This is a genomic window from Streptomyces sp. WAC00040, from assembly GCF_056835925.1.
Genome location: NZ_JAKQZE010000001.1, coordinates 1,756,418 through 1,813,829, shown reverse-complemented (window position 1 = coordinate 1,813,829; position 57,412 = coordinate 1,756,418). Strand labels below are relative to the sequence as shown.

49 protein-coding genes and 2 pseudogenes (2 of these 51 cut by a window edge) are annotated in these 57,412 nt (G+C 70.3%); 22 read left to right on the top strand and 29 right to left on the bottom strand.

All coding sequences use genetic code 11. The features are described from left to right. Positions 1–980: the 3' portion of an APC family permease gene (locus tag MDN94_RS08350; protein WP_482725250.1), read on the top strand. It extends 493 nt beyond the left edge of the window; 980 of the gene's 1,473 nt are visible here — the last part of the coding sequence; the start codon falls outside the window, past its left edge; the stop codon is at positions 978–980. Positions 981–1,040: 60 nt separating this feature from the next. After that, the gene (locus MDN94_RS08345) at positions 1,041–1,997 is read left to right on the top strand and encodes a hypothetical protein (protein WP_482725249.1); all 957 of its coding nucleotides are present in this window, start codon (positions 1,041–1,043) and stop codon (positions 1,995–1,997) included. A gap of 13 nt (positions 1,998–2,010) precedes the next feature. On the opposite strand, the gene MDN94_RS08340 is transcribed toward MDN94_RS08345, so the two are convergent. Then, positions 2,011–4,059, bottom strand: a complete 2,049-nt coding sequence (locus MDN94_RS08340) for a PhoX family protein (protein ID WP_482725248.1) — start codon at positions 4,057–4,059, stop codon at positions 2,011–2,013. Between the two features lie 272 nt (positions 4,060–4,331). Between MDN94_RS08340 and MDN94_RS08335 the strand changes: the two genes are divergently transcribed. Next, positions 4,332–5,978, top strand: a complete 1,647-nt coding sequence (locus MDN94_RS08335) for a VWA domain-containing protein (protein ID WP_482725247.1) — start codon at positions 4,332–4,334, stop codon at positions 5,976–5,978. A gap of 139 nt (positions 5,979–6,117) precedes the next feature. Further along, positions 6,118–7,725 (top strand): methionine--tRNA ligase, encoded by a 1,608-nt coding sequence (gene metG, locus MDN94_RS08330; RefSeq protein WP_482725246.1) that lies wholly within the window; start codon positions 6,118–6,120, stop codon positions 7,723–7,725. 67 nt (positions 7,726–7,792) lie between these two features. Here metG and MDN94_RS08325 read toward each other — a convergent pair. Together MDN94_RS08325 and aspS are read right to left on the bottom strand one after the other, a co-directional pair. Then, positions 7,793–8,317, bottom strand: a pseudogene (locus MDN94_RS08325) (L,D-transpeptidase family protein); the annotation flags it as partial. A 94-nt stretch (positions 8,318–8,411) separates the two neighbouring features. Next, the gene (gene aspS / locus MDN94_RS08320; RefSeq protein WP_482725245.1) at positions 8,412–10,184 is read right to left on the bottom strand and encodes an aspartate--tRNA ligase; all 1,773 of its coding nucleotides are present in this window, start codon (positions 10,182–10,184) and stop codon (positions 8,412–8,414) included. A 140-nt stretch (positions 10,185–10,324) separates the two neighbouring features. Between aspS and MDN94_RS08315 the strand changes: the two are divergent. Continuing rightward, positions 10,325–11,149 (top strand): annotated as a pseudogene (locus MDN94_RS08315) (GAF domain-containing protein); the annotation flags it as partial. Between the two features lie 183 nt (positions 11,150–11,332). On the opposite strand, the gene MDN94_RS08310 reads toward MDN94_RS08315, so the two are convergent. The 3 genes from MDN94_RS08310 to MDN94_RS08300 all read right to left on the bottom strand — a co-directional run bounded on the left by MDN94_RS08310 (position 11,333) and on the right by MDN94_RS08300 (position 14,115). Further along, positions 11,333–12,400 carry an AI-2E family transporter gene (locus MDN94_RS08310; protein ID WP_482727036.1) on the bottom strand — a complete coding sequence of 356 codons (1,068 nt, stop codon included), beginning with the start codon at positions 12,398–12,400 and terminating at the stop codon, positions 11,333–11,335. 159 nt (positions 12,401–12,559) lie between these two features. Then, entirely contained in the window at positions 12,560–13,516 is a 957-nt protein-coding gene (locus MDN94_RS08305; protein WP_482725244.1) for a pirin family protein, read from the bottom strand. A gap of 146 nt (positions 13,517–13,662) precedes the next feature. Continuing rightward, on the bottom strand, positions 13,663–14,115 hold the full coding sequence (locus MDN94_RS08300; protein ID WP_005314710.1) for an SseB family protein: 453 nt from the start codon (positions 14,113–14,115) through the stop codon (positions 13,663–13,665). A 132-nt stretch (positions 14,116–14,247) separates the two neighbouring features. On the opposite strand from MDN94_RS08300, the gene MDN94_RS08295 reads away from it, so the two are divergent. The 3 genes from MDN94_RS08295 to MDN94_RS08285 all read left to right on the top strand — a co-directional run bounded on the left by MDN94_RS08295 (position 14,248) and on the right by MDN94_RS08285 (position 18,056). After that, positions 14,248–16,074, top strand: coding sequence for an acyl-CoA dehydrogenase (locus MDN94_RS08295; RefSeq protein WP_482725243.1), 1,827 nt, complete (start codon positions 14,248–14,250; stop codon positions 16,072–16,074). Positions 16,075–16,262: 188 nt separating this feature from the next. Then, a complete protein-coding gene (locus tag MDN94_RS08290; RefSeq protein WP_482725242.1) occupies positions 16,263–17,558 on the top strand; it encodes a M18 family aminopeptidase in 1,296 nt (431 codons plus the stop codon). 198 nt (positions 17,559–17,756) lie between these two features. Then, positions 17,757–18,056: a hypothetical protein gene (locus MDN94_RS08285; protein ID WP_482725241.1), complete on the top strand. Its 300-nt coding sequence runs from the start codon at positions 17,757–17,759 to the stop codon at positions 18,054–18,056. A 104-nt stretch (positions 18,057–18,160) separates the two neighbouring features. Here MDN94_RS08285 and MDN94_RS08280 read toward each other — a convergent pair whose 3' ends face one another. Beyond that, on the bottom strand, positions 18,161–19,975 hold the full coding sequence (locus MDN94_RS08280) for an NHL domain-containing thioredoxin family protein (protein ID WP_482725240.1): 1,815 nt from the start codon (positions 19,973–19,975) through the stop codon (positions 18,161–18,163). A 73-nt stretch (positions 19,976–20,048) separates the two neighbouring features. On the opposite strand from MDN94_RS08280, the gene MDN94_RS08275 reads away from it, so the two are divergent. Further along, positions 20,049–20,765, top strand: coding sequence for a hypothetical protein (locus MDN94_RS08275; RefSeq protein WP_482725239.1), 717 nt, complete (start codon positions 20,049–20,051; stop codon positions 20,763–20,765). A 5-nt stretch (positions 20,766–20,770) separates the two neighbouring features. On the opposite strand, the gene MDN94_RS08270 is transcribed toward MDN94_RS08275, so the two are convergent. The 6 genes from MDN94_RS08270 to MDN94_RS08245 form a co-directional block, all read right to left on the bottom strand. Then, complete coding sequence (locus tag MDN94_RS08270; RefSeq protein WP_482725238.1) at positions 20,771–21,001, bottom strand: DUF7848 domain-containing protein; 231 nt, start codon at positions 20,999–21,001, stop codon at positions 20,771–20,773. A gap of 286 nt (positions 21,002–21,287) precedes the next feature. Further along, positions 21,288–22,136 carry a helix-turn-helix domain-containing protein gene (locus MDN94_RS08265; RefSeq protein WP_482725237.1) on the bottom strand — a complete coding sequence of 283 codons (849 nt, stop codon included), beginning with the start codon at positions 22,134–22,136 and terminating at the stop codon, positions 21,288–21,290. Positions 22,137–22,148: 12 nt separating this feature from the next. Then, positions 22,149–22,667, bottom strand: coding sequence for a DUF6879 family protein (locus tag MDN94_RS08260; RefSeq protein WP_482725236.1), 519 nt, complete (start codon positions 22,665–22,667; stop codon positions 22,149–22,151). Continuing rightward, positions 22,648–22,920 (bottom strand): hypothetical protein, encoded by a 273-nt coding sequence (locus tag MDN94_RS08255; protein WP_482727035.1) that lies wholly within the window; start codon positions 22,918–22,920, stop codon positions 22,648–22,650. The genes MDN94_RS08260 and MDN94_RS08255 overlap by 20 nt, the downstream gene beginning before the upstream one ends. Before the next feature lie 483 nt (positions 22,921–23,403). After that, a complete protein-coding gene (locus MDN94_RS08250) occupies positions 23,404–24,951 on the bottom strand; it encodes a recombinase family protein (RefSeq protein WP_482725235.1) in 1,548 nt (515 codons plus the stop codon). Between the two features lie 41 nt (positions 24,952–24,992). Further along, positions 24,993–25,151, bottom strand: a complete 159-nt coding sequence (locus MDN94_RS08245; protein ID WP_482727118.1) for a hypothetical protein — start codon at positions 25,149–25,151, stop codon at positions 24,993–24,995. Between the two features lie 243 nt (positions 25,152–25,394). Here MDN94_RS08245 and MDN94_RS08240 point away from each other — a divergent pair, with 243 nt between their 5' ends. Then, positions 25,395–25,889, top strand: a complete 495-nt coding sequence (locus MDN94_RS08240) for an LURP-one-related/scramblase family protein (protein WP_482725234.1) — start codon at positions 25,395–25,397, stop codon at positions 25,887–25,889. 42 nt (positions 25,890–25,931) lie between these two features. On the opposite strand, the gene MDN94_RS08235 is transcribed toward MDN94_RS08240, so the two are convergent. Beyond that, positions 25,932–26,738: a carbon-nitrogen family hydrolase gene (locus MDN94_RS08235; protein WP_482725233.1), complete on the bottom strand. Its 807-nt coding sequence runs from the start codon at positions 26,736–26,738 to the stop codon at positions 25,932–25,934. Between the two features lie 167 nt (positions 26,739–26,905). Here MDN94_RS08235 and MDN94_RS08230 point away from each other — a divergent pair, with 167 nt between their 5' ends. After that, positions 26,906–27,730, top strand: coding sequence for a maleylpyruvate isomerase family mycothiol-dependent enzyme (locus MDN94_RS08230; RefSeq protein ID WP_482725232.1), 825 nt, complete (start codon positions 26,906–26,908; stop codon positions 27,728–27,730). An 82-nt stretch (positions 27,731–27,812) separates the two neighbouring features. Here MDN94_RS08230 and MDN94_RS08225 read toward each other — a convergent pair whose 3' ends face one another. The 5 genes from MDN94_RS08225 to pdhA (MDN94_RS08205) all read right to left on the bottom strand — a co-directional run bounded on the left by MDN94_RS08225 (position 27,813) and on the right by pdhA (MDN94_RS08205) (position 33,508). Further along, positions 27,813–29,120: an MFS transporter gene (locus MDN94_RS08225; protein ID WP_482725231.1), complete on the bottom strand. Its 1,308-nt coding sequence runs from the start codon at positions 29,118–29,120 to the stop codon at positions 27,813–27,815. Beyond that, positions 29,117–29,770: a GntR family transcriptional regulator gene (locus MDN94_RS08220; protein WP_482725230.1), complete on the bottom strand. Its 654-nt coding sequence runs from the start codon at positions 29,768–29,770 to the stop codon at positions 29,117–29,119. The genes MDN94_RS08225 and MDN94_RS08220 overlap by 4 nt, the downstream gene beginning before the upstream one ends. A 158-nt stretch (positions 29,771–29,928) precedes the next feature. Further along, the gene (locus MDN94_RS08215; protein WP_482725229.1) at positions 29,929–31,359 is read right to left on the bottom strand and encodes a dihydrolipoamide acetyltransferase family protein; all 1,431 of its coding nucleotides are present in this window, start codon (positions 31,357–31,359) and stop codon (positions 29,929–29,931) included. A 14-nt stretch (positions 31,360–31,373) separates the two neighbouring features. Further along, the gene (locus MDN94_RS08210) at positions 31,374–32,354 is read right to left on the bottom strand and encodes an alpha-ketoacid dehydrogenase subunit beta (protein ID WP_482725228.1); all 981 of its coding nucleotides are present in this window, start codon (positions 32,352–32,354) and stop codon (positions 31,374–31,376) included. A 2-nt stretch (positions 32,355–32,356) separates the two neighbouring features. After that, positions 32,357–33,508, bottom strand: coding sequence for a pyruvate dehydrogenase (acetyl-transferring) E1 component subunit alpha (gene pdhA, locus MDN94_RS08205; RefSeq protein ID WP_482725227.1), 1,152 nt, complete (start codon positions 33,506–33,508; stop codon positions 32,357–32,359). Positions 33,509–33,835: 327 nt separating this feature from the next. On the opposite strand from pdhA (MDN94_RS08205), the gene MDN94_RS08200 reads away from it, so the two are divergent. The 3 genes from MDN94_RS08200 (at position 33,836) to MDN94_RS08190 (ending at position 36,056) form a co-directional block, all read left to right on the top strand. Then, positions 33,836–34,501, top strand: coding sequence for a response regulator (locus MDN94_RS08200; RefSeq protein WP_482725226.1), 666 nt, complete (start codon positions 33,836–33,838; stop codon positions 34,499–34,501). A gap of 349 nt (positions 34,502–34,850) precedes the next feature. After that, the gene (locus tag MDN94_RS08195) at positions 34,851–35,033 is read left to right on the top strand and encodes a hypothetical protein (protein ID WP_482725225.1); all 183 of its coding nucleotides are present in this window, start codon (positions 34,851–34,853) and stop codon (positions 35,031–35,033) included. A gap of 15 nt (positions 35,034–35,048) precedes the next feature. Beyond that, positions 35,049–36,056, top strand: a complete 1,008-nt coding sequence (locus tag MDN94_RS08190; RefSeq protein ID WP_482725224.1) for a phosphotransferase — start codon at positions 35,049–35,051, stop codon at positions 36,054–36,056. Positions 36,057–36,101: 45 nt separating this feature from the next. Here MDN94_RS08190 and MDN94_RS08185 read toward each other — a convergent pair whose 3' ends face one another. Then, positions 36,102–37,652: a protein kinase domain-containing protein gene (locus MDN94_RS08185; RefSeq protein WP_482725223.1), complete on the bottom strand. Its 1,551-nt coding sequence runs from the start codon at positions 37,650–37,652 to the stop codon at positions 36,102–36,104. A gap of 370 nt (positions 37,653–38,022) precedes the next feature. On the opposite strand from MDN94_RS08185, the gene MDN94_RS08180 reads away from it, so the two are divergent. The 6 genes from MDN94_RS08180 (at position 38,023) to MDN94_RS08155 (ending at position 45,776) form a co-directional block, all read left to right on the top strand. Then, entirely contained in the window at positions 38,023–39,630 is a 1,608-nt protein-coding gene (locus MDN94_RS08180; RefSeq protein WP_482725222.1) for a protein kinase domain-containing protein, read from the top strand. 184 nt (positions 39,631–39,814) lie between these two features. Beyond that, positions 39,815–40,384, top strand: coding sequence for a hypothetical protein (locus MDN94_RS08175; RefSeq protein WP_482725221.1), 570 nt, complete (start codon positions 39,815–39,817; stop codon positions 40,382–40,384). Positions 40,385–40,468: 84 nt separating this feature from the next. Beyond that, positions 40,469–41,116 carry a PadR family transcriptional regulator gene (locus MDN94_RS08170; RefSeq protein ID WP_482725220.1) on the top strand — a complete coding sequence of 216 codons (648 nt, stop codon included), beginning with the start codon at positions 40,469–40,471 and terminating at the stop codon, positions 41,114–41,116. 352 nt (positions 41,117–41,468) lie between these two features. Further along, complete coding sequence (locus MDN94_RS08165; RefSeq protein ID WP_482725219.1) at positions 41,469–42,230, top strand: ABC transporter ATP-binding protein; 762 nt, start codon at positions 41,469–41,471, stop codon at positions 42,228–42,230. Next, positions 42,227–45,088, top strand: coding sequence for an ABC transporter permease (locus MDN94_RS08160; RefSeq protein WP_482725218.1), 2,862 nt, complete (start codon positions 42,227–42,229; stop codon positions 45,086–45,088). The genes MDN94_RS08165 and MDN94_RS08160 overlap by 4 nt, the downstream gene beginning before the upstream one ends. A gap of 145 nt (positions 45,089–45,233) precedes the next feature. After that, the gene (locus MDN94_RS08155; protein WP_005314769.1) at positions 45,234–45,776 is read left to right on the top strand and encodes a bacterial proteasome activator family protein; all 543 of its coding nucleotides are present in this window, start codon (positions 45,234–45,236) and stop codon (positions 45,774–45,776) included. Between the two features lie 188 nt (positions 45,777–45,964). On the opposite strand, the gene MDN94_RS08150 is transcribed toward MDN94_RS08155, so the two are convergent. The 7 genes from MDN94_RS08150 to pdhA (MDN94_RS08120) all read right to left on the bottom strand — a co-directional run bounded on the left by MDN94_RS08150 (position 45,965) and on the right by pdhA (MDN94_RS08120) (position 54,038). After that, on the bottom strand, positions 45,965–46,954 hold the full coding sequence (locus tag MDN94_RS08150) for an NAD(P)H-quinone oxidoreductase (protein WP_482725217.1): 990 nt from the start codon (positions 46,952–46,954) through the stop codon (positions 45,965–45,967). A 10-nt stretch (positions 46,955–46,964) separates the two neighbouring features. Beyond that, positions 46,965–48,044 carry a potassium channel family protein gene (locus tag MDN94_RS08145; protein WP_482725216.1) on the bottom strand — a complete coding sequence of 360 codons (1,080 nt, stop codon included), beginning with the start codon at positions 48,042–48,044 and terminating at the stop codon, positions 46,965–46,967. Next, a complete protein-coding gene (locus tag MDN94_RS08140; protein ID WP_482725215.1) occupies positions 48,041–49,462 on the bottom strand; it encodes a molybdopterin molybdotransferase MoeA in 1,422 nt (473 codons plus the stop codon). The genes MDN94_RS08145 and MDN94_RS08140 overlap by 4 nt, the downstream gene beginning before the upstream one ends. After that, entirely contained in the window at positions 49,459–50,358 is a 900-nt protein-coding gene (locus tag MDN94_RS08135; protein WP_482725214.1) for an NTP transferase domain-containing protein, read from the bottom strand. The genes MDN94_RS08140 and MDN94_RS08135 overlap by 4 nt, the downstream gene beginning before the upstream one ends. A gap of 88 nt (positions 50,359–50,446) precedes the next feature. After that, entirely contained in the window at positions 50,447–51,895 is a 1,449-nt protein-coding gene (locus MDN94_RS08130) for a dihydrolipoamide acetyltransferase family protein (protein WP_482725213.1), read from the bottom strand. Then, the gene (locus MDN94_RS08125) at positions 51,895–52,899 is read right to left on the bottom strand and encodes an alpha-ketoacid dehydrogenase subunit beta (protein ID WP_441263382.1); all 1,005 of its coding nucleotides are present in this window, start codon (positions 52,897–52,899) and stop codon (positions 51,895–51,897) included. Before MDN94_RS08125 ends, MDN94_RS08130 begins: the two co-directional genes overlap by 1 nt. After that, positions 52,896–54,038 carry a pyruvate dehydrogenase (acetyl-transferring) E1 component subunit alpha gene (pdhA, locus tag MDN94_RS08120; protein ID WP_482727034.1) on the bottom strand — a complete coding sequence of 381 codons (1,143 nt, stop codon included), beginning with the start codon at positions 54,036–54,038 and terminating at the stop codon, positions 52,896–52,898. Before pdhA (MDN94_RS08120) ends, MDN94_RS08125 begins: the two co-directional genes overlap by 4 nt. 229 nt (positions 54,039–54,267) lie before the next feature. Between pdhA (MDN94_RS08120) and MDN94_RS08115 the strand changes: the two genes are divergently transcribed. Then, positions 54,268–54,804, top strand: coding sequence for an Lrp/AsnC family transcriptional regulator (locus MDN94_RS08115; RefSeq protein ID WP_482727033.1), 537 nt, complete (start codon positions 54,268–54,270; stop codon positions 54,802–54,804). 52 nt (positions 54,805–54,856) lie between these two features. Here the strand turns inward: MDN94_RS08115 and MDN94_RS08110 are convergent, their stop codons facing one another. Beyond that, entirely contained in the window at positions 54,857–55,450 is a 594-nt protein-coding gene (locus MDN94_RS08110) for a TetR/AcrR family transcriptional regulator (protein WP_482725212.1), read from the bottom strand. Further along, the gene (locus MDN94_RS08105; protein WP_482725211.1) at positions 55,447–56,985 is read right to left on the bottom strand and encodes a 3-hydroxyacyl-CoA dehydrogenase; all 1,539 of its coding nucleotides are present in this window, start codon (positions 56,983–56,985) and stop codon (positions 55,447–55,449) included. The genes MDN94_RS08110 and MDN94_RS08105 overlap by 4 nt, the downstream gene beginning before the upstream one ends. A 122-nt stretch (positions 56,986–57,107) precedes the next feature. On the opposite strand from MDN94_RS08105, the gene paaN reads away from it, so the two are divergent. Beyond that, positions 57,108–57,412, top strand: partial view of a phenylacetic acid degradation protein PaaN gene (gene paaN / locus MDN94_RS08100; RefSeq protein WP_482725210.1) — the beginning only. Its footprint extends 1,372 nt past the window's final position; 305 of the gene's 1,677 nt are visible here — the first part of the coding sequence; it begins with the start codon at positions 57,108–57,110; the stop codon falls past the right edge of the window.

Below are 57,412 nucleotides of genomic sequence, written 5' to 3'. Positions count from 1 at the left end.
CGGAGCTGGCGATCCTGCTCTTCTTCGTCGGGGCCGCCCTTCTGCACGAGGGCGCCGCGACCGCCTTCGACTGGTCCTGGTTCGGCTTCTCGCACTTCGACGGGCCGGCCGGCTTCGCCTCCGGGGCGCTGATCGCCACGTTCTACTACTGGGGCTGGGACGTCACCAGCAACCTGAGCGAGGAGACCCGGAACAGCCGCCGCACCGCCGGGCTGGCCGCGGTCGTCGGTGTCGGGATCGTCTTCCTGCTGTTCGAGGCGTTCACGATCGCCGTCAACGTGGTCCTGACGCCCGGCGAGATCCAGGCGGCCGGAGCGAACGTGCCGGCCGTGCTCGGGGCCGCCGTCTGGCCCGGTGTCGGCGGAAAGCTGCTGGTCCTGGCGGTGCTGTTGTCGACGGTCGCCACCCTGGAGACCACCCTGATCCAGGTCACCCGCTCGCTGTTCGCGATGGGCCGCGACCGGACGATGCCTGCGGCGCTGGGCCTGGTCCACCGCCGCTGGAACACGCCTTGGGCGGCAGTGACGGTCGTCGGCCTGGTCGCCCTCGCCATGTTCGCGGCCTCCACGGCACTCGGCTCCGTCGCCGACGTGGTCGCCGCGGCGGTCGCCGCGATAGGCCTCCAGATCGCCTTCTACTACGGGCTCGCCGGGATCGCCGCCGTCGTCGCCTACCGCAGGATGCTGCTGGTGTCCGTGCGCGAGTTCGTGCTCGGCGGCGTCTGGCCTCTGCTGGGCGCGCTGTTCATGCTGTGGATCTTCTTCGAGTCACTCGGGGAGCTGAGCGGCGCCTCGGTCGCGATCGGTCTCGGCGGTATCGCCTCGGGAATCGTCCCGATGGTCCTCTACTGGCGGCGGGGCAGCGCGTACTACCGGCCGGCCAGGCTGGACGCGGCCCGTGCCGTCGCCGGGGACGGCACCGGTGACCGCGGCCCCCACCGCGGTGACTACGCCGACAAGGCGCTGGCCACGGACTTCTGAACACCACCGGGACCGCAGAGGGCCCGTCGCACGAACACACCGCAGAGGGGAGTGACGCAGATGGCCGTACGCCGCCGCTTCGTACCCGACTTCGATCCCGCCTTCGGGGACCGCCCCCTCACCGACGCTCTGCACGACATCGTCATCGGCCGCTGGCAGGGCGTCCGCGACCTGCTGCACGCCACCGGCGACGACTGGCCGCTGCGCACCCACCGGATACGGCTGCTCGCCCACGCCGCTGCCGGCTCCTCCGCGGCCGAGATATGGCTGGCCGCGGAACCGGACCGCCCCGACGCCGCGGTCCTCGGCGCCGCCACGGATGTCGTCCGCGCGTTCCAGCGGGTGATCGCCACCGGCCGCGGCGGAGCCGACCGCGCACGGCTCGACGCCGCGGTACGGGCCTGCCTCACCGCCGCCGACGCCCACCCCGCCGACCCGATGCCGTGGGTGTCGCTGCTGACGGTGGCCCGGCTATACGAGGACGGGGTCCCCCGCCGTGAACTGCGCGGCTGGTGGGACGAGCTGCGCCGGCGCGACCCTTACAACGTCGAGGGCCATGTGCAGCTGCTGCGCTACCACTCGGCCCGCTGGCACGGCACGCACGGCCGGATGTACGACTTCGCCCGCGACGCGGCCGGCGCGTCACCGCCCGGCTCACCGCTGCCGGTGCTGGTGCAGATCGCCCGCGCGGAGGAGTACCGGTACGTCGCCGACGCCGCGCAGGGCCGGGTCGTGCGCGGATTCGACCAGCATTGGAAGCACGAGCTTGCGATCAGGGAGATCCGCCGCACCTGGGAGCGGTGGGTTCTGTGGCGTACGGACGGGCCCGTCGCGCCCGAGGAGATCGGGGAGCTGAACTACCTCACGCACGCCGCATGCCTCGCGGGACTGCGGCAGGAGGCGGGCGGGCTGTTCCAGCTGCTCGGCGCCAGGGCGGCGTATCTCCCGTGGGCGTACACGGGCGACGCCGCCGAACAGTTCACGAGGTGGCGCACGCAGACGGGCGCCACCTCGTGAACGCGCTGCCGGGTCAGACGCCGATGTCCCCGCCGTCCTTGCGGTAGACGGCGACGACCGACGGACGGACCAGCTTGCCCGGTCCGTCGGGCCAGGTGCTCGCGGGCTTCTCGACGGACGCGCCGTCGACCTCGCCCGGGTGCTGCACCGCCACCAGGACACGACGGTCCTGGATGACCGGCCCGCAGGTCTCCGCACCGACCGGCACGGTCAGGAACTGCTTCAGTTCACCACGGCGCTCGCCCTGTGTCGCCACGCCGAAGAGACCGTCGTGGGTGCCGAGCGCGTTGCCGTCCGTGGAGAGCCACAGGTTCCCGTGCGCGTCGAACGCCACGTTGTCCGGGCAGGAGATGGGGCTGACCCTGTCCTTCGGGAAACCGGCGAAGTAGGTCGCCGGATCGTTCGGGTCGCCGGCGACCAGGAAGAGACGCCAGGCGAAGCCGTCCGACGCCGGGTCGTCCCAGTGCTCGGCCAGCTCGAGGACCTGGCCGTGCTTGTTGCCGTTGCGCGGGTTGGCCTCGTCCGCGCTAGCCTTGCCGGCGGCGCCGCGGTCCTTGTTGTTGGTGAGAGCCACGTACACCCGGCCGGAGCGGGGGCTCGGCTCGACGTCCTCGGGGCGGTCCATCTTCGTCGCGCCGACCTTGTCACCGGCGAGACGGGTGAAGACGTACACCTCCTCGGCGGTCATACCGGGCACGTGCGACACGTCGCCCGTCGCGAGCGGGATCCACACGCCGGAACCGTCGAACTCGCCGTCGTTCGGGAGCTTGCCGGTGCCGTCGATCTCGGCGGCCGGGCTGTCGCCGGTCAGCTTGGCGACGTACAGGGTGCCCTCGTCCAGGAGCGTGCGGTTGTGCTCGCGCGCGGCGCGGCCGCCGCCCTTCTTCATCCGCTTGGAGGAGACGAACTTGTAGAAGTAGTCGAAGCGCTCGTCGTCGCCCATGTAGACGACGGGCCGGCCGTCGGCGGTGAGCCGGGGCTGCGCGGCCTCGTGCTTGAACCGGCCCAGCGCGGTGCGCTTGGCGGGCGTGAAGTCCGGGTCGAACGGGTCGAGTTCGACGACCCACCCGTGGCGGTGGACCTCGTTGGGCTCCTGCTTGAGGTCGAAACGCCTGTCGAAACGCTCCCACTTGCGCTCCGTGGCCCCGGAGCCGATGCCGTAGCGCTTGTCCGTCGCGCTCGAACCGTTCGCGAAGTACTGGTTGAAGTTCTCCTCGCCGTGGAGGGTGGTGCCCCACGGGGTGGTGCCGCCGGCGCAGTTGTTGAGCGTGCCGAGCACCTTGGTGCCCGACGGGTCGGCGGAGGTACGCAGCAGCGCGCCGCCGGCGGCCGGGCCTGTGACCTCGAACTCGCTCGTCGCGGTGAGACGTCGGTTGAGCGGGTGGCGGTTCACCGGAGTGAGCTTGCCGGAGCGGTGCTCCTCCTGGACCACCACGACCGACAGACCGTGCGCGGCCCACGCGATCTCGACCTGCTCGCGGGTCGGGTTCTCGGGGTCGTACCCCTTGAACATCAGCACCTCGTCCGTGTACTCGTGGTTCGCCACGAGGACCTGGCGGCCGCGCTCGCCCCGCAGTGGGAGCAGGCTGAGGAAGTCGTTGTTGTAGCCGAACTGGCCGGCCTGCGCCTTCGCCGACTGACGGTCGGGGTCGAAGGCGGGGGCGCCGCGGAGGATCGGCTCGCCCCAGCGGATGACAACACTCTGCGCGTAGCCCTCGGGGACGGTGACCTTGTCGTCCTTGTTGGGTGCGACGGGCGCGAAGCGCAGACCCCGGGCGCCGTCCACCTTGCCGGCGCCCGGCTTGTGGCCGGCGGCCTCCGCGGGAGTGGCCGACTGGACGACGGCCGAGCCGCCGGCCGCGGCGGCGACGGTCACCACCGCGGCGGCGCGCATCATCGAACGGCGCGACAGGGCGCTCGCTATGACGTCACCGACGTACTCGTTGTCGCTGGTGTTCGGGACCTCGTGGAAGCAGGCGTCGCCACAGCGGTAACGGCAAGTGAGGGCGGAACGTCCGCCCGCGTGCGGAGTGGTGGTCAACAGCGGCAGCAGTTTGCGCACTTCGTCCTCCTTCGGCGCACCTGCGCCGACATGGTGTCGGAATGATTCCGGCCATGACGTTAGAGGCGCTCACCTGCATGGCGGCGGACGCGAGATGAACGAAGGATGAATGGGGCACGGCCGGGGCCCGGTCGAGGTGTGTGGAACGGCCCGGCGGGTGCCCTCCCCGAAGCCGCGCCGGGCGGCCGCTAACCTTACGTGTCCGCCCTGCCTTGTTGCCCCGGGCCGGAGCGGACAGTCACCGCACCCAACTCATGTGAAAGGCCTCGCCCATGGGTATTCGGAGCATGCTGCGCAAGGTGTTCGGACGCGACCGCGATGAGCGTAACGAGTCGGCGGCACCCTCCGTTCCGGCCCAGAGCGAGCGCACGGAACCGGCCAAGGACACGTCCACCGCGACGGTCCCGTCGCAGCCCCCCACCGACCGGGCGGCAGACCTGGTCTCCGCCGCGTTCGACAACCCGGTGCCGCGCCCCCGCAAAACGTCGGTCCCGGCCCAGGCCACCTCGCCGGAGCCGAGCGTCTCCACCGACGAGGCGGAGCCGAAGCCCGCCGCCGAGGACGTGGCCGCCGAGGCCGAGGCCCCGGTGACCGAACCCGCGACCGAGAAGGCTCCAGAAACCGAGGCCGCTGCGGACAAGGCGGTCGTGGCCGATACCACCGAGGCCGACGTCGCAGAGGCCGTGGTCGAGGCGGCCGAGGACACGACCGCCGAGGCCGAAGCCCCGGTGACCGAACCCGCGACCGAGAAGGCTCCAGAAACCGAGGCCGCTGCGGACGAGGTCGCCGAGGACAAGGCCGTCGAGATCGACCCGCCGACTGCGGACACGGACGACTCCGCCCGCGAGGCGGTCGCCGAGGCCGAAGCATCCGAGGCCGTCACGGCCGAGGAGCCCGCCGCCGAGGCCGAAGCGTCCGAGACCGTCACGGCCGAGGAGCCCGCCGCCGAGCCCGTCGCGGCCGCTGACCCGGTCGTGACCGAGCCCGAGGCGGCCACGGAGGAACCCGAGGTCACCGCGGCCGACGAGCCCGCGGCGTCTGAAGAGCCCGTCGCCGCCGAGCCGGTCGCGGCCGAGGAGCCCGCCGCCGAGCCGGTCGCGGCCGAGGAGCCCGCCGCCGAGCCGGTCGCGGTCGACGAGCCCGCCGAAACCCCGGTCGCGGCCGAGGCCGAGGAGCCCGACGCCGCAGCCGCCCCCGTCACCGAAGCCGCGGAGGCCGACGAGGCCGAAGCCGCGGAGACCGAGCCCACCGTCGCCGCCGGGCGCGCCGCGATCGGGCTCGCGCGGGTCAAGGCACGGGCGCCGCAGCTGGTGGACGCGTACAAGGCCGCAGGCGCCGCCCTCAAGAAGGCGGAGCTCACCGGGGCGCGTGCCCGCGTGTACCTCGTGCTCGACCGGTCCGGATCCATGCGCCCGTTCTTCAAGGACGGCAGCGCCCAGCGTCTCGGCGAGCAGGCGCTCGCGCTCTCCGCGCACCTCGACGCCGACGCGACCGTCGACGTCGTGTTCTTCTCGACCGAGATCGACGGCACCGGCGAGCTCACCCTCGACTCCCACGAGGGCCGTGTGGACGAGCTGCACGCCGGGCTCGGCCGCATGGGCCGGACGAACTACCACCTCGCCGTCGAGGAGGTCCTCGCCCTGCACGCGAAGAAGAACACCGACGCCCCCGCGTTCGTGATCTTCCAGACCGACGGCGCCCCCGAGTCGAAGACCGCCGCCACCGCCGCGCTCGCGGCGACCGCCGGCAAGCCGGTGTTCTGGCAGTTCGTGGCGTTCGGTGAGCACGACGCCAAGGCGTTCGACTACCTGCGCAAGCTCCAGGTGGACAACGCCGCCTTCTTCCATGCCGGCCCGGCGCCCCTCGAGCTCCCGCACGCGGAGCTGTTCAAGGGCATCCTCGAGGTCTGGCGGCCGTGAGCACGACCCGGCGGTGACCCCCGGTGACGTCCGGGCGGACGCGGACAGCGTCCGCCCGGACGTACGGGGGCGCCGGAGGTCGCCCGTGCCCTCGGCACGCGTGTGAGTCGATCTTCTCGGGCCCGATAGGATTTCGACCATGGCGGCCACTGGATCCGAGAAGCAGGGGGCGAAGGCGTACTACGTCTCGACCCCCATTTACTACGTCAACGACGCTCCTCACCTGGGCCACGCCTATACGACCGTCGCAGGCGACGTGCTCACACGCTGGCACCGTCAGCGTGGCGAGAAGGTGTGGTACCTCACCGGCACGGACGAGCACGGTCAGAAGATCATGCGCACCGCGGAGGCGAACGGCGTCACCCCCCAGGAGTGGTGCGACAAGCTCGTCGAGGAGGCATGGAAGCCCCTCTGGGAGCACCTGAACATCGCGAACGACGACTTCATCCGCACCACGGAGAAGCGGCACACGGACCGTGTGCAGGAGTTCGTGCAGGACCTGTACGACAAGGGCGAGATCTACAAGGGCGGGTACGAAGGCCCGTACTGCGTGGGCTGTGAGGAGTACAAGCTCCCCGGCGACCTCATCGAGGCCGAGGACGGCACCAAGCTGTGCCCGATCCACAAGAAGCCGGTGGAGATCCTCAAGGAGGAGAACTACTTCTTCAAGCTCAGCGAGTACGGCCCGAAGCTGCTCGACTTCTACGCGGGGAACCCGGACTTCATCCAGCCCGAGTCGGCCCGCAACGAGGTCGTGAACTTCGTCAAGCAGGGCCTTCAGGACCTTTCCATCTCGCGCTCGACGTTCGACTGGGGCGTCCCGGTCCCGTGGGACGAGAAGCACGTCATCTACGTGTGGATCGACGCGCTCCTCAACTACGCCACCGCTGTCGGCTACGGCTCGAACCAGGCGAAGTTCGACGAGACCTTCCCGGCGAACGTCCACCTGGTGGGCAAGGACATCCTGCGCTTCCACGCGATCATCTGGCCCGCGATGCTGATGGCGCAGGGCCTGCCGGTGCCCGGCAAGGTCGCGGCCAACGGCTGGCTGATGGTCGGCGGCGAGAAGATGTCGAAGTCCAACCTGACCGGCATCAAGCCGCAGGACCTGACGTCCCACTTCGGTGTGGACGCGTACCGCTGGTACTTCCTGCGCGCCATCGCGTTCGGCCAGGACGGTTCGTTCTCCTGGGAGGACTTCACCGCCCGGTACACCTCCGAGCTCGCCAACGACTACGGCAACCTCGCCTCCCGCGTGGCGGCCATGGTCGGCAAGTACTTCGACGGTGCTCTGCCGGCGGCCACGGCCTCGGGCGAGGCGGAGAAGGCCGTCCAGGACGGTCTGGCGAAGGCGGTCGCGGAGGCCGACCGGAAGATCGGCGAGGAGCTGGACTTCCAGAGCGGCATCCTGAGCGTCTTCGAGTTCGTGAAGCAGGTCAACGGCTACATCACCGAGCAGGAGCCGTGGAAGGTCGCGAAGGACGACTCCCCGGAGGGCCGGGCGCGTCTCGCGACGATCCTGTACACGGCGGCGGAGTCCCTGCGCGCGGTCGCGGTCCTGCTCAACCCGGTCATGCCGGAGACGTCCCAGAAGCTGTGGGACTCCCTCGGCGCCGAGGCCCCGCTGGGCGCCCTCGCGGACCAGAAGGTCCAGGAGGCGGGCGAGTGGGGCAAGCTGCCTGCCGGAGCGACGGTGACGAAGGGCGCGGTCCTGTTCCCACGCCTGGAGGAGCCCAAGAAGGCCTGACATGCACTGATGTGCGACGCGGCGAGGGCCCGGAACCGTTCGCGGTTCCGGGCCCTCGCCGTCGCTCTCAGCGCGGCGGCGCCGCCGCGTCGCCCATCACCACCACCGGCCGCTTGGCCGGGTCCAGCGACCGCAGCAGTTCCTTCATCCTGCCGCGTGGCAGCGACACGCAGCCCTGCGTCGGCCCCCCGTGGTCGACGTGGATCCAGATGCCGCCGCCCTTCCCGGCGCCGAGCGGACGGGTCCGGTCCGGGGGTGTGGTGCCGGGCTTGCGGTTGCAGTCGACGGCCACGACGTGGTCGAAGGAACCGGCGAGCGGCTCCTCCTCTGATCCACGCCCGCTGATGCTGAAGGCGGGTCCGCGGTCGTACGGGAGAACCGTGCCGGGGTCGGGGAGTCTGCCACCGGCGTCGGTGAGCCCGAGGACGCCGACCGGTGAGCGCAGGTCGCCCTGGCGGTGGTCGTCCGTCCAGCCCTTGAGCGCGTCGTGCCCGTGCCGCGCGCGGCGACGAACTCCTCGAAGTCGCGCTCGCCCCGCCCACCGCGCATCCGCTCCTCGCCGTCCCCTTCGGTGTTCCACACCGGTTGAACGCGGTGGGGTCCCGGTCGGGTTGCCTCCGGACACGGAGACGGGCCCGGGAACTCGATGGCTCCCGGGCCCTTCTCCGTGCGGTGCACGTGCCGTGCTACTCGCCGGACTTGGCGACCGGCTTGCGCAGCTGGATGTTCAGCTCGCGCAGACGGGCCTCGTCCAGCTCGGTGGGCGCGCCCATCAGCAGGTCCTGCGCGTTGCCGTTGAGCGGGAACGCGATCGTCTCGCGGATGTTCGGCTCGTCGGCCAGCAGCATCACGATGCGGTCGATACCGGGGGCGATGCCGCCGTGCGGCGGGGCGCCGTACTCGAAGGCGCGGAGCATGCCGGCGAACTCGTGCTCGACGGTCTCACGGGAGTAGCCCGCGATCTCGAACGCCTTGAACATGATCTCGGGCTCGTGGTTCCGGATCGCGCCGGAGGACAGCTCGACGCCGTTGCAGACGATGTCGTACTGCCAGCCGAGGATGTCCAGCGGGTCCTTGGTCTCCAGGGCCTCGAGGCCGCCCTGCGGCATCGAGAACGGATTGTGCGAGAAGTCGATCTTGCCGGTCTCCTCGTCCCGCTCGTACATCGGGAAGTCGACGATCCAGCAGAAGCGGAAGACGTTCTCCTCGAAGTGGCCGGCGCGCTTGGCGGCCTCGACGCGGACGGCGCCCATGATCTTCGAGACCTCGTCGAAGTCGCCGGCGCCGAAGAAGACCGCGTGGCCGGCGGCGAGGCTCAGACGCTCCGTGAGGACCTTGACGTTCTCCTCGGTGAGGAACTTGGCGATGGGGCCGGTCAGGGCTCCGTCGCTGCCGACACGCACCCAGGCGAGGCCCTTGGCGCCCTGCTCGACGGCGTAGTCGCCGAGGCCGTCGAAGAACTTGCGGGGCTGGTCGGCGGTGTCCGGCACGGCCAGGGCGCGGACGTGCTTGCCGGCGAAGGCCTTGAACTCCGAGCCCGCGAAGACGTCGGAGATGTCGACGAGCTCCAGCTTGGCGCGCAGGTCCGGCTTGTCGGAGCCGTACTTCAGCATCGCCTCGCGGAACGGGATGCGCGGGAAGGGAGACGTGACGTGGCGGCCGCCGCCGAACTCCTCGAAGAGCTCCGTCATCAGCTTCTCGATGGGCCGGAAGACGTCCTCCTGCTCGACGAAGCTCATCTCGACGTCGAGCTGGTAGAACTCGCCGGGCGAGCGGTCGGCGCGGGCGTCCTCGTCGCGGAAGCACGGCGCGATCTGGAAGTAGCGGTCGAAGCCGGAGATCATCAGCAGCTGCTTGAACTGCTGCGGGGCCTGCGGCAGCGCGTAGAACTTGCCCGGGTTGAGGCGGGACGGCACCACGAAGTCGCGAGCGCCCTCGGGAGACGTCGCGGCGAGGATCGGGGTGGCCATCTCGTTGAAACCGAGCGCGGTCATCTTGTGCCGGATGGCGGAGATGACGGCGGTGCGCAGCATGATGTTGCGGTGCATGCGCTCACGGCGCAGGTCGAGGAAGCGGTACTCCAGCCGGCGCTCCTCGTTCACACCGTCGTCGGTGTTGACGGTGAACGGCAGCTGCTTGGCGGCGCCGAGGACCTCGACCGCGGCGGCCTCGACCTCGACCTCACCGGTGGGGAGGTCCGGGTTGACGTTCTCGGCGCCGCGGGAGACGACCTTGCCGTCGACGCGGATCACCGTCTCCTTGGTGAGCTTGTCGAGCACCTCCGCGGCCTTCGTGCCGGGCCGGGCGACGAGCTGCGTGATGCCGTAGTGGTCGCGCAGATCGATGAAGAGGATGCCACCCAGGTCTCGGCGATTGTGCAGCCAGCCGCTCAGCCGGACGTCGGCTCCGACGTCAGAGGCGCGGAGCTCGCCGCAGGTGTGGGACCTGTACCGATGCATCGTCGTTCATCCAGTCTTAGCGATTCGGGGTGGGCACAACCGTTGCAAGGTTACCGCCCGGCCTCACTGCCGCCCATTGACATAGACGCGACAGCTTCTTCGCCCGTCACAACCGTGATGATCGGAATAATAGTGAACCAATGGGCACGGAGGATGTTCTCGCCGCGATCGCGACCGGCGTGTGGCGATGGGACACCGCATCCGGCACGGTCACCCTCGATGCCGAGGCGGCCAGGCTGATCGAGCTCGCCGTCGGGGCAGGTGACGTCCCCGCGTCCGCCGTACGCGCCCGCTTCCACCCCGTCGACTGGGGCGAGATCAACGGCGTCCTCTCCATGGCGGTCGCCGAGGGCACCCTCGCCGAGGCGAGGCTCCGCGTCGTGGACGGGACCGGACGGGTGCTGCGCACCGTCCGCAGCCGCACCAAGGCGCGCGCGGAGGGCGAGGGCTACCTGCTGGTCGGCACCCTCCAAGAGGTGGCGGAGCCGCACCCGGGCACGACGGCCGCCAAGACCCCGGTCACCGGTGACTGGCGGCGCCACCGAGAGGCGTTCCTGCTGGACGCGGGCCGCGCGCTCGCGGAGGCCCGGTCCACGGCCGAGGTGCTGCGGGTCGCCTCTTCCCTGTCCATGCCCGGCTTCTCGCCGGACGGCCTGGCGGTCTTCGGCGTGGCCGGCGACCATCTGACGATCACCGGACACCACGGGCACAGCGCGGAGGACGAGCAGCCGTTCACGGACCTGCCGCTCGACACCGACTACCCGGCCGCCGAAGTGGTTCGGACGGGGCGGGCCGTCTATCTGCCGACCCCGGGCGACTACCGCCGTCGCTACCCCGTCACCTGGCCCCTCGCCCAGCGCTTCGGCCGCCGGTCCTGGGCGTTCCTGCCCCTGATCGTCGCCGGCCGGACCATGGGCGCGTGGATGGCGGCCTTCCGCCATCCGGTCGCCTTCACGCCCGACGAGCCCACACCGCACCCCGAAACGGCGTCTGCGCGTGGAGGTCACCGATACCAGTGACGAGCTGCCCCATCGCCGCCGGCCCGGCGAGATGGCCTCCTCGGGGCGAGGGCTGCTGCTGATGCAGATGCTGGCCGACAACTGGGGCGTGGACCCGAGGGGCGAGGGCAAGTCGATCTGGTTCGAGCTCTACGAGCCGGACGCGCCGGCCGCACCTGGCGACGGACCGGTCCCGCCGGGCTCCTCCCGCCCCGCGCCGTAACGCGTCCGGAGCTCGCGAACGGCGCCGAACACCGCGGCGGTCACGGGCACGGCGAGCAGCATCCCGAGGATGCCCGCGAGGCTGGCCCCCGCCGTGATCGCCAGCAGTACGACCGCGGGATGCATGTGGACCGTACGGCTCTGGATCATCGGCTGGAGCACATGTCCCTCCAGCACCTGTACGGCCAGCACCACCCCGAGCGCCCACAGCGCGATGACGAACCCCCGGTCGGCGAGAGCGACCAGGACGGCCACCGCGCCGGAGATGAACGCCCCGAGATAGGGGATGTAGGCGCCCACGAAGACGAGCGCCCCCAGTCCCACGGCGCCGGGCACCCGCAGGATCAGCAGCCCGAGCGTGATGCACACGGCGTCGATCAGCGCGATGAGCGTCGTCCCCCGCATGAAGCCCTCGACACCGCGGAAGGCGCGGCGCCCGATGGCCTCGACGAGTTCGCCCGCGTCGCCCGGCGCGACGGAGCGCAGCGCTTCGACGGCCCGGTCGGAGTCCCGCAGGGAGAAGAAGATCAGCAGCAGCGCCAGGACGGCGATCGCGATCATCTCGCCGACCACGCTCAGGCCGGAGATCACACCGGAGGCCGCCGTTCCACCGAACTTGCCGAGCAGCTCCCTGGCATTCGCGGCCACGTCGTCGAGCGAGGTCCCGGCGGCTCCGAAGTGCCGGGAGAGGTCGGAGGCAGCCCGCCGTAGCGAGGCGGTGATCTGGTCGCCGTTCTCGATCAGCGCGCTGACGACGATGTAGACCGCGCCGCCGACCACGGCCACCACGGCGACACAGGTGAGTCCCGCGGCCAGCGACTGCTGCACCTTCATCCGGACCAGCCGCCGGTACAGCGGTCCCAGCAACGCGGTCCCGAGCAGGGCGAGGAGCACGGGCGTCACGGCCGTCCGGAACCTGACGACGAGCCAGATCCCGACCGCCGCGACCCCGGTGACGAGCAGCGCGACGACGCACCAGGCAGCGAGGCGCTTCATGGGCTCCGGCAGCAGCGGCTTCGACTGGGGCACAGCCCCACCCGACCACGGCCGCCCGCACCCGTCCCGCCCACCCGGTCCGCACGGGTGACGCTCCGTCAAACGGACGGCGGGGTCGTCGACCTCGCGCCCGCCGCCCGCGAGAGCGGCAGGGAGCGACTACATGCCGTGGACCGCGGGAACGGTGCCGAGACGGCCCCGCTGGAAGTCCTCGAAGGCCTGCCGCAGCTCGTCCTGGGTGTTCATCACGAAGGGGCCGTAGTGCGCCATCGGCTCCCTGATCGGCCGGCCGCCGAGCAGCACGACCTCCAGGTCGGGCGTGTTCGAGTCCTGCGACTCGTCCGCACGCACGGTCAGCGATCCACCCTCGCCGAAGACGGCCGTCTGCCCCTTCCGCACGGGCCGCAGTTCCTGTCCCACCGCACCGCGGCCCGCGAGGACGTACGCGAGGCCGTTGAAGTCCTCGCGCCACGGCAGGGTGATCTCCGCACCCGGCGCCAGAGTCGCGTGGACCATGGTGATCGGGGTGTGCGTGATGCCCGGGCCCTCATGACCGCCGAGCTCGCCGGCGATCACCCGGAGCAGGGCACCGCCGTCGGGGGAGGTCAGCAGACGCACGTGACCGCCACGGATGTCCTGGTAGCGCGGGTCCATCATCTTGTCGCGCGCGGGCAGGTTCACCCACAGCTGGAGGCCGTGGAACAGCCCTCCCGACACCACCAGCTCCTCCGGCGGGGCCTCGATGTGGAGCAGGCCGCTGCCGGCCGTCATCCACTGCGTGTCGCCGTTCTGGATGGTTCCGCCGCCACCGTTGCTGTCCTGGTGCACGAAGGTTCCGTCGACCAGGTACGTGACCGTCTCGAAGCCGCGGTGCGGGTGCCAGGGTGTGCCCTTCGGCTCACCGGGCGCGTACTCCACCTCGCCCATCTGGTCCATCATGATGAACGGGTCGAGGTACTGGTAGTTGATCCCGGCGAACGCGCGCCGCACCGGGAATCCCTCCCCCTCGAAGCCGCTCGGGGCCGTGGTCACGGCGAGCACGGGCCGCGGCAGCGCCTCGGCGGGCGCGGCGACGCGCGGCAGGGTGATCGGGTTCTCGACAGTCACTGCAGGCATGGCGGGACCTCCTTGTGCGACGACTTTAGTTGAAGAATGAACTTCTTGTCACCGCAAACGGAGAACGCCCGGGAGGAATTCCTCCCGGGCGCGGAAAGCAGGAGCGCGAGGCCGGCAGCCGGGCCGCCCGCACGGCGCGGCGACGGCTACCCGTACATCCGCCGCATGGCGAAGTCGACCATCTGCTCGACGGCCTTCGCGTCGAAGACCATCCGGTGGTCGCCCTCCATGTCCAGCACGAAGCCGTAGCCCGTCGGCAGCAGGTCGATCACCTCGGCCCCCGTGATCACGAAGTACTTCGACTCCTTGCCGGCGTACCGGCGCAGCTCCTTGAGCGAGGTGAACATCGGGATCACCGGTTGCTGCGTGTTGTGCAGGGCCAGGAACCCCGGATTGTCGCCGCGCGGGCAGTAGACCTTCGACGTCGCGAAGATCTGCTGGAAGTCCTCGGCCGCCATCGACCCCGTCGTGAAGGCCCGCACCGCGTCGGCCAGTGACGGCGGCGACGGCTCGGGGTACAGCGGCTGCTCCCCGTAGGAGGGCTGCTGAGGCACGTACTGCTGCTGTTGAGCGCCCGGGGTCTGGTCGTAGCCGTACATGCCCGCAAGAGTAACGAGTCACAGTTGCCCCGATAGGGGTTGCATCTTATTACCGACGGGTAGCATCATCGTAGCTACTTGCTGGTACGTGGATGCGAAATCCAGACTTCCGATCCTTACGGAGCCGTCGCCATGGGGCACTACAAGTCGAATCTCCGCGACATCGAGTTCAACCTCTTCGAGGTCCTCGGGCGCGACAAGCTGTACGGCACCGGCCCGTTCGCGGAGATGGACGTCGACACCGCCAAGTCGATCCTCGAAGAGATCGCCCGCCTCGCGGAGAACGAGCTCGCCGAGTCCTTCGCGGACGCCGACCGCAACCCGCCGGTGTTCGACCCCGCGACCAACACCGCCCCGGTCCCCGAGAGCTTCAAGAAGAGCTACAAGGCCTTCATGGACTCCGAGTACTGGCGTCTGGGCCTGCCCGAGGAGATCGGCGGCACCACCTCGCCCCGCTCCCTGATCTGGTCCTACGCGGAGCTGCTGCTCGGCTCGAACCCGGCCGTCTGGATGTACTCCTCCGGCCCCGCCTTCGCCGGCGTCCTCTTCGAAGAGGGCAACGAGGCACAGAAGAAGATCGCCGAGATAGCCGTCGAGAAGCGCTGGGGCTCCACCATGGTCCTCACCGAGCCGGACGCCGGCTCGGACGTCGGCGCCGGCCGCACCAAGGCGATCCAGCAGGAGGACGGCTCCTGGCACATCGAGGGCGTGAAGCGCTTCATCACCTCCGGTGAGCACGACATGGAGGAGAACATCCTCCACTACGTCCTCGCACGCCCCGAGGGTGCCGGTCCGGGCACCAAGGGCCTCTCCCTCTTCCTCGTGCCCAAGTACCACTTCGACTGGGAGACCGGCGAGCTCGGCGAGCGCAACGGCGTCTACGCGACGAACGTCGAGCACAAGATGGGCCTCAAGGCCTCCAACACCTGCGAGATGACGTTCGGCGACCAGCACCCCGCCAAGGGCTGGCTGATCGGCGACAAGCACGACGGCATCCGCCAGATGTTCATGATCATCGAGTTCGCCCGGATGATGGTCGGCACGAAGGCCATCGCCACCCTGTCCACCGGCTACCTCAACGCGCTCGAGTACGCCAAGGAGCGCGTCCAGGGTCCGGACCTCAAGAACTTCGCGGACAAGACCGCCCCCAAGGTCACCATCACGCACCACCCCGACGTGCGCCGCTCTCTGATGACGCAGAAGGCGTACGCCGAGGGCATGCGCGCCCTCGTGCTGTACACCGCCTCCATCCAGGACGAGATCGCCGTCAAGGAGACCGCGGGCGAGGACGCCAAGGCGCTGGTGGCGCTCAACGACCTGCTGCTGCCGATCGTCAAGGGCTACGGCTCGGAGAAGTCGTACGAGCAGCTGGCCCAGTCGCTGCAGACCTTCGGCGGCTCCGGTTACCTCCAGGAGTACCCGGTCGAGCAGTACATCCGCGACGCCAAGATCGACACCCTCTACGAGGGCACCACCGCCATCCAGGGCCAGGACTACTTCTTCCGGAAGATCGTCCGCGACCAGGGCCAGGCGCTGAACGCCCTCTCCGAGGAGATCAAGAAGTTCCTGGCGGTCGGCACCGGCGGCGAGGAGCTGGCCGCCGCCCGCGACGCGCTGGCCAAGGCCGCCGTGGACCTCGAGGCGATCGTCGGCACCATGACGAACGACCTCATCGCCACCGGCGAGGACGTCAAGAACATCTACAAGGTGGGCCTCAACACCACCCGCCTGCTGATGGCCTCCGGCGACGTGGTCGTCGCCTACCTGCTGCTGCGCGGTGCGGCCGTCGCCGCCGAGAAGCTCGAGACCGCCTCCGCCAAGGACGTGCCGTTCTACCAGGGCAAGATCGCGGCGGCGAAGTTCTTCGCTGCCAACGTCCTCCCGGGCGTCTCCGTCGAGCGCGCGCTCGCCGAGACCGTCGACGGTTCGCTGATGGACCTCGACGAGGCCGCCTTCTAGGCTCCCGTCAGACCGTCACAGGGCCGCCGTCCGACTCCTCGGACGGCGGCCCTGCCGCGTCCCCTCGGTACCCTGGCCCGTGCCCCGCCGGACCGTCACGGCAACGTTTCCAGCCGTCGCCGGCGCCCTGTGGACCAGGTGTCACAGATGGACGAACGGGCAACTTACCCCCTCGTTAAGGTGAACCCATGAGCAGCGCACCCGCCCGCTTCGATCGCGGCCACACCGACGACCTCATGTCCTTCCTCACGGCAGCACCCACGCCGTACCACGCTGTCGCCGCGGCTGCCGAACGGCTCGAGAAGGCCGGCTTCCGGCAGGTCCTCGAGACGGACGCCTGGGACGGGACCACCGGCGGCAAGTACGTACTGCGCGGCGGGGCCCTCATCGCCTGGTACGTGCCGGAAGGCGCCTCGGCCCACACCCCGTTCCGCATCGTCGGCGCGCACACCGACTCGCCGAACCTGCGGGTCAAGCCCCTGCCCGACACCGGCGCGTACGGCTGGCGGCAGGTCGCCGTCGAGATCTACGGCGGCACCCTCCTCAACACCTGGCTCGACCGCGACCTCGGGCTCGCCGGCCGGCTCACGCTGCGCGACGGGTCCCACCGCCTGGTCAACATCGACCGGCCACTGCTGCGTGTACCGCAGCTCGCGGTCCACCTCGACCGCTCCGTCAACACCGACGGCCTCAAGCTCGACCGGCAGCGCCACATGCAGCCGATCTGGGGGCTCGGCGACGTCGAGGAAGGCGATCTGATCCGCTTCCTCGAGGCGGAGTCCGGCATCCCTCAGGGCGAGGTCACCGGCTGGGACCTGATGGCCCACTCCGTCGAACCGCCCGCATATCTGGGACGCGACCGCGAACTGGTCGCTGGCCCGCGGATGGACAACCTCGTCTCCGTGCACGCCGGAACGGCCGCGCTGGCCGCAGTCGCGACCTCCGCCGAGCTGCCCTTCATCCCCGTACTCGCCGCCTTCGACCACGAGGAGAACGGCTCCCAGTCGGACACCGGAGCCGACGGCCCGCTGCTCGGGTCGGTCCTGGAACGCTCGGTGTTCGCCCGCGGCGGCAGCTTCGAGGACCGGGCGCGCGCCTTCGCCGGAACGGTCTGCCTCTCGTCCGACACCGGCCACGCCGTCCACCCCAACTACGGCGAGCGGCACGACCCGACGCACCACCCGCGCGCCAACGGCGGCCCCATCCTCAAGGTCAACGTGAACCAGCGGTACGCCACCGACGGCCAGGGCAGGGCCTACTTCGCCGCGGCCTGCGAGAAGGCCGGCGTGCCGTGGCAGACGTTCGTCTCGAACAACGCGATGCCGTGCGGCACCACCATCGGCCCCATCACGGCGGCCCGGCACGGGATCCACACCGTCGACATCGGCGTCGCCATCCTGTCGATGCACAGCGCCCGTGAACTGTGCGGCGCGGACGACCCGTACCTGCTCGCGAACGCGCTCGCCGCGTTCCTCGAGGGCTGAGCACGGCAGCCGGCCGCGGCCCCGCCCGGGGGCGTGGCCTGCTGCGGCGGTGACGGAGGCCCTCGCCGAGGCCCTGTTCCTGCGCCGCTCCGAGTCCCACCGGAGCGGCGTAGAAGATGTTGCCGCCGCCTCCGGGGCGGTCGACGCTGAGTGCGGCAAGGGGGGCCCACTCGGCACGACACGATCGGAGTCACCGCCATGAGGATGATGCTGCGGGCCGTCATGGACACGAAGCAGACCAACGAGCTGACCGACCCGGCAGGGATCCAGGAGATCTGGGGCCGCATCCTCGGCAGGCTCGAGCCGGAGGCCGCCTACTTCAGCCCGCACCAGGGCTGCCGCTCCTGCATCATCGTGTTCGACATGCAGGACAGCGCCCAGTTGCCCGTCCTCCTCGAGCCGCTCTTCCGTCAGCTCGGGGCGCAGGTCGAGGTCCAGCCGTGCATGAACAAGGACGACCTGATGCGGGGCCTCGAAGAGGCGGCCAAGGCGCGCTGACCGCCCCCGCGTCCCCTTCACCGCCGGCCGGCTCCTGCTGAGCCCGTCCGGCTGAGCCTGTTCCTCCGGGCCGCTCGCTCGGCCCGGTCGCGGCCCGTCCGGTCCTACTCGGCCCGGTCCATCCCCGCCAGCACGAGCGGCAGCCGGGTCGCGCCATCGGCCGTGATCCGCACCGGAACGCCCCAGTCCTGCTGGTGGACGTGGCAGGCCGGGTACTCGTTCGCCGGGTCGTCGTCGCACGACGCCGCCATCGCGGAGACATGCAGCACGCCCTCCCCGACGGCCGGATCGATGTCCAGCTCACGGCTCAGGTCCGTCCCCGCGCCCTCGCCCGCGCGCAGCAGCGCGGGCGGGGTCGAGGAGACCAGCAGCCGCGTCGAAGGCCCGTACCGGGTGTCCAGCTTCTGGCCGGCCGGGGCCTCGAAGACCACGTCGAGCCGGAGCGTGCCCGGCGCGACGTCGGTCGCCGCACGCTGCGTGCGGTGCGCGACCGATTCCACCCGTACCGCCTCGTCGGGCAGCCGCAGCCGGGTCAGCCGGTGCCTGGCCGACTCCACGACCACGATGTCGTCGCCGGCCAGCACCGCCCCGCTGGGCTCGCGCAGATCCGTCGCGAGCGTGGTCACCTCGCCGGTCGCGGGATCGAAGCGGCGCAGCGCGTGGTTGTAGGTGTCGCTCACGGCGACCGATCCGTCGGGCAGGGCGGTGACTCCCAGAGGGTGCTGGAGCAGCGCCTGTCCGGCGTCACCGTCGCGGTGCCCGAAGTCGAAGAGCCCGGTGCCGACAGCGGTGTGGACGTGAAGGTCGCGGTCGATCCAGCGCACCGCGGACGTCTCCGAGTCGGCGATCCACAGCCTGTCCTCGGTGGCCGCGAGCCCGGAGGGCTGGGCGAACCAGGCCTCCGCGGCGGGCCCGTCGACCAGGCCCTCGTTGGTGGTACCCGCGGCGACCTGGACCGTGCCCTGCTCGGGGTCGTACGTCCACAGCTGGTGCACCCCGGCCATGGCGATCCACAGCCGGCCCTCCCACCAGGCCACGTCCCACGGGGAGGAGAGGGCCACCTCCAGCGCCGGCCCGACGGTCGGTGAGCCCTGCCACCACTGCTTCCCGGTCCCGGCGAGCAACTCGATCGCGCCGGTCGCCGGGTCGTAGGCGCGGATGGCGTGGTTGACGGTGTCGGCGACGGCGACCCGCCCGTCCGGCAGCAGGGCGAGACCCTGCGGCTCGTTGAACTCGCCGTCGCCGATGCGGCGCACGACGGTCTCGCCGTCCGCCTCCATCTCGACCAGCTGGTGCCGGGTGGAGTCGGAGACGAGGAGGTTCCCGTTGGGCAGCAGCAGGGCCTTGCCGGGGAAGCGCAGGTCGGTGGCGACGGGATCCGGAGCGACGTAGGGGCCGTCGCCGCGACGCAGCGTGCCCTTCGCCGCGTGCTCCGCCTCGAGCTCCTCGACCAGCTTCTCGATGGCGTGCGCGTGCCCCTCGCCGGCGTGCTGCGCGACGACGTACCCCTCGGGATCGATGACGACGAGCGTCGGCCACGCGCGCACCGCGTACTGCTTCCAGGTCGCGAGCTCGGGGTCGTCGAGGACGGGGTGGTGGACCTGGTAGCGCTCGACGGCGTCCACGACGGCCTGGTGCTCCGCCTCGTGCACGAACTTCGGCGAGTGCACGCCGATGATCACGACGGTGTCGCGGTGCTTCTCCTCGAGCTCGCGCAGCTCGTCGAGGACGTGCAGGCAGTTGATGCAGCAGAACGTCCAAAAATCCACAACAACGCACTTACCTCGCAGGTCGGCGAGGGTGAGCTCTTTGCCTCCGGTGTTCAGCCAGCCGCCCTTGCCGATCAGCTCGGGGGCACGGACACGGGCACGCTTGCGGAGTGCGGGCGCAGGGATGGGCGCCGGAGCAGCATCGTTCATCCTTCAAGCTTGCCATCCTGGTATGAACGTCGGATCACCGCGTAAGGCAGGACCTACGACAGGGGACCGAAGGTTGGCTACGGACGAGGAAGAGACGACTGCCGGCGAGACGGCGCGGACGGTGCAGGGGTTCATGGCGCTGCCGGGGCCGGTGGAGGACCGTAGGGAGGTGTTCGCCGGATGCGTGGCGGAGGTCGTCCGGGTCCTGGGACTCGATGTCGCTCACGAGCCGCAGCCCGGCGATCCACGAACCTGGGTGAACCATGCTCGGACGGCGCTGTACAAGGCCTGCCGCCGGGACCTGATCCTTTCCGAGGAGTCCTTCCAGACGCTGATCAAGGCGGCCATCTACGACCCCGACCCGAGCTTCAACCGCCATTTCCTCGAGCCGGCGCTGAACGCGTTCGGGCGTAGGCGGGTCCAGGCCTCCCTGCTCGGGTACCTGCGGGCCGGCACGGACCTCGAGCGGGCGGGCGCGGCGAATGCCTGGTACTGGTCGGCTCTACCCCTGCGCATGCCCACCGTACGGGCGGAGCACCCCGCAGCCACCGGTCCGGCGGAGCCCGACGACGCCCCAACCGTGAGGGCCGATTGGTACGAAACCGCGCTACGTGAGTTCGTGAGCAACGAGCACCTGGACGTCCGGCGCTGCATCCTGCCGGGCCTGCCGCTCCGGAAGTCGGCCTATCCGCCGGAGCTGCACGACCTGGTGGACGCGGCCGTGGCGATAGCCCGGTCCCATCCGGACGAATACATCCGCCACCGCGTGGAACACCAGGTCGGTGACTGACGCCCTCACTGGGCACGCTCGACCACGGCGACTTCCGAGAACTCCCGCACGAAGGTCATGTGACCGGTCCGGCCCGTGTGCTCGATACACATATCCGTGCACACGTCCGCGTTCCCGGTCGGCGCGGCAGTCCACTGGCAGTCCGGGTTCAGACACCGCGCCGTGGCCGTCGTCTCCGCCGAGGGGTGGCGGTGCATGACGTAGCTGACGTACCGGAGCACGGCCCTCACGGTCATGTCGCTTCCCCGGGGTGCGGATGGTTCCGGAGCTCCACGTTGCAATCACTGGCCGTGGAGTGGTCGCCCCGGTGACGGGCGTCCCGGCGCTGTGCGGCCAGGGCCGCGCAGACCCCGCAGCTGGCCGCCGGTACGGGGTCCGGGTCTGTTCGCAACGGCAGCTCTACCGGGGGTTGCGCATACGTGATCGTCTTCACGGCCCCGCTCCTCGTGTCGTCCGCGTAGCGACCACGCTAGGAACGGTGGAGCGGCAACTCCCAGGAAATTGCATGAGGTTGCACGGTCGTCACCTGAGCGTCTGAATGGCGCTGGTGATCAGCGCGCGGGCCTTCGCCCCATGGACGGCCATCTCGGCCAGTTCGGTGAACGTGTCCGCGTACGCGGCAACCTCGCTCGGCTGGGTCAGCGTGAGGTAGCCGGAGACCAGCTCGACGTTGACCTGTGCCCTGTCGAAGATCCAGAACCCTTCCACCGGCATCCGGGACCGATCGGTCCGCGTGGGCACCACGCCCAGGCTGACGCTGGGCAGGGAGCCGACTGTGAGCAGGTGGCTGAGCTGTTCCTCCTGCACGTCCGGCCCCCCGAGACCGTTACGCAAGACCGACTCCTCAACCAGGAACGCGAACCGGCGGTCACCCTCGTAGAGGACGCGCTGACGTTCCATGCGCACGGCGACGGCATCGGCCACGTCATCGACCTCGACCCGTCTCCGCTGAACGGCACGCAAGACGGCTTCCGTGTAGCCGTAGGTCTGGATCAGGCCCGGAACGAACCACGAGGAGTAGGAGCGGAACCGGCGGGTTCGCTCGAAGAGCGGCAGCCGGGCTTCCTGTGCTTGCTTGAGCCCGGCGCGCTCCATGCGTCGCCAGCCGATCCACATGTCTTCGACGGTCCGCAGCGAGGCGATCAGATCGTCCGTCTGCCCTTCGGCCCCGCACGCGCGGCACCAAGCCCGGATGTCGTCGGCGGACGGAGGCGTACGGGCGTTCATGATCCGGGATGACTTGGACGGGTGCCATCCGCAGAGCCGGGCGAGATCGCGCCCGTTCAGGCCCGAGTCCCGGCAGAGCTCAGCGAGTCGGTTCGCCAGAGCCTGCCGGGCATGCTGGGCACTCGAAGAAGGAGAGACAGCCATGGTGGTGACCGATCAGCGCGGCTTGTACTCCTCGTGCGGGATCGCTCGTTGCCAGACGGCCTCGAACGCCGTGGCACACAGGTGGACCCGCGCAGGATCGTCGGTGTGCTCCCGCCCGTCCTCGTCCAACTGGCCCTCTCCGGTGAAGTGGTGGAAGAGGGCCTGGTTGCCGTCGAAGACCCAGAAGTCCGTACCTGGCAACGCCAAGTCCGTCGTCCGCCGGCGGGGCAGCCACCGGACCAACTCACCCGCAGCAAGATTGGTGAAGGTGCAGTCGTACTCGTAGCGTACGTAGTCACTGATCGGCTCGGACACGATGCGGACCCGGCGGACCACCACCCCGCGCGCCGTGGCAGCGCTCACCGCGTCGTGCCAGCCGCCCCACCACGACGACCGATCAGCCGGGTCCAGCCGCTTGCCCTGCTGCCAGGCAAGGAACTCTGGGTCATCGAGCATGTAGCTGTCACGCAACTCAAGATGCACGGCTGAGTGCTGCGCGCGGGCCAGTGCGTTACGCGCGGGTGGCTGCACTTCCGGCTTCTCCGTTCTCGTCCGGGCGCGGGATGTACTTCAGCATCACCGCAGGGAGCCTGATGATCGTTTCGTGGTCCGGCACGTCCGTGGAGTGCCCGTTGATCGAGCCGATCTCCTGGCAAGCCTTCACCTCTTCCGCCGTCGCCCTGTACGACTGGATCAGCAGGTCACCGGTCTCTTCATCAAGCCAGATGGTCGGGGACTCGTCGGTCGGCGTGTTCGGGATGATGCCGAGGAACCTTAGGTTCACGATCACTCCAGGTGTCGCGTCGGTTGCGCGAACGTGCACGAGCCTCACTCCTGTGGCTGACCGGCGCAAGAGCGCGTCAGGACAAGCTTGTTGGTACAGGGTGCGGGTACGACGAAGCCCCTGACAGCCACCCAGTGCGGGCAGCCACCGGGGGCTCAGTACCGCTTCGCACGGCCTACCGGCCTCTTCGCGGAGTCGTTCTCAGGGGCTCAAGGAGGCCCTTACTCAGTGGCTGCAAGGGTCGGCAGTCCAAAAACGGGGCGGCACCCAGGCCACGTTTTCCGAGCCGGGGCCGGGGTCGCGGTGAGGACTTCGCCTGAGCTTTGGACATCCCGAGTGACGAAGTGACGGAATGACGATTGCTTCTGTTCCATTCATGGAAACAACAACACTTCTATAAGAGGTAACCGGGCGAGAGCGTCATTTCGTCACTTCGTCACGCGTGTCCGCTGCCGACAGCTGGAAGGGTTACCCCGGTGCTCATCAGGCGGCGCTGTCGGTTCCCAGCTTCGCCCAATGAATCCGGATGCGTTGCTCAGGGATGATCCGCTGTCCGCGCACTCCCTTAGCCACTTCAACCCGGTCTATCGCGAGTGACAACCGGCCGCGCCGATCTTCGTTCGTCGCCTCAGCCCACGCCTCACGCAGGATGAGGCCGTCAAGCATCGGTGACACGTCCACGGACGGCATGGGGAGCTTGCGGAGATCGGCGCCAAGCCCTTCAATGCGCCCCCTCAGGCGCTCTGCAAGCCGGTTGTAGCGCTCCACGGCTGCGGGGCCACCGAACTCACCGCGCACGTATCGCGCGTCCTCCAGATCGGCGAGGCGGGCTTCCTCATCCTGGATCTCAGCAGTAAGCGCATCACGTTTCGCGAAGGTCTCCGGGTCCACGCGGTGCACCCAGCGGTCTGCGATCGCGACAAGCAACGGGTCGTCCGGTTCGAGCGCTGGGAGCTTCGTGAGGAACTGTTCCGTCACGTACTGGTCCACCGCTTCAGCCAGCGCCGACGCTCCGATGCACTGGTTGCCCGCGCGGCGAGCCATGCACTGGTAGCTGCCTCCCACGCGGTGCATTCGGCGACCGCAGCCGGGTACCGCGCAGTAGACGAGTCCCGTGAGCAGCGCCGTCCCCTCGGGCTTCGGCCGCCGCTTTCCTGCGTGTACGAACGTCCTGGATTCCAGGGTGCGGATGATCTGTTCACGCTCTCCGACCGTGATGATCCCCTCGCCGATCTCGACGGTGTCCAGAGTCTCGGGATCGCGGTACGGGAAGACCCTGCCCGTGTACTTCCGCTCGCCGTCGTCCGTCTCGACGGTCTCGGTCTCCGGCATCAGGCCGGCAAACGCTGGCGAGCGCAGGAGCTGCATGATGCTCGCCGCGTTCCACTGCCCGCCTCTGGGCGAAAGAATCTCGTACTCGTTGAGAAGTCGGGCGATCTTGACCAGCGACGTTCCGGCGAGCGCTTCATCCGCGATGAGACGGGCGTAGACGGCGTGCTCCGGGTCACGGACGAGCTTCTTGGTCTGCGGGTCGATGAGCAGCCCGTACGGAGGCTGTCCGCCGATCCACTGACCCTTGCTGCGTAGGTAGCGCTTGGCATGGCCGACGCGTGTGCCGAGATTCTTCGACTCGGATCGGGCGAGTTCGGCGAGCATCGCCACGACCATGCGAGCCGAGTCGTTCGAAGTGTCGAGACCGTCCACCACCGAGACGAGACGGCCGCCAGCCTTCTCGATGTCGTCCAGCACTTTGCCAACCTGGCCGATGCCCTTGCGGGACAGGCGGTCCAGTTTCCAGACGATCAGCGTGCCCACGACGCCCGCCGTGACGGCCGCCAGCGCGGCGTCGAAGCCCTTGCGCTCAACGGTCTTGTAGCCGGAGCGCCCTCTGTCTATGTGGACCTTGCGGACGGCCAGTCCGTTGCGTTCGGCCCAGGCACGGCAGTCGGCTTCCTGCCGTTCGATTGCGGTCTTGCCGTCCCGGTCAAGAGACAGGCGGAGGTACAGGTCACAGATCGTGTCTTGGTGCACACACTCAGTGTGACGAAGAGTTTGGTGGTTCGTTGTCGATTTCAAAAATCCAAGATCAATATGCGGCCTCGGAAGTCGGCGAGCTTCAGGTCCTTGCCGCCGGTGTTGATCCAGCCCCCCTTGCCGATCAGCTCGGGGGCACGGACACGGGCACGGCGGGGCGCGGGCGCGGGAGTGGGCGCCGAGGCGGCATCGTTCATGCTTCAAGCTTGCCATCCGGGCACGGACGCCCGATCACGCACGTCCGGCAGGGCCTACGACAGGGGAGCGCCGGTCGGGCGAGGACGGGAACGAACCGGACCGCGTGGAGCAGCAGGTCGGCGACTGACGCCCGGCCACAGTCCCTGGCCCTTGCCGGTCATGGCCCACTCGGGGCACCCGAAGGCGTGCACGTGCAGCCGTACCCCGGTCCCGCGGCCCCCCGCGGGGGTACTCATTCCGCCATGAAATATCTGGTACGGGACAGGATCTTCGCGATCGGCGACGACTACTGGATCGATGACGAGCACGGGCGGCACGCCTTCCTGGTCGACGGGAAGGCCATGCGGCTGCGGGACACCCTGGAGATCCAGGACCCGGACGGGCGGGTGCTGATCACTCTGCGCCGGCGGATGTTCAGCATCCGGGACGCGATGACGATCGAACGGGACGGCGGGACGCTGGCCACCGTGCGCAGGAAGCGGATGTCACTGCTGCGCAACCACTACCGGGTGACGCTGGCCGAAGGAACCGAACTGGACGTCAGCGGGCGGATCCTCGACCGGGAGTTCGCGGTCGAGTACGAGGGGGAGCTCCTTGCCCACGTCTCACGGCGGTGGCTGACGCTGCGTGACACGTACGGGGTGGACGTCGTACGGGAGGACGCTGACGCGGCGCTGCTGATCGCGGTGGCGGTGTGTGTGATCCGGATGGCGGAGAAGGAGCGGGAGGACCGCTGACAAGGGCCCGCCTCGGAGCGGGCCCTGCCTCGACGCGTGCGGTCAGAGCCTGGGGGCGGCCGGGGCCGGCAGGCCCAGGCGGCGGTCCTTGAGGGCGGGGAAGTCGTCCCGGGTCCTCGTGACCTTCGCGGGGTCGAGGTCCACGGTGAGGACCTCTTCGCCGGGGCCCGCCTCCGCGAGGACCTCGCCCCAGGGGTCGACGACGATGCTGTGGCCGGCCTGCTCGACGCCGGCGTGGGTGCCGGCCGTGCCGCAGGCGAGGACGTAGGCCTGGTTCTCCACCGCGCGTGCGCGGGCGAGCAGGGTCCAGTGCTCGCGGCGGCGGGCGGGCCAGCCGGCGGGGATCACCAGCGCCTGGGCGCCGGCGTCGACGAGGCCGCGGAACAGTTCGGGGAATCGGAGGTCGTAACAGGTGGCGAGACCGATGGTAAGGGCGCCCGGGAGCGGGACGGTCACCAGCTCCTCGCCCGCGCCCATCATCACGGCCTCGCCCTTGTCGAACCCGAAACGGTGGATCTTGCGGTAGACGGCGGCGAGTTCGCCGCTGGGGGAGATGACGAGCGCTGTGTTGTAGAGGGTGCCGTCGGCGGCCTTCTCCACGACGGAACCGGCGTGCAGCCAGACCGCCGCGTCCTTCGCGGCCTCGGCCATGGCTTCGAAGGTCGGTCCGGTGGGCCGCTCCGCCTCCTGCTCGAACTGCTGGTAGGCGAAGGCGCCCACGGGCCACAGCTCCGGGAGGATCACCAGTTCGGAGCCCGACTGTTCCCGCACCAGGGAGGCCGCACGCCGCCTTCGGGAATCGACCTTTTCGTCCGGGTCTACCGCGATCTGAAGGAGCGAGGCGCGCACACTACCACCGTCCTGGCATTCGAGCCGTCAACACGGGCCTACGATCGTCACACGAAAGCACTGCCGGGGTGCCTTCGGGCAGCGTACTGTGCTCATCCGGGGGCCACCCCCGGACCCCCACAGCGCTGCCAGTCCAATTTGTCCGCGTACGACCGCCGAGGGGTCCCGTGACCGTCCATCCCAGCCTCCAGAACTACGCAGATGCCTGGACCCACTCCATCGAAGCGATAGCCGAGCTGGTCGGGCCGCTCGTCGAGGGTGAGTGGAACCGCGCCACTCCGTGCCCGGGCTGGTCGGTGCGTGACATCGTCTCGCATGTCATCGGCCTGGAGTGCGAGATGCTCGGCGACCCGCGGCCCATCCACTCCCTGCCGCGCGATCTCTATCATGTGCGGAGCGAGTTCGCCCGCTACATGGAGATGCAGGTCGATGTGCGCCGTCACCACACGGCGCCGGAGATGACCGCGGAACTCGAGTACACGATGATTCGGCGGGCTCGTCAGCTGCGCAACGAGAACCGCAGCCCCGACACCCTGATCCGGGCACCGCTGGGGGCCGAGCAGACGGTCGAACTCGCCTACCGGATGCGGGCGTTCGACACGTGGGTGCACGAGCAGGACCTGCGGGCCGCGTTGAACAAGCCGGGCAACCTCGACTCCCCCGGCGCGTATGTCGCCCGGGACGTGCTCCTCCAGGGCCTGCCCAAGGTGGTCGCCAAGGAGGCGGGTGCGCCGGCGAATTCGGCCGTCGTCTTCGATGTCCACGGCCCGCTGGAGTTCCTGCGCACGGTGCGGGTCGACTCCGACGGTCGCGGCTCGATCGACGGCTCGCCCTCCCTCGGCCCGCTTGTGACCCTCGCCATGGACTGGGAGACCTACTACCGGCTGGCCTGCGGCCGCGTCCGGGCCGCCGCGGTGCCGGACCGGATCAAGGTGGACGGGGACACGGAGCTGGCGGCGGCGATCCTGCGGGAGTTCGCGGTCACGCCGTAGACGTGCCTGTGGGGCCCTGGGAGGGCCCCGGGACCCCTGGGCGCAGCTCCGAGCCACCGGGCGCCGTCGCGGCCCGGGGGTCTCAGGCGGGGACGTGCACCGCCTCCACCCGGCTCGCCACCAGCCGTTCCCGTTCGCGCCGTGCCGCGCGGGCGCGCAGCCGCAGGATCTGGGTGATCCCGAGCGCCTCCAGCACGAAGACCGACGAGAAGGCGATGCGGTAGTCGTCGCCGGTTGCGTCCAGAAGGACGCCCACCGCCAGCAACGTTGCCATCGAGGCGACAAACCCGCCCATGTTGACGATCCCGGACGCAGTGCCCTGCCGTTCCGGCGGGTTGGCGGGACGCGCGAAGTCGAAGCCGATCATCGAGGCGGGACCGCAGGCGCCGAGCACCGAGCACAGTGCGATGAGCAGCCACATGGGCGCATGGTCGCCCGGGTAGGCGAGGGTGGCCGCCCATAGGGCCGCGGTGGCGCCGACCGTGCCGAGGGCCAGCGGCACCCGTGCTCCGTGGTGGCGGGCAATGACCTGGCCGTACACCAGGCCCACCAGCATGTTGGAGAGCACCACGAGCGTCAGCAGGCTGCCCGCGGTCTCGCGGGACAGGCCCTGCGCCTCCACCAGGAACGGCATCCCCCAAAGGAGCAGGAACACCATGGCGGGGAACTGGGTGGTGAAGTGGACCCACATGCCGAGCCGGGTTCCGGGCTCACGCCAGGACATGGCTATCTGCTTCTGCACGAAGGCGGGCCCCGCGTGCCGGGCCGGCGGGGGTTCGTGGCCTACCGGGTGGTCGGAGAGGAAGAGCGAGAGCAGGATCAGGACGACCACCCCGCACGCGGCACTGCCGACGAAGGTGGCGGTCCAGCCCACACCGTGCAGCATGCGGGCGATGACGAGCGTCGAGACGAGGTTGCCGGCCATTCCGAAGAGGGCGGCGACCTGCCCGATGAGCGGTCCGCGACGGGCGGGGAACCAGCGCGATCCGAGACGCAGCACGCTGATGAAGGTCATCGCGTCGCCGCAGCCGAGCAGGGCGCGGGACGCGAGCGCGGTCTCGTACGAGGGCGAGAGCGCGAAGCCCAGCTGGCCGACGGTGAACAGGACCACGCCGATGGTGAGCACCTTCTTGGTGCCCAGCCGGTCGACCATCAGGCCCACCGGTATCTGCATGCCCGCGTAGACGAGGAGTTGGAGGATCGAGAAGGTGGACAGGGCGGAGGCGCCCACGTCGAAGCGGTCGGCTGCGTCGAGGCCGGCGACGCCCAGGCTGGTGCGGAAGATGACGGCGACGAAGTAGACGGCGACGCCGATGCCCCAGACCGCGGCGGCGCGGCGGCCGCCGGGGGGATCACCCGGCAGGGAGACGGCGGGGGCGGAGCCGCTCACCGTGTCTCACCCCGGACCAGGTCCTCGACCCGGCCGAGGTGTCCCCGCACGCAGGCGGCAGCACCCTCGGCGTCTCCCGCCTTGATCCTTTCGAGGATCTCGGCGTGCTCGTCGTGGTTGCGGGTGATGCGGTCCGGCAGCGCCTGCATCATCGCGACGCCCATGCGCAGCTGACGGTCGCGGAGCTGGTCGTACAGCCTGGAGAGGATGTCGTTGCCGGCGTGCTTGACGATCTCGGCGTGGAAGCACCGGTCGCTGACGGCGAAGGCGGCGAGGTCTCCGGCGTCGGCGTGGCGGCGCTGTTCGGCCAGCAGTTCCTCCAGACGGGCGATGAGCACGGCGGGAGCGGGCACGGCCCGGCGCACCGCGAACTCCTCGACCAGCAGGCGGGTCTCGACCACGTCCCTGATCTCCTGGGCGGAGACGGCGAGGACGAGCGCGCCCTTCTTCGGATAGAGCTTGATCAGCCCTTCGACCTCGAGCTTGAGCAGGGCCTCTCGTACCGGCGTGCGGGAGACCCCTACCGCCTCGGCGAGTTCGCCTTCGGTGAGCAGGGTGCCGCCCTCGTAGCGCCGGTCGAGGACGGCCTGCTTGACGTGGGTGTAGACGCGGTCGGCGGCAGGGGGTCGTTTCACGGGCGCGGCAGGCATGCGCACAGCATAGATACAACAGAGGTGCATCAGGCAGGCACGTCCGCATGACGGAATCCCATTTCCGGCAAACCCATGAAAGGCATCGTCTTCAACGTGAAACGCCCGGCCGGGACCGCCCGGCCGGGCGTTTCACGTGAAACAGGACTTCAAGGCCATCAGGCCCAGGTGATCAGCCTCTTCGGCTGCTCCAGGATCGCCGCGACATCCGCGAGAACCTTGGAGCCGAGCTCGCCGTCGACCAGGCGGTGGTCGAAGGAGAGCGCCAGCGTGGTGACCTGACGGGGCTTCACCTTGCCCTTGTGGACCCACGGCTGGAGCTTGATCGCGCCCACAGCGAGGATCGCGGACTCACCGGGGTTGAGGATCGGCGTTCCGGTGTCGACACCGAAGACACCGACATTGGTGATGGTCACCGTGCCACCCTGCATCGCCGCCGGGGTGGTCTTCCCCTCGCGGGCCGTGGCCACCAGCTCGCCCAGCGCCGCCGCGAGCTGCGGCAGGGTTTTGTCGTGCGCGTCCTTGATGTTCGGCACGATCAGGCCCCGCGGAGTGGCCGCGGCGATGCCCAGGTTGACGTAGTGCTTCTGCACGATCTCCTGGTTCGCCTCGTCCCAGGAGGCGTTGACCTCCGGGTTCCGCTTGATGGCGACCAGCAGGGCCTTGGCGATCAGCAGCAGCGGGTTGACCCGCAGACCGGCCATGTCCTTGTCGGTCTTGAGCTCCTCGACCAGCTTCATCGTGCGCGTCACGTCGATCGTGACGAACTCCGTGACATGCGGTGCGGTGAAGGCGCTTCCGACCATCGCGGAGGCGGTCGCCTTGCGCACACCCTTGATCGGCACCCGGGTCTCGCGCGCGCCGGCCTCGACGGCGGGGGCGGCGAGCGGCTCCTGCCCGGTGACGGGCTCTGCGGCCGGCGCTGTGACCGGTGCCGCGGCGGCAGCCGGGGCGGCGGCCGCGTGGACGTCCTCACGGGTGATGACGCCGTCCGGGCCGGTCGGGGTGACCGTCGCCAGGTCGATGCCCAGGTCCTTGGCGAGCTTGCGCACCGGGGGCTTGGCGAGCGGACGCGGCGCCGTCGGGGCGCCGTGGCCGTTCATCTCCGCCTGGACGGCCGCTGCCGCGCGGCTCTGCTCGGGCGCACCCGCCTGCTTGCGCGGCCTGCGCTTGGTCGAGGACTCGGCAACGCCGTAGCCGACGAGGACCGGCTGACGGCCCTGCGGCTTCGCCTCCTCAGCCTCCGCGGCGGCCTCGGCGACGGGCGACGCCTCGGTCTGGGCGGGCGGCACCGCGGCGGCCTCGGCCGGAGCCGCCTCACCGCTTCCCGGCGCCACATCGACCGTGATGATCGAGGTGCCGACGTCAACGGTGGTGCCCTCGGCGAAGCGCAGCTCGTGCACCACGCCGTCGTACGGGATCGGAAGCTCGACGGCCGCCTTCGCCGTCTCGACCTCGCACACGACCTGGCCGTCGGTGACGGTGTCGCCCGGCTGGACGTACCACTTGAGGATCTCGGCCTCGGTGAGTCCCTCGCCCACGTCGGGCATCTTGAACTCGCGGAAGCGAAGGGAAGTGTCTTGAGTCATGGTCACGGCACTCCTCAGTACGCGAGCGAGCGGTCGACGGCGTCCAGCACACGGTCCAGACCCGGAAGGTACTCCTCCTCGAGCCGCGCCGGCGGATACGGGGCGTGAAAGCCGCCGACCCTCAGCACAGGGGCCTCGAGGTGGTAGAAGCACCGCTCGGTGATGCGGGCCGCGATCTCGGCGCCGGAGCCGTAGAAGACGGGCGCCTCGTGGACCACGACCAGCCGGCCGGTCTTCTCGACGGACGTCTGGATGGTGTCGAAGTCGATCGGGGACATCGAGCGCAGGTCGATGACCTCCACCGACTTGCCCTCCTCGGCGGCGGCCGCGGCCGCCTCGAGGCAGACCTTCACCATCGGGCCGTAAGCGGCCAGCGTGATGTCGGACCCGGGCTGTGCGACACGCGCCGCGTGCAGCCGGCCGGGGATGGCCTCGGTGTCCACCTCGCTCTTGTCCCAGTAGCGGCGCTTCGGCTCGAAGAAGATCACCGGGTCGTCACTCTGGATCGCCTGCTGGAGCATCCAGTAGGCGTCGGAGGAGTTCGACGGGGAGACGACCTTGAGACCGGCCACGTGCGCGAAGAGCGCCTCGGGGGACTCGGAGTGGTGCTCGACCGCGCCGATGCCACCGCCGTAGGGGATGCGGATGACGACCGGCAGCTTGATCTTGCCGAGCGCGCGGGCGTGCATCTTCGCGAGCTGCGTGACGATCTGGTCGTACGCCGGGAAGACGAAGCCGTCGAACTGGATCTCCACCACGGGGCGGTAGCCGCGCAGGGCCAGACCGATGGCGGTGCCGACGATGCCCGACTCGGCGAGAGGGGTGTCGATGACCCGGTCCTCGCCGAAGTCCTTCTGGAGCCCGTCAGTGATACGGAAGACGCCGCCGAGCTTGCCGACGTCCTCACCCATGATCAGGACTTTGGGGTCGGTCTCGAGGGCCTTGCGGAGCGACTCGTTGAGCGCCTTCGCGAGAGGAAGCTTCTCTACAGCCATGACTAGTTGCCCTCCTCGGCGAACGACGCCTGGTAAGCGGCGAACTGGGCGCGCTCCTCGTCGACGAGCGAGTGCCCGTCCGCGTACACGTGGTCGAACATCGCCATGTCCTCGGGGTCGGGCATGGCCCGGACCGCCTCACGGACCCGCTTGGCGAGCACGTCGCTCTCCTCGTCGAGGGAGGTGAAGAACGCCTCGTCGGCGTGGCCCTCGGTCTCGAGGTACGTCCGCAGGCGAAGGATCGGGTCCTTGGCCTCCCAGGCCGCACGCTCGTCGTCGTGGCGGTACTTGGTGGGGTCGTCCGAGGTGGTGTGCGCACCCATGCGGTACGTGAAGGCCTCGACGAGCGTCGGGCCCTCGCCGCGGCGGGCCCTCTCCAGGGCGGAGCGGGTCACGGCCAGGCAGGCGAGGACGTCGTTGCCGTCGACGCGGACGCCGGGGAAGCCGAAGCCCTGCGCGCGCTGGTACAGCGGCACCCGGGTCTGGCGCTCGGTGGGCTCGGAGATCGCCCACTGGTTGTTCTGGCAGAAGAACACGACCGGGGCGTTGTAGACCGCGGAGAACGTGAACGACTCGGCCACGTCGCCCTGGCTGGAAGCACCGTCGCCGAAGTACGCGATCACGGCCGAGTCTGCGCCGTCCTTGGCGACGCCCATGGCGTAGCCGGTGGCGTGCAGCGTCTGCGAGCCGATGACGATCGTGTAGAGGTGGAAGTTGTTGGTGGTCGGGTCCCAGCCACCGTGATTCACCCCGCGGAACATGCCCAGCAGGTTGGTCGGGTCGACACCGCGGCACCAGGCGACGCCGTGCTCACGGTAGGTCGGGAAGACGTAGTCGTCGTCGCGCAGTGCGCGTCCCGAGCCGATCTGCGCGGCTTCCTGACCCAGCAGCGAGGCCCACAGGCCCAGCTCGCCCTGGCGCTGCAGCGCGGTGGCCTCGGCATCGAAGCGGCGGGTCAGGACCATGTCCCGGTACAGCCCGCGCATCTCGTCGGCGCTCAGATCGATGTCGTACTCGGGATGCTGGACGCGTTCGCCCTCGGGCGTCAGCAGTTGTACGAGCTGGGGCTCGGAACTCTGCGGCTTCTTGGCGGCGCTGGCGCGCTTACTGGCGCGTCGCGGTTTACGCGCGGCAGCAGTGCTCTCCACGGTCACGTGCGTGCTCCTCCGTCGGTCCGGCCCCCGGGGTCCGCCGGAAAGCCAGTGCGGCTCGCCCACGTCCGTGCCCGCGCACGGGGTGTGTGCGACGCGGCCGGAAGTCAGGCGTGACAGGTGCCCCGGCGAACGCCCTGTCACAGGCACGTTACCCAGTGGGCAGCATTACTGCGAAACCCCATTTGACCTGCGATTTTGCTTGGATATCCAAGTAAATCGAGAAATAGGGGAACAACCACTGGTCACAGCCCTGCAGGCCGCCGGAACACGGGCACGTTATCCCGGCCACCCCGGACACGGGAAGAGTCAATATGTGAGACTGCCTCCGTGCGCGAAACGGGAAAAATCACTGCATTTCTTCTCGACGACCATGAAATGGTCCGGCGTGGCGTTCGTGAACTGCTCGCCGCCGAAGCCGACATCGAGGTGGTCGGCGAGGCGGAAACCGCGGAAGACGCCCTGGTCAGGATCCCTGCGACCGCTCCGGATGTCGCCATCCTCGACGTGCGGCTGCCGGACGGCAGCGGCGTGGAGGTGAGCCGCGAGGTCCGTTCGCGCAACGAGAACATCAAGTGTCTGATGCTCACCTCGTTCGCCGACGACGAGGCCCTCTTCGACGCGATCATGGCAGGTGCCTCGGGATATGCGCTGAAGGCGATCCGCGGCAGCGAACTGCTCGCCGCGGTGCGGGACGTCGCCGCGGGCAGATCGCTGCTCGACCCGGCGGCGACCGCCCGGGTCATGGAGCGGCTGCGCGAGGGGAACAGGCCGGCCGGCGACGAGCGGATCGCGAACCTCACGGACCAGGAGCGCAGGATCTTGGACCTGATCGGGGAAGGGCTCACCAACCGGGCCATCGGCGAGCGGCTCCACCTCGCGGAGAAGACCATCAAGAACTACGTCTCCAGCCTGCTCGCCGAGCCGGGCATGGAGCGGCGCACGCAGGCCGCCGCGCACGTGGCGAGGGTCCAGGCGGAACGTCAGCACCACTGACACCGCCACCGTCACTCGTTCGGGCCAACGCGTCCACGCGCGGTCATGGGACCTGGGGTCCGTCACGTTCTGCTCCGGAGCCTCCACCTGCGGAGCCGTCGGAGCACCGAGAGTGGACGGCATGCCCTCGGAGGGACTCCGCGCCATCGAGCTGCTCGGCCGCGTCCGCCCACTGCCTCCTTGGCCACCAGTGTCCGAGCCGTGCCCGTCCTGGTCCCGCACGACACGTCGTGCGGACGGCCGTACTGCTGAGGCTGCAGGCCACCGGCGAGCATCTGCGGGCAGGCTGCGGCAGCGTGGTCGCCTCCGGCGCGGACAACCTCCACGCGGTGCGGCGGCTCTCTGGCCCGTGCAGTTCACCGGTACCGCGGAGACGGTCGGCCCGAACGAGGAGCCGGCGCACTTCGGGCCGCGGCCGGACCGCATCGACGGCGAGGACTTCCGGCCGGCATACCTGTGCGTCGAACCCCACTTCGCCACCGTGCACATCTTCGGTGACTCCGAGGGGCATTCGGCGCAACACACGGAGTGATCTAACATCTGGCGGGTGCCGCGCTCATCTGATACAGCTCCGCCCCTCTCCGCGCTTCTGCGCCGCTACGAGAACGCGGGCGAGCCCCTCTCCTGCAAACCCGTCACCCAGGGGCTCCTCAACCGTGGCTACCGCCTTGCGACCACCCGCGGGGCGTACTTCCTCAAGCACCACCTCGACGGCGACCACGAGGCCATCGTGCGGCAGCACCGCGCCACCCAGCGGCTCCAGGCCCTCCACGTGCCCGTCGCGCCGCCCCTGGAGGACCAGGGCGGTGAGACGGTCGCCGTGATCGACGGCCACTGCTACGCCCTGCACCCCTGGATCGAAGGCCGCCACCGCAACGGCGCCCAGCTCAGCACCGCCCAGTCACGGCGGCTCGGATCGCTCCTCGGCCTGGTCCACACCTGCCTTGCGCAGGTCATGGACGACGGCGCCGCCCGCAAGACCGAGCACAACAGCGCCGACCCCGAAGAGACGTTCGATCTCATCGACGAACTGCTGGAGCTGGCCAGGTCGGCCCGGCCCCGCGACTCCTTCGACACCCTCGCGGAACACCGCCTCCTCCAGCGGCGCACGCTGCTGGAGCACCACGCCGGCCGCAGACCGCCGCCGGGCGGCGCGGGCGGCTGGGTGCACGGCGACTTCCACCCGCTGAACCTGCTTTACCAGGGGGCGGAGCCGGCCGCGATCGTCGACTGGGACCGGCTCGGGGTACAGCCGCGGGCGGAGGAGGCGGTGCGGGCAGCGGCGATCTTCTTCGTCCTCCCGGCCGGCCGGCTGGAGCTCACGAAGGTGCGGGCCTATGCACGTGCGTACCGGCGTGCCGCCGGCGCCGACCCGGCCGAACTGCGGGCCGCCGTGCACCGGGTCTGGTGGGAGCGGCTCAACGACTTCTGGATACTGCGCTGGCGCTACGAGCTGCACGACCGAAGGGCCGACCCGCAGTTCCCCGCGGTGTCGGCCCTGGCGGTGTGGTGGACGAAGGAGTACGACGCGGTGTGCGACGCGTTCGCCGGGTGAGGCGTGCGCGGGTGCCGCAGGCACCGCAAGGCCGGACCCGCCCCGTCACTCGCCGCCGTCGTTGCCCTCCACGGTGCCGCCCCCGCCTTCGGTGACACCGCCCGTCTCGGTCGGGGGCGGTTCGTCCGTCGGCTCCGTCGGCGTCGGCGTCGGCTGCGTCGGCTTGCCCGTCGGCTCGGTCGGCTTGCCCGTCGGGGACGGCGTCCAGGACGGCGTCGGCTGGGTGCTCGGCGTGAACGACGGTACGTCCGAAGGAGTCCACGACGGCTGCTGGTTGCCGCCCGTGGAGGTGTCGGGCTCGTCCGTCGGCTCGGTCTCCTCCTCGGTCGGCGTCGGCGACTCCTCCGGAGTCGTCGGCGTCTCGGAGACCGTCTTTCCGTCGCCCGGGTTCGTGCCGCCCTTGTCGTTCGCCCTGTCGAGCGCGAAGGCGATGCCCACGACCACCGCTACCACGGCAAGAGCCGCGAGCAGCCAGACCTTGCCCCGGCCGTCCCTGCCGCCGCGCCCGCCGGCCCCGTAACCGCCGTCGTAGCCCCCGTCGTTCGGGTTCATCGGGGGAAGGATCGGGCCCTGCGAGGTCTCGCCGTGCACGGGGTGCGCCGCGGTCGCGCCGGTCATGCCCCTCGCCGGGGTTCCGCCACCGTCGTAGAGCTGGACCGGCCCGGTGTTCCAGGTGCCGTTGTGGCTGCCCTGCTGCTGCAGCATCTGCAGCCCGTACTGCACCAGTCCGCGCATCTCCTCCGCGCTCTGGAACCGGTCGTCCGGGTCCTTGGCGAGGGAGCGCATGACCAGCCCGTCGAGCTCGGGCGGCACCACGTCCGAGACGTCGGACGGCGGCACGGGGATGTCCTGCACGTGTTGGTAGACGACCGAGAGCGGCGTCTCACCGGTGAACGGGGGCCGCAGCGCGAGCAGTTCGTACAGCAGGCAGCCCGTCGCGTACAGGTCGGAACGGTGGTCGACGGCCTTGCCCAGCGCCTGCTCGGGGGAGAGGTACTGGGGGGTGCCCATGACCATGCCGGTCTGGGTCATCGTCGACTGGGCGCCGTGCAGTGCGCGCGCGATGCCGAAGTCCATCACCTTGACCGCGCCGGAGTTGGTGATGATGACGTTGGCGGGCTTGATGTCGCGGTGCACGATGCCGTGCTGGTGCGAATAGGCGAGGGCCTCGAGGACGCCGGAGACGATGATCAGGGCCTGCTCGGGCGGCGGCGCCTCCGCGTTGACGAGCAGGTCGCGGATGGTGCGCCCCTCGACGAGCTCCATCACGATGTAGGGGACGGTCTGGCTGCCCACCACGTCCTCGCCGGAGTCGTAGACCGCCACCACCGCATGGTGGTTGAGGCCGGCGACCGACTGCGCCTCACGGGTGAAGCGGGCCTTGGAGACCGGATCCTCTGCCAGGTCCGGCCGCAGCAGTTTGACGGCGACCGTACGGCCGAGCCGTACGTCCTCCGCCGCGAACACCTCGGCCATGCCGCCGCGGCCGAGACGGTGCGTCAGGCGGTAGCGGCCGTCTCCGACCAGTCCGCCGACACCCCAGGCGTCCGCAGAATCCGGCACTCCGCTGCCGTCTGCTCCGGGTTCGGGTGCCATCAGTCCTCGCCGTCGTATCTGTCCGCGTGCGTACTCTGCCTGCGGGATGTCATTTCTCGGGGTGCTGTGCCACGTCACGCTACAGCCTTGGCGCGGCAGGCCGGTTTTCGAGAGGGACCGGCCATCAAACCGCCTGGGCGCGGAGGGGTGCAAATTCCATGCTGTTCCTGTAACGCTTCCGAGACGCTTGTTGTGCGTACGGTCACGGAACGGGCACCTGGCTTGACGTGTCGGACCCCTGCGGCAGACTTGCCCCGTAATACGGGATCACGGTCCAGGTTTCTCGGTCCTCGAGACAAGGATCGGCAAGCAATTGCGAACCATCGCGGACCGGGCCGTCGGGCCACCGCGCCGAGGGGGATGCACAGTCATGAGCCAGGACGGCGCGCAGGGCCGCTATGCGGGTGGTTCCGTGGCGGGCGGCCGGTATCAGCTTCGCGATCTGCTCGGCGAAGGCGGCATGGCATCCGTCTACCTGGCCTACGACTCCGCGCTCGACCGCCAGGTGGCCATCAAGACGCTCCACACGGAACTGGGGCGCGAGCAGTCGTTCCGCGAGCGGTTCCGGCGAGAGGCGCAGGCCGTCGCCAAGCTGTCCCACACCAACATCGTGTCCGTCTTCGACACCGGCGAGGACGAGCTCGACGGCTCGCTGATGCCGTACATCGTCATGGAGTACGTGGAGGGGCAGCCGCTGGGATCCGTCCTGGCCGCCGACATCCAGCAGTACGGCGCGATGCCCGCCGACAAGGCCCTCAAGGTCACCGCCGACGTGCTCGCGGCCCTTGAGACCAGTCACGAGATGGGCCTGGTCCACCGCGACATCAAGCCGGGCAACGTGATGATGACCAAGCGCGGCATCGTCAAGGTGATGGACTTCGGCATCGCCCGCGCCATGCAGTCGGGCGTCACGTCGATGACGCAGACGGGCATGGTCGTCGGCACGCCGCAGTACCTCTCCCCTGAGCAGGCCCTCGGACGCGGTGTGGACGCCCGCTCCGACCTGTACTCGGTGGGGATCATGCTCTTCCAGCTGCTGACCGGCCGGCTGCCGTTCGACGCGGACTCGCCGCTGGCGATCGCGTATGCGCACGTCCAGGAAGAGCCGGTCGCGCCGTCCACCGTCAACCGGTCCATCACTCCCGCGATGGACGCGCTCGTCGCCCGCGCCCTGAAGAAGAACCCGAACGAGCGGTTCCCGAGCGCCGCGGCCATGCGCGACGAGTGCGCCCGGGTCATGAGCGCCGGACAGACCGGCGCACCTGTGATCATCAGCGGTGCGCCGGCGAGCAGCGGCGCGGGCGTCGGTTCCGCCGTCTTCCCGCCCCTGGACCAGTCCGCCCCGCCCCCGCAGAGCGGCGTCCAGACGCCCTACCAGCCCGGTCCCTACGGCGCGCCCACCCCGGCCCCTACGCCGCACTACGGCTACCCGACGCCCGCCCCGGCCTACCAGACACAGGCCCCGGCGGTGCCGACGCCGCCGCCGTACACGATCTCGCCGCAGCCTGCAACGACCGGCGGCAGCGGTGGCGGTGGCCGGCGGAACATGCCGGTGATCGTGGGCGCCATCGCGGTGGCACTGCTCGCCGTCGGCGGTCTCATCACCGCGATCGTCATGAACAAGGACGACGACGATCCGAGCACCGAGGCAGGCGGCGACCCGACGACCAGCGAGTCGCAGCAGGCCGGCTACAAGGGCCCGGAGCGCCAGCGGAAGATCGACAAGACGAAGTGCTCGGACGCCCAGGAGGGCTACGACGATCCGTCCAAGGTCCAGGCCCCCGACTTCGTCTACAAGGACATCCTGTCGGTCAAGGAGTGCGCGCAGGCCGCGGGCTGGAAGGTCAACGTCAAGGACGTGCCCAACGCGCAATGGGGCGAGGGCGTCGTGGTGACCCAGTTCCCGGGCGCCGACGTCGAGGTGTCGGAGGACGACGCGACGTTCGACCTCGAAGTCTCCACCGGCTATCCGGAGTAGCCCCTCCCGAGCTCCTTCAAGGGCACCGCACGAAGCAAACGGCCCGGTACGCGCCCTGCGCACCGGGCCGTCTCCGTACCCGCCGCCGGGACGACCCCCTGCCCGAGATGCCGGCGAGCGGGCGTCATGTGACGCTGACTCCGATATGTCGGTGACGACGACTCGGCACGGGAGGGGTCATCCGGTGACTCCAGCGCTGCGCACTCGATGCGCGATCACCGTCGCTTCACTTCTCCTGCTGGCCACTCCGGTCGCCAACGCCGGGGAGCGGGAGCAGCGGGAGGCGTCCCCCGAACCCTCTGTCTCCAAATCGCTCGCGGGGCGGCAGGCAGGGGAGGGGCGCCAGCGCCCCGGCCGTCGTACGACGCCGTCGCCGAGCGCGAGCCCTTCCATCGCCCCTTCGGGCACTCACGCCGCGGCGGTGTCGCCGTCGAAAACCGGCGCCCCCGCGAAGTCCTCCGCCCCGGACCGGCCGCCCCGGCGGCACGAGGACCGGCCGTTCCGCCCGGGACGACCCCCGGAGGACGCACTTCCGGAGGAGGACTGGGCACCCGAGACGGACGAGCCCGTCGGGGCCTGGAACGCGCCGACCTACGGACCCCGCAGGAGCGACCCCGCCGCCGCCCGCCACCAGGCACCTCAGTCATCGCCGATGCCCGTCGCCCAGCAGATCTCGCCGCTCTCGCTGGGCATCGGCATGGCCCTGATGGGCCTCGGCATCGGCTTTCTGGGCATGCGGCTGCGCCGTCGCTGACTCCCGCGTCCGTCTCAAGGGGGACGCCGTGAGTCCCTCCAGCGATGGTTGCCGTCATGGGCATACTCGGTATACATACTGAGTATGTCCATCAGGCACGGGCTCCTCGCCCTCCTCGAACACGGCCCCCGCTACGGCTCCCAGCTCCGCTCGGAGTTCGAGTCGCGAACGGGCGCCACCTGGCCGCTCAACGTCGGCCAGGTCTACACGACCCTCAACCGTCTGGAGCGTGACGGGATGGTCGCTCAGAACGGCGAGGACGAGGCCGGGCACGCTCTGTACGTCATCACGGACGCCGGCCGCTCGGAGCTCAGGAGCTGGTTCGAGACGCCGGTGGACCGCAGCAGCCCGCCCCGCGACGAACTGGCCATCAAGCTCGCCATGGCGGTCGGCGCACCGGGGGTGGACATCCGTGCCGTCATCCAGTCCCAGCGCCATCACACGGTGAACGCCATGCAGGACTACACCCGCCTCAAGGCCCAGGCGCTCGCCGCGATCGAGAGCGGGGGGTCGCGGGAGCGGGACGACGTGGCGTGGCTGCTCGTGCTGGAGCAGCTCATCTTCCAGACGGAGGCCGAGGCGCGCTGGCTCGACCACTGCGAGGTGCGGCTGATCAGGCTCTCGGCGGCGGCAGGGCGGGGAACGCAACCGGCAGCCGATCCACCCGCCGTCGCACCGTCGGCACGGACCCGTCCGACCACTGCGGGCGCCCGTCCGGCGCGGCCTGATTAGGCCGGCTCCGGCTCCGGCTCAGGCCGGCTTGGGCGAGTCGGAACCATCCGCACGCAGGGCGCCCGGTCACTGCACAGACCGCACATCCCGCAGACCGGCACCGCTCGTCCGCTCAGGGCCACGCCCTTCGACGGCCACCACGCCGGGGGCGGACACGGGAAGGCGCCGGACGCCACGCCGGGCCGGACACCCGCTCCGGCCGGCCACCAAGGGCCACAGGGCGAACGCCCGCTCCGCACCGGTCACCCGGCCGCAGCGCGGCCCACAGAACCGAATCGGCCCACCCGGCCGACCACACACCTCTCCGTACACCCGCTCGTGTGTACGCGCCCGACCAAGGGGGACTTCACCTATGTCCGAACAGCTGTCACAGCAGCCTCAGCCTGCACAGCAACCGGTTCTGCAACTACAGCAGTTGACGCGTGTGCACGGCAGCGGCGCCACCGAAGTGCATGCCCTGCGTGGGATCAACCTCGATGTCTTCCCCGGCGAACTCGTCGCCGTCATGGGCCCGTCGGGCTCCGGGAAGTCGACGCTGCTGACCATCGCGGGCGGCCTCGACGTTCCGACCTCCGGGCGCGTGATCGTCGAGGACACCGACATCACGACCGCCGATCGCAAGACGCTCGCCGCTCTGCGCCGGCGCAGCATCGGCTACGTCTTCCAGGACTACAACCTCATCCCGGCACTCACCGCCGCAGAGAACGTCGCCCTGCCGCGCGAACTCGACGGCGTCTCCGCCCGGAAGGCCCGTGGCGAAGCCGTCGCCGCTCTTGAGGAGATGGACCTCGGGCACCTCGCCGACCGCTTCCCCGACGAGATGTCGGGCGGCCAGCAGCAGCGGGTCGCCATCGCGCGGGCCCTCGTGGGCGACCGCCGCCTCGTGCTCGCCGACGAGCCGACCGGCGCCCTGGACTCGGAGACCGGTGAGTCCGTGCTCGCCCTGCTGCGCTCCCGCTGTGACGCCGGCGCCGCCGGCATCCTGGTCACCCACGAGCCGCGCTTCGCCGCCTGGGCCGACCGCGTGGTGTTCCTGCGCGACGGCGCGGTCGTCGATCAGACCGTGCGCAGCCAGGCGGACTCCCTGCTCTCCGGCCAGGCGGCCGAGCTGTGATCACCTGGTACCACTCCTGGCGCGCCGCGATCCGGATCGCGCGCCGCGACGCCTGGCGCTCGAAGGGCCGCAGCTTCCTCGTCCTGGCCATGATCGCCCTGCCCATCCTCGGGGTGAGCGCGGCGGATCTGACCGTCCGCAGCGCGGAACTCTCCACCGAGCAGGGACTCGAGCGCTCGCTCGGTGCCGCCGACGGCAGGATCTCCGACCCGGGTCTGGGCGGCGTACCGATCATGCAGTCACCGGACGGCAGGAACTACAACCCGATCGGCGACTTCGACGACAAGCCGTGGCCGGAGGGGAAGGCGGACATCACCAAGGCCCTGCCCGCAGGCGCGAAGACACTGAAGGACACGGTCGGTTCCGCCAAGCTCCGCACGACGCACGGTCTGCTGCACACAGAGATACGGGAGCTGAACGCCTCCGACCCGATGGCCGAGGGCATCCTGGCCGTGGTCAGCGGCCGGCTCCCGCAGAAGCCCGACGAAGTGGCCGCGACCACGCACTTCCTCGAGAGCAGCGGCCTCAAGGTGGGCTCCACGCTCACCGCTCGGGGATTCGACCGCGCGTACCGCATCGTCGGCTCGTACGAACTCCCCAACGACCTGGACACCGACCAGGTCAACGCCTTGCCGGGTGCCATGCTCGCACCGCTCGACAAGGCGCTGGAAACGGCGGGGCTGTCCGGCACGTCGCCCTCCACGACGCTGCTTGCGACCCTTCCCGGCGGTTTCACGTGGAACATCGTCAAGGACATCAACACCAAGGGTGTGACGGTCGAATCACGGGCGGTGTCCCTGAACCCGCCGGCCGACTCCGAGGTGCCCCTCTTCCAGGAGGAGGGCTGGGGGAACTTCGAGGAGAGCACGGCCGCAAAGGCGGCGGCGCTCGCCGCTGTGGGTACCGTCGTCGGCCTCGCCATGCTCGAGATCTGCCTGCTGGCCGGCCCCGCCTTCGCGGTGGGCGCCCGGCGCTCCCGCCGCCAGCTCGGCCTGGTGGGGGCCAACGGCGGCGACCGCCGGCACATCCGGGCCATCGTTCTCGGTGGCGGTCTGGTGATCGGCGTCGCGGCAGCCGTCGTGGGCACGGTCCTCGGACTGGCCCTCACCTACCTGCTCCAGCCGCTGCTGGAGGACTACCTGGGCAAGCGCTTCGGGCACTTCGACGTCCGGCCGCTCGAACTGCTGGGTATCGCACTGCTCGCCGTGCTGACCGGTCTGCTGGCCGCCGTCGTACCCGCCGTCACCGCGTCGCGGCAGACCGTCCTCGCCTCGCTCACCGGCCGCCGCGGCGTCCGCCGCAGCAGCCGGGTCCTGCCGGTCATCGGCCTGATCGCGGTGGGTCTCGGTGCTGCGATCGCCCTGTACGGGTCGATGATGACCGACCAGTTCGCCATCGTCGCCGGCGGCAGTGCCCTGGCCGAGCTGGGCGTGGTCGCGCTGACTCCCGCCCTGGTGGGCCTGTTCGGCCGGATCGGCCGGATCCTGCCGCTGTCCCCCCGACTCGCCCTGCGCGACGCCGTCCGCAACCGGGGACGCACGGCTCCCGCGGTCGCCGCGGTACTGGCCGCCGTCGCGGGCACGGTGGCCGTCGCCACCTACGCTGCGAGCTCCGATGCCCAGGGCGCCGCCGAGTACCAGGCACAACTGCCGCACGGCGCCGTCTCCATGACGATCGACGAGGGGGGCGGGCGTGACGTCCCGGGTGCGCGCAGCACCGTACAGAAGCTGCTTCCCGTGGACGTGCGGGCGGACGTCGACCGGATCTCCGTGGGCCGGGCCGGCTGCGGGATGTACGACAGCGGCAAGGGCTGTGGACGGTACGAGATCATCGTGCCCAAGGCAAACGAGTGCCCGCTGTGGGCCGTGGATTCGGCGCACCCGGACCAGGACCCGTCGGAAAAGTTCAGCAAGGCGGAACGCCGCAAGCTGGCCGAGGACTGGCGCTGCAAGGAGGGCAGCGGCGGTGGGGCCTACGTCGACGGCGGCGTGACCGTCGCGGACGCCAAGCTGCTCAAGGTGCTCGGCATCGACGATCCCGCCGCGGAGAAGGCCCTGGCGGCCGGGCAGATCGTGTCCTTCGACAAGCGCAACGTCGACAGCAAGGGCAAGATCGGCATCCGGTTGATCACCGACATCGAGGCCGCCGACCGGGCCGCGGAGAAGGGCCAACAGCCCCCTGGCGAGATCAGGACCTTCACCGCTCACATGGCCGCGGAGACGAACTCGTACGGCCTCTCCACGCTGCTCACGCCCGCCGCGGCCAAGTCGGCGGGGCTCACCACGGTGCCGCTCGGCGCCTACTTCTCGACGGACAGGATGCCGAGCACCGAGCAGCAGCAGCGGCTCGACGGCGAGCTGGACAAGACGGGCGCCGCGGTCAACCTTCACATCGAGGAGGGCTACACCAGCGAGAACAGCATCGTGATGCTGGCACTGACGGTGTTCGCCGGTCTGATCACTATCGGAGCGGCGGGCATCGCCACCGGACTGGCCCAGGCGGACGCGGAGGCCGACCTGAAGACCCTTGCCGCCGTCGGAGCCCCGCCGAGGGTCCGCAGGACGCTCAGCGGCTTCCAGTGCGGGGTGGTGGCCGCGATGGGCGTGGTCCTCGGCTCGGCGGCCGGCGTACTGCCGGCGATCGGGCTGAGGCTCACCGAGGAGCGCCAGCAGCGGGCCTGGTACGAGCAGGCTCTGGACGAGGGCTGGGGCCCCATGGGCTCTGTGCCGTACGTGCCGATCGTGGTGCCCTGGGAGACACTGGCCGCTCTGCTGGTCGCAGTCCCGGTGGGCGCCGCACTACTGGCCGCGCTGGTCACCCGCTCCCGGGGCGCGCTCGCCCGGCGCGAGGCTGCCTGATCACATTCCCGCGGCATCCGCCGACGACCCGGTGAACCTGTATCGGCGGATCGCTGTCCAGCGGTTTTGTGCCCCCGTCGGAGGGTGGATCACTCTCCGACGGGGGCACAACTCTGGTTACGCGCATGTACGAGAGAATGGCGGCATGGAGATGCCGAGGAATGAACGGTCGCAGGAGAGCCCACACGTCCTCGTCGTGGGACAGGACGGGATGGCCCTCAGCCAGGGTGACGGTGACAACGAGTCGCGTGAGGTCCCGGTGACGGAAATGGTCGAACAGCCGGCGAAGGTCATGCGCATCGGCAGCATGATCAAGCAGCTGCTCGAGGAAGTGCGGGCAGCTCCTCTGGACGAGGCGAGCCGGGTCCGGCTCAAGGAGATCCACGCCGGTTCCGTCAAGGAGCTGGAGGACGGGCTCGCGCCGGAGCTCGTGGAAGAACTGGAACGCCTCTCCCTCCCGTTCACGGACGACGCGATTCCGTCGGAAGCGGAACTGCGTATCGCCCAGGCCCAGTTGGTGGGCTGGCTCGAAGGTCTTTTCCACGGGATCCAGACGGCGCTGTTCGCCCAGCAGATGGCCGCACGGGCCCAGTTGGAGCAGATGCGGCGCGCACTCCCGCCCGGTGCGTCCCACGAGGAGGACGAGGGCGGTCAGCACGGCGCGATCCGCTCCGGCCCCTACCTCTAGTCCGGTCCGCCTTATTGCCTCCGGGTCTCCGGTCCGGCCCGTACGTCTGGTCCGGTCCCCGGCCCGTACCGCGGGTCACGGTCCACAGTCCGGCCCCTTACCTCTGGTCCGGCACGAGGGCCCCGGCCACCTCCCGGTGGCCGGGGCCCTCGTCCGTGTGCGCCTGACCCCCGCTGACCGGGGATGGTTCAGGCCTGACCCGGTGCGATCAGCAGGACCTTGCCCACATGCTCCCCGGACTCCAGCGCGCGGTGGCCTTCCGCCGCGTCCGCGAGCGGGACCTTGCGGTCCACGACCGCGTGCACACGTCCCCCACCGATCAGGGGCCAGACGTGTTCGCGCACGGCGGCCACGATCGCCGCCTTCTCACCCAGCGGCCTGCCGCGCAGCGATGTGGCGGTGACGGCTGCACGCTTGCGCAGCAGAGCGCCCAGGTTCAATTCGCCCTTGACGCCGCCCTGGAGACCGATGACGGCGAGCCGGCCGTTGACCGCCAGCGCCTTCACGTTCCGGTCCAGGTACTTCGCGCCGACGATGTCGAGGATGACGTCGGCGCCGGCTCCGCCGGTGGCCTTTCCGATCTCCTCCACGAAGTCCTGCTCGCGGTAGTTGATCAGGAAGTCGGCACCCAGCTCTGCACAGCGCTCGAGCTTCTGGGCGCTCCCTGCGGTGACGGCCACCCGCGCGCCCACGGCCTTGGCCAGCTGTACGGCCATGGTGCCGATCCCGCTCGCTCCGCCGTGGATGAGAAGCGTCTCGCCGGGTCGCAGATGGGCGATCATGAACACGTTCGACCACACCGTGGCCGTCACCTCGGGCAGCGCGGCGGCCGTGATCAGGTCCATGCCGTCCGGGACGGGCAGCAACTGCCCCGCGGGTACAGCCACCTTCTCCGCGTAGCCGCCGCCCGCCAGCAGCGCGCACACCTCGTCGCCGACGGCCCAGCCGGAGACACCGGGGCCCACGGCCGAGATCCGGCCCGAACATTCGAGGCCGGGGTACGGGGAAGATCCCGGCGGGGGGTCGTAGAAGCCCTGCCGTTGCAGCAGATCCGCGCGGTTCACCGCGCTCGCCGCGACGTCGACGAGTACTTCGCCCTCGCCGGGCACCGGATCGGGGACTTCCGCCCAGACCAGGGCTTCGGGACCGCCGGGCTCGGGAATCGTGATCGCATACATGGCGGCGAGGCTACTCGGACGAGTTCGGTGCGGAATCGTTCTGCGCCCTCACGATGGTGATGAGCCGGTCGGTGAGCTGCAGCGGGCTCGCGGCCGGATCGTCGTATCCCAGCAGTCGGTGGCCGCGCAGCACGGACACGACCAGGTCCTCCGTCTCGCGGACGCTGCGGCCCACTTCGGCCTTTATCACCGGACGCTCGATCAGATCGAGACCACTGCCCTGCTGGATCAGGTCCTCCATCACCGTTCCCGCGCTGGGGCTCAGGACGGACAGGCCGAGCAGTCGGCCGGCCGCGCCGGAGCTGGTGATGACTGCGTCCGCCCCGGATTGACGGAGCAACGGAGCGTTCTCCTCCTCGCGGACCGCGGCGACGATCTTCGCGCCGCGGTTGAGCTGGCGGGCGGTGAGGGTGACCAGGACCGCGGTGTCGTCCCGCTGGGGTGCGACCACGATCTGCCGGGCCTTCTGCAGTTCGGCACGGATCAGGACGTCGCTGCGCGTCGCGTCGCCGACGACGCCGACGAATCCCTCCGCGTTGGCGGCCTCGATCACCTTGGCGCTCGGGTCGATGATGACGATCTGGTCCTTCCTCAGCCCAGTGGCACAGAGCGTCTGCATCGCCGATCGTCCCTTCGTGCCGAAGCCGACGATGACCGTGTGCTCACGCAAGTTGGACCTCCAGCGGTTCAGCCGCCACTCCTCCCGAGTGCGTTCCGTGAGGACCTCGAGAGTGGTGCCGACCAGGATGATGAGAAAGAGAACGCGGAGCGGCGTGATCAGCAGCACGTTGGTGAGCCGTGCCGCGTCGCTGTACGGAACGATGTCTCCGTAGCCGGTGGTGGAGAGGGTGACCGTGGCGTAGTAGACGGCGTCGAGGAACGTGACCTTCTCGTCCGAATTGTCGTGGTAGCCGGCTCGGTCGGTCCAGACGATGAACACCGTGATGGCGAGCACCATCAACGCCATCAGCAGCCGCTTGCTCACCTGGCGCAGCGGGCGCTCGACGATTCGGCGGGGCAGTTTCACACGGCCGCTGACGAGGTGCTCGTCCGCATGCCGGGCCATGGCGTCCTGGCCGGGAAGTTTCACGTGAAACACCTTCCCGCGTCCGAGGGGGTCCACGGCGCCAAGGTGGCCCAGGGCAGGTCGAGGATTTCCAGCTCTTCGCCGGCTCTCGCGCCTCCCGGAGGGACGACCGCGAGCCCGTCCGCAGCAGCGATGCCTCGCAGCATGGCAGGGCCGTTGTAGTGCAGGGGGACCAGCCGGTCCTCCCGATGCACAACGGGAACGAGCCGGGTGTCGTGCGGGTGGCCGTGCACCTCGTCCTTCAGCGGGGCGCTGTACGGCGCGGGGGTGGGCCGGCCCGCGAGGCCGCGGAGCAGCGGCTCGGCCAGCGTCAGGAGACCGGAGACGGCGGCCAGGGGGTTGCCCGGCAGGCCCACCAGGTACTTCCCCGGAGCCAGCCGCGCCAGCAGCATCGGATGCCCGGGGCGCACGGCGACCTGGTCGACCAGCAGCTCGGCACCCGCCTTCCGCAGGACCGGATGGACATGGTCGACAGGGCCGGCCGCCGTACCGCCCGTGGTGACCACCACGTCCGCCTCGGAGGTGGTGACCGCCCTGTGGAGGGCCTCGGCGTCGTCTCCGAGCCGGCGTGTGGCCAGTACCTCCGCGCCCAGGGCACGCAGCCACGGACCGATCATCGGCCCGAGGGCGTCACGGATGAGTCCGTCGTGAGGCAGGGAGGAGGTGAGCAGCTCATCGCCGAGGACGAGGATCTCCACGCGGGGACGGGCGAACGTGACCAGTTCGTCGTATCCAGCGGCGGCTGCGAGCCCGAGCACCGGCGGTGTCACCACGGCCAGGGCCGGCAGCAGCCGGTCGCCGGTCCGGCACTCCTGGCCACGGGGGCGGATGTCCTGTCCGGGAATGACCTCACGATCGGCGTGGAGCTGCTGCGCGGCGGCGTCGACCCGGGCGTGTTCACTGCGGATGACGGCGGTGGTCTCCGGTGGAATGCGGGCGCCTGTGGCGATCCGTACCGCCGTGCCGTCGGGCAGCGGCCCGCTGTCGGAATGGCCGGCGAGGATCGAACCGTCACCTCGGAGGGACCAGGGACCTGGGCCCGCGACCGCCCAGCCGTCCATGGCGGAGGTGTCGAAGGAGGGGAGGTCGCACAGTGCCGTGAGCGGCTCGGCGAGCACCAGCCCCAGCGCCTCGGCCAGCGGCACGCGGTGGGTACGGGGGACGGCCGCGTGACCGGCCTGTGCTGCCCGGGACCGTGCGTCGGGCCATGCGGCGGCACGCTCGCGGTGCGGGCGGGAGCCACCGGCGGGAAGGGCAGGGTCGGCGGTCGGGCCGGGTCCGTCACCCGGCCTGGGACCGACCAGGGCCAGCGCTTCGTCGACCCCGTCCAGGTCGCCCGCATCGGGTGGGGCCGCGCCGGCGGTGGGTGCCGGCTGCTCGTTGCCGGCCGCTGCCGCGGCCTGGCTATCGTGACCGGTCATCGGGCTGCGTCACCACCGCTCGCGCCCGCTGCCGGGTCATCCGGCCGAGCGCCCTGCTCCGCCTCCTCGGCCCAGCGTGCAGCCAGCGCGGCCGCCTTGCGGGCGGCCTCCGCGACAGCCTCGGGTCCGCCCTCTGCCTTGGCCGCCGCGTAGCCCACCAGGAAGGTGGTCAGTGGTGCGGCGGGGCGCGCGACCCCGTGGGCGGCGTCGCGCGCGAGGTCGAGAAGGACATGGGTGTCGACGTCCAGCTCGATGCCGAGCTCGTCCTTGACTGCGTTGATCCATTCGTCCAGCACGTTCACATGCTCCCTGATGCGGGCCCGGGCTGTTGAGATGTCCTCCCAGGTGTCGCAGTCGAAGGAGGCGAGAGGGTCGGACTCGATCCGGGCCAGGTCCAGTTCCCGGGTCAGTAGACGCAGCGGCAGCCCGGAAAGGCTCCCGTATTCGGCTGCGAGGAGAGCAAGTTCACGCCGAAGGGGCTCAGCGCGGTAAGCGGCCACGAGGGGCTGGTCACGGCCGTCGGCGTCGGTCAGAACGACGCCCTCGCCGTCACGCGCGGCGAGAGCGTCCACGAGTCTGCGCACCGTCCCCTCACGGACGAACGGAAGATCGGCCGAGAGCACGAGGAGGGACCCGGCCGCGGTGTGCCGTACCCCGGCGTCGAGCGCGGCCAGCGGGCCGCCTCCGGCCGGCTCCTCGCGCGCCCACACGACGGGACGGGCGGTGGGCCTGCGCCCGCCGACAACCACGGTACGGTCGGCGTCACGGCAGGCCCCGAGAACGCGGTCGAGCAGGGCCCGCCCGCCCACGCTCACCGCCGGCTTGTCCGCCCCGCCCAGCCGCTTGGCGGCACCTCCGGCGAGCACGATGGCGTCGTACGCGGTAGTCGCGGTCATTCCTGAAGTATGGTCCGCGATCCTGCGGGCGGGGAGGCCCGGTTCGATCTTTCTTCCGCCGCGGGCCCTCCGCGGCGGAAGCTGCTCCCTAGAGGGTGCGCAGAAGCACCGAGGGGTGCTCGACGCAGTCGGCGACGTAGCGCAGGAATCCTCCCGCGGTGCCGCCGTCGCAGACCCGGTGGTCGAACGTGAGCGAGAGCTGGACGACCTGCCGGACGGCCAGTTCGCCCTGATGCACCCACGGCTTCGGCACGATCCTGCCGACGCCGAGCATCGCCGCCTCGGGGTGGTTGATGATCGGCGTGGATCCGTCCACACCGAACACTCCGTAGTTGTTCAGCGTGAAGGTGCCGCCGGTCAGGTCCGCAGGGGTGAGCGCCCCTTGGCGGGCCGCCTCGGTGAGCCTGGCGAACTCGGCCGTCAACGACTCCGCCGAGCGCGCGTCGGCGTCCTTCACGACGGGAACGACCAGTCCGCGCTCGGTCTGCGCCGCGAAGCCGAGGTGCACTCCTGGCAGCCGCACGATCTCCCGGGCGTCCATATCAACCGTGGAGTTGAGCTCGGGGTATCGCTCCAGGGCGGCGGTGCAGATGCGGGCCAGCAGCGCCAGCAGCGAGATCTTCGGTCCGCCCGCGGCGTTCATCGCCGCGCGTGCTGCCATCAGTTCGGTCGCGTCCGCATCGACCCAGCAGGTGGCGTCCGGGATCTCACGCCGACTGCGCGACAGCTTGTCGGCCACCGCGCCGCGCACCCCGCGCAGCGGGACGCGCTCGCCCTGCGCCTTGCCGGCCACTGCCGCTGCGGCGGGTGTCGCGGCGACCGTCTCGTGAGCACGGAGCGCCCGCTCGACGTCGGCACGCAGGATCAGGCCGTCGGGGCCCGAGCCGGTGAGCGCCCGCAGATCGACGTCGTGCTCGCGTGCGAGCTTGCGGACCAAGGGGGAGATGACGGCCACCGGACCGTCCTGCGCCACGGCCGCGGCGCCGTGGACCTTGCTCGGTGCGACGGTGGACGTCCCGCCGGCAGTGGGGGAGGTGGCGGACGACCGGACCTGAGCCGGCGCTGCCGTGTCTCCCGCGGTCCGGCCGGGCCCGTGCGTCCGTTCTCCGACGGAGGCAGCCGGAGCCGTTGGCCGGATACGGCGTCGCCGCGCGGCAGGAGCGCCGGTCCCGTACCCGACCAGGACGTTGCCGGACGACTCCGCGCCGTCTCCGGACGACGGGGAGGGTTCCACACGCGCGGGCGCCGCACCTGAACCGGCGGCGGAGGCGTCCGCGCCGGGGGTCTCCGTCGCCCCTACCGCCACGGTGATCAGCGGTGCGCCGACGGGCAGCTCCGTGCCTTCCTCGCCGAAGCGAGCGGTCACTACGCCGCCGTACGGGCAGGGCACTTCCACCATGGCCTTGGCCGTCTCGACCTCGACCACAGGCTGGTCGATCGCGACCACGTCGCCGACCGACACCAGCCAGCGGACGATCTCCGCCTCGGTGAGCCCTTCCCCGAGATCGGGAAGCTTGAATTCGAGCACCTGGGCCATCAGCTCGCCGCCTCCCACTGCAACCGCGCCACCGCGTCCAGCACACGGTCCACTCCCGGCAGATGATGCCGCTCCAGCATCGGCGGCGGGTACGGGATGTCGAAACCGGCGACCCGGAGCACCGGCGCCTCCAGGTGGTGGAAGCAGCGCTCGGTCACCCGGGCCGCGATCTCTCCACCGGGTCCGCCGAAGCCGGTCGACTCATGGACGACGACCGCCCGGCCGGTGCGCCGCACCGACGCGCAGACCGTCTCGTCGTCGAAAGGCACCAGGGAGCGCAGGTCGACGACCTCCAGGTCCCAGCCCTCCGCTGCGGCGGCCTCCGCCGCCTCCATGCACACCGGCACGGAAGGGCCGTAGGTGATGAGCGTGGCGCTGCGCCCGGAGCGGCGCACCACGGCACGCCCGATCGGTTCCACGGCGGCCGGCGCCTCCGGCGACCACTCCGCCTTGGACCAGTACAGCCGCTTGGGCTCGAGGAAGACGACGGGGTCGTCGGAGGCGATGGAGGCACGGAGCAGTCCGTACGCGTCCTCGACCGTGGCCGGAGTGACGACGTGCAGGCCCGGGGTCGCCATGTAGTACGCCTCGGACGAGTCGCTGTGGTGCTCGACTCCGCCGATCCCGCCGCCGTACGGCACCCGCACGGTGATCGGCATGGGCATGCCGCCCTTCGTGCGGTTGCGCATGCGGGCGACATGGCTGATGAGCTGCTCGAACGCCGGGTACGCAAAGGCGTCGAACTGCATTTCCACGACCGGCCGCAGTCCGTACATCGCCATGCCGACGGCGGTGCCGAGAATGCCCGCCTCGGCCAGCGGGGTGTCCGTGCACCGGTCCTCGCCGAACTCCTTGGCGAGCCCGTCCGTGACCCGGAAGACACCGCCGAGCGTGCCGACGTCCTCTCCCATGACATGGACGGTCGGGTCCTCGGCCATCGCGTCGCGCATCGCGCGCTGCAGGGCCTGGGCCATGGTTGCGGGCTTCACCGCGGCCGTGGTCATCGTGCCTCTTCCTCAGCGTCCAGCTCGGCCCGGAGCAGCGCGGCCTGCTCACGCAGCTGCGTGGTCTGCCGGGCGTAGACGTGCTCGAAAAGATCCATCGGGTTCAGCACCGGGTCGGTGTTCATCCGCTCCCGGAGATCGGCTGCCATGGTCTCCGCCGCCTCGGCAGCGGCCTGCCTGGTCCCGTCGTCGAGCAGCCCCCGCTCGGTCAGCTCCCGCTCCAGGAGCTGGATCGGGTCGTGCGCGCGCCAGGTCTCGACCTCGCTGTCCGCGCGGTAGCGGGTGGCGTCGTCCGCGTTGGTGTGGGCGTCCATGCGGTAGGTGACCGCCTCGATCAGGGTGGGTCCGCCACCGCGACGGGCGCGGGCAACGGCCTGGCCGAGCACTTCGTGCACCGCGACCGCGTCGTTGCCGTCGACGAGCCGGCCCGGCATGCCGTAACCGACGGCCTTGTGGGCGAGGGAGGGCGCAGCGGTCTGCTTGGCCAGCGGGACGGAGATCGCGAAGCCGTTGTTCTGTACGAGGAAGACCACCGGGGCGTTCCACACGGCGGCGAAGTTCAGGGCCTCGTGGAAGTCGCCCTCGCTGGTGCCGCCGTCTCCGATCATGGCCAGCGCCACGACGTCGTCGCCCTTGAGCCGGGCGGCGTGCGCGAGTCCCACCGCGTGGGGCAGCTGCGTGGCCAGGGGCGTGCACAGCGGCGCGACGCGGTGCTCGTGCGGGTCGTATCCGGTGTGCCAGTCGCCGCGGAGCAGTGTCAGGGCCTGGACCGGGTCCAGGCCGCGGGCCACGGCCGCGAGGGTGTCGCGGTAGCTCGGGAAGAGCCAGTCACGCTCCTCGAGCGCGAGCGCGGCACCGACCTCGCAGGCCTCCTGCCCGGTGCTCGAGGGGTAGACGGCGAGCCTGCCCTGCTTGGTGAGCGCGGTCGCCTGGGTGTTGTACCTGCGACCGCGCACCAGCTCCGCGTAGAGCCGGAGCAGCAGCTCAGGGTCGGCGGAGGCAGCGGCTTCCGTGCCGAGCACGCGGTACGGCTCGGGATCGGGGAGCAGCGGCGCAGGGTCGGTGCGGGGCTGCCACGCCGGGGGCGGTGTGGGCCGGTAGGCGGCGGCAGCGGAACCGGGCAGCTCCTGGACCGTCATGCTGCTCTTTCTCAACGCGAGCACCTCCTCGTGGGAGCGACGACGAAAGCGATGAAGAACACGGGTCGGCGGCGCACGTGTGTGTGGCGCGCCTCACCTACCGATTGTTCGGTCGTGGACGCATTTTGGCTACAGGCGCGGGCAGCCTGTGGACAAACGGTTCTCCACAGCATGAGATGGAGACAGGTCGTCCAAGCTAGGAAGGCGGGGGGACGTGGCAGCTGAACAAATGGCCGACGGTGGGGGCCGCACAGGGCAGACCCCGCCGCCGCGCCCACTGGACGCCATCGACCGCGACATCCTGCGCATGCTCCAGACGGACGGTCGCGCTTCCATACGCTCCGTCGCCGACCGGGTGCATGTGTCCCGCGCCAACGCGTACGCCCGGATCAACCGGCTGATCGACGACGGCGTGATCCGCGGGTTCAGCGCGCGGGTGAACCACGAGCGGGCCGGCCAGGGGGCCTCGGCCTACATCACCCTCAAGATCGTGCAGAACTCGTGGCGGACGGTCAGGGAACAACTGCAGGCGCTCCCCGGCGCCGCGCACATCGCGCTCGTCAGCGGGGACTTCGACGTCCTTCTGCTGGTGCACACGCCCGACAACCGCACCTTGCGGGAACTGGTCCTGACCAGGCTCCAGGCCATCCCGGAGGTGCTGTCGACCCGGACGCTGCTGGTGTTCGAGGAGACGGACCTCGATCCCGGCCCGGGCCCGGCCCACGGTTCTGCGGCGGCGGCGGACCAGGATACCGATCCGCTCTGACGGCCGGCCCGGGGAAACCTTCTGATGCCGCTCCCCCGTGCGGCCGGACGGATCAGGAGTCCGTGCGCAGCCCGTCGAACGCGATCTGCACGACGGTCTCCGCCACCTGGTCCGCGTCGTAGCCGCCGCCCGGGTGCGGGCGGTACCACTCGACCAGGGAGTTCACCATGCCGAAGAGCAGTCGCGTCGCCAGCCGGATGTCGACGTCGGCCCGCAGGTCGCCGTCCGCGGCGGCCGCCTTCAGCAGGTCCGCGACGCGCTGGTCGAACTCACGGCGACGCTCGAGCGCCCAGCGTTCGGTCTTCGTGTTCCCTCTGACCCGCAGCAGCAGTGTCACGTAGGGCAGTTCGGCCACCAGCACCTCGACCGTCCGCCGGGTGACGTACTCCACCCGCTCGATGGCGCGGCCATGCCGGGCGCCGTTCTCGTCGAGGATCGCGAACAAGGAGTCCAGCGCCCGACTGACGGCCCGGCGCAGCAGTTCCTCCTTGCCCGCGACGTGATGGTAGATCGACGATTTGGAGATGCCGGCCGCCTTGGACAGGTGCTCCATGGAAGTGCCGTCGTAGCCACGCTCGTTGAAGATCCGCACCGCGACGGTCAGCAGCGTTTCGGGCGTGTACGCGTCGCGCCTGGCTGTGGTCATCGGCCGTCCGCCTCGTCGTTGTCGGCGTGGGCGCGGCGTGCGGTGGCCAAGGACGGTGCGTACCGGCCGGTGGGGTAGCGCTCGTGAAGGGCGGCGAGCAGCGCACGCACCCGCTCGAAGCCGAGCTTCTCGCCCCACTCCAGCGGTCCGGCCGGGTAGTTGACTCCGAGCTTCATCGCGGTGTCGATGTCCGGGCCGGAAGCGACACCGCGGTCGACGGCGTCGGCTGCCAAGTCCGCCAGCATCGCCACCGTACGGGCGACGATCATGCCCGGTACGTCCCCGATCAGCGAGACTTCCTTGCCGATGGCCTGGAAGAGGCCGACGGCCTCCTCCACCGCGCCGGGCATGTTCCTGAGCGTGCTCTCGGACGTGGAAAGGGCGATGCGCGTCGCCTTCTCGTAGTCCAGGGCGAGGTCGAAGTACACGATCCCGTCGTCGAACTCGAACGACGTCTCCCCGTCCACCAGACCGAGTTCCGCGCCGCCAGGGAGGGATATGCAGCCGTCGCCCTCCCTGCGGTGGACGGTGATGCCGGCCCGCTCGACAAGTTCCGCCAATGGCTCCGCGGGTCCGAGATCGCCTTGCACGACCACGCTCGTGGGAGCCGCGGCGGGCGGCTGAGTCTGCGGCCGGGGGCGCTCGGCGCCTTGTGCGTACGAGAACCAGCCGTGCCCGGACTTGCGGCCCTGGCGGCCCGACTCGACGAGCCGGCGCTGCGCCAGTGACGGCGTGAACTTCGGGCTCTGGAAGAAGGAGTCCCAGACGGAACGGGTGACCGCTTCATTGACGTCCTGGCCGATCAGATCGGTCAGCTCGAACGCCCCCATCCGGAAACCGCCGCACTCGCGCAGCACCGCGTCGATGGTCGCCGGGTCGGCGCCACGCTCCTCGTGGACCGCGAACGCCTCCGCATAGAAGGGGCGCGCGATGCGGTTGACGATAAAGCCGGGCGTGTCCGCGCAGCGCACGGGAGTCTTGCCCCAGGCGGTGACGGTGGCCAGGGCCCGTTCGGCCGCCGCCTCGTCGGTGGCGTGGCCGCTGACGACCTCGACGAGGGGGAGGAGAGGCGCCGGGTTGAAGAAGTGCAGGCCGACGAAGCGGCCGGGCCTGCGCAGCATGCCGGCGACGGCCGTGACGGAGAGAGAAGAGGTGTTGGTGGCGAGGAGGCAGTCGTCGGCGACGGTCTTCTCCAGCGCCGTGAACAGTTCCTGCTTCACCGGGAGCTGTTCCAGTACGGCCTCGACGACGAGTGCCGCGTCGGCGAGCTCCGAGATGTCCGTGGCGGGGAGCAGCCGGCCGCGGGCGTCGTCCCGCTCCGCGGGCGTCATCCGCCCCTTCTCGACGAGCCGGTCCAGGCGCCCGCCGATCGTCTCCGCGGCCTCCTGGGCCCGGCCGGGAACGGCGTCATGGAGGCGAACGGGATGGCCTGCGACCAGGGCCACCTGCGCGATCCCCTGGCCCATGGTTCCGGTGCCGACGACGGCGACGGTGCGGTTCGTGCCGATTGCGGTCGTGGAGTCGATGGCGGTCATGGAGGCGATCCTCCCCGATGAGTTGTCCACAGGTTCGACAGGCCCCCTTGTACCGACCGATCGTTCGGTTACTCTAACTCTGTCATCACTCCCCTGCCCAGCTCGACGAGGAGTTGGTCCGCATGCAGCTGACCGAGACCCACCGGCCCACGCTCGACCAGGCCCTCGAGGCGATCCGCACGCGGGCGTACTGGTCTCCGCACCCCGAGCACCCCAAGGCCTACGGCGAAAGCGCACCCGCCGACGGCCTGGCCGCCTTCGAGGCGCTTCGGGGCTCCCGTTTCGACCTGGACCAGCCGGGCACCGACGGCTGGACCGGCAGTGAGGTCTCTCCGTACGGACCGGAGCTGGGCATCGAATATCCGCACCCGGACCTGGATGTGCTGCTCCCCGCGATGCGCGCCGGGATGGCGGGCTGGCGCGAGGC

Bases quoted from the DNA above. Each gene is read 5' to 3' on its own strand.
- MDN94_RS08345 (WP_482725249.1), top strand. From the start codon at position 1,041: ATGGCCGTACGCCGCCGCTTCGTACCCGACTTCGATCCCGCCTTCGGG.
- MDN94_RS08335 (WP_482725247.1), top strand. From the start codon at position 4,332: ATGGGTATTCGGAGCATGCTGCGCAAGGTGTTCGGACGCGACCGCGAT.
- metG (WP_482725246.1), top strand. From the start codon at position 6,118: ATGGCGGCCACTGGATCCGAGAAGCAGGGGGCGAAGGCGTACTACGTC.
- aspS (WP_482725245.1), bottom strand. From the start codon at position 10,184: ATGCATCGGTACAGGTCCCACACCTGCGGCGAGCTCCGCGCCTCTGAC.
- MDN94_RS08310 (WP_482727036.1), bottom strand. From the start codon at position 12,400: ATGAAGCGCCTCGCTGCCTGGTGCGTCGTCGCGCTGCTCGTCACCGGG.
- MDN94_RS08305 (WP_482725244.1), bottom strand. From the start codon at position 13,516: ATGCCTGCAGTGACTGTCGAGAACCCGATCACCCTGCCGCGCGTCGCC.
- MDN94_RS08300 (WP_005314710.1), bottom strand. From the start codon at position 14,115: ATGTACGGCTACGACCAGACCCCGGGCGCTCAACAGCAGCAGTACGTG.
- MDN94_RS08295 (WP_482725243.1), top strand. From the start codon at position 14,248: ATGGGGCACTACAAGTCGAATCTCCGCGACATCGAGTTCAACCTCTTC.
- MDN94_RS08290 (WP_482725242.1), top strand. From the start codon at position 16,263: ATGAGCAGCGCACCCGCCCGCTTCGATCGCGGCCACACCGACGACCTC.
- MDN94_RS08285 (WP_482725241.1), top strand. From the start codon at position 17,757: ATGAGGATGATGCTGCGGGCCGTCATGGACACGAAGCAGACCAACGAG.
- MDN94_RS08280 (WP_482725240.1), bottom strand. From the start codon at position 19,975: ATGAACGATGCTGCTCCGGCGCCCATCCCTGCGCCCGCACTCCGCAAG.
- MDN94_RS08270 (WP_482725238.1), bottom strand. From the start codon at position 21,001: ATGACCGTGAGGGCCGTGCTCCGGTACGTCAGCTACGTCATGCACCGC.
- MDN94_RS08265 (WP_482725237.1), bottom strand. From the start codon at position 22,136: ATGGCTGTCTCTCCTTCTTCGAGTGCCCAGCATGCCCGGCAGGCTCTG.
- MDN94_RS08245 (WP_482727118.1), bottom strand. From the start codon at position 25,151: ATGAACGATGCCGCCTCGGCGCCCACTCCCGCGCCCGCGCCCCGCCGT.
- MDN94_RS08240 (WP_482725234.1), top strand. From the start codon at position 25,395: ATGAAATATCTGGTACGGGACAGGATCTTCGCGATCGGCGACGACTAC.
- MDN94_RS08220 (WP_482725230.1), bottom strand. From the start codon at position 29,770: ATGCCTGCCGCGCCCGTGAAACGACCCCCTGCCGCCGACCGCGTCTAC.
- MDN94_RS08215 (WP_482725229.1), bottom strand. From the start codon at position 31,359: ATGACTCAAGACACTTCCCTTCGCTTCCGCGAGTTCAAGATGCCCGAC.
- MDN94_RS08210 (WP_482725228.1), bottom strand. From the start codon at position 32,354: ATGGCTGTAGAGAAGCTTCCTCTCGCGAAGGCGCTCAACGAGTCGCTC.
- MDN94_RS08185 (WP_482725223.1), bottom strand. From the start codon at position 37,652: ATGGCACCCGAACCCGGAGCAGACGGCAGCGGAGTGCCGGATTCTGCG.
- MDN94_RS08180 (WP_482725222.1), top strand. From the start codon at position 38,023: ATGAGCCAGGACGGCGCGCAGGGCCGCTATGCGGGTGGTTCCGTGGCG.
- MDN94_RS08170 (WP_482725220.1), top strand. From the start codon at position 40,469: ATGTCCATCAGGCACGGGCTCCTCGCCCTCCTCGAACACGGCCCCCGC.
- MDN94_RS08165 (WP_482725219.1), top strand. From the start codon at position 41,469: ATGTCCGAACAGCTGTCACAGCAGCCTCAGCCTGCACAGCAACCGGTT.
- MDN94_RS08155 (WP_005314769.1), top strand. From the start codon at position 45,234: ATGGAGATGCCGAGGAATGAACGGTCGCAGGAGAGCCCACACGTCCTC.
- MDN94_RS08150 (WP_482725217.1), bottom strand. From the start codon at position 46,954: ATGTATGCGATCACGATTCCCGAGCCCGGCGGTCCCGAAGCCCTGGTC.
- MDN94_RS08140 (WP_482725215.1), bottom strand. From the start codon at position 49,462: ATGACCGGTCACGATAGCCAGGCCGCGGCAGCGGCCGGCAACGAGCAG.
- MDN94_RS08135 (WP_482725214.1), bottom strand. From the start codon at position 50,358: ATGACCGCGACTACCGCGTACGACGCCATCGTGCTCGCCGGAGGTGCC.
- MDN94_RS08130 (WP_482725213.1), bottom strand. From the start codon at position 51,895: ATGGCCCAGGTGCTCGAATTCAAGCTTCCCGATCTCGGGGAAGGGCTC.
- MDN94_RS08125 (WP_441263382.1), bottom strand. From the start codon at position 52,899: ATGACCACGGCCGCGGTGAAGCCCGCAACCATGGCCCAGGCCCTGCAG.
- pdhA (WP_482727034.1), bottom strand. From the start codon at position 54,038: ATGACGGTCCAGGAGCTGCCCGGTTCCGCTGCCGCCGCCTACCGGCCC.
- MDN94_RS08115 (WP_482727033.1), top strand. From the start codon at position 54,268: ATGGCCGACGGTGGGGGCCGCACAGGGCAGACCCCGCCGCCGCGCCCA.
- MDN94_RS08110 (WP_482725212.1), bottom strand. From the start codon at position 55,450: ATGACCACAGCCAGGCGCGACGCGTACACGCCCGAAACGCTGCTGACC.
- MDN94_RS08105 (WP_482725211.1), bottom strand. From the start codon at position 56,985: ATGACCGCCATCGACTCCACGACCGCAATCGGCACGAACCGCACCGTC.